The 57,671-nt window shown below is 51.6% G+C and carries 53 protein-coding genes and 1 pseudogene (2 of these 54 running past the window's edge); 26 read left to right on the top strand and 28 right to left on the bottom strand.

Features of this window, described 5'->3' with window-relative positions:
- The 9 genes from bamA to rpsB form a co-directional block, all read right to left on the bottom strand.
- Nucleotides 1-1,560 carry the 5' portion of an outer membrane protein assembly factor BamA gene (gene bamA / locus BEB54_RS08560; RefSeq protein ID WP_001240896.1) on the bottom strand. It extends 873 nt beyond the left edge of the window, so 1,560 of the gene's 2,433 nt are visible here — the first part of the coding sequence; its start codon is at nt 1,558-1,560; its stop codon lies beyond the left edge, outside the window.
- A 29-nt stretch (nt 1,561-1,589) separates the two neighbouring features.
- On the bottom strand, nt 1,590-2,942 hold the full coding sequence (gene rseP / locus BEB54_RS08555) for a sigma E protease regulator RseP (RefSeq protein ID WP_001295561.1): 1,353 nt from the start codon (nt 2,940-2,942) through the stop codon (nt 1,590-1,592).
- A gap of 11 nt (nt 2,943-2,953) precedes the next feature.
- The gene (gene cdsA / locus BEB54_RS08550; RefSeq protein ID WP_000922437.1) at nt 2,954-3,811 is read right to left on the bottom strand and encodes a phosphatidate cytidylyltransferase; all 858 of its coding nucleotides are present in this window, start codon (nt 3,809-3,811) and stop codon (nt 2,954-2,956) included.
- A gap of 12 nt (nt 3,812-3,823) precedes the next feature.
- Nucleotides 3,824-4,582 (bottom strand): (2E,6E)-farnesyl-diphosphate-specific ditrans,polycis-undecaprenyl-diphosphate synthase, encoded by a 759-nt coding sequence (gene ispU, locus BEB54_RS08545; RefSeq protein ID WP_001517776.1) that lies wholly within the window; start codon nt 4,580-4,582, stop codon nt 3,824-3,826.
- Nucleotides 4,583-4,770: 188 nt separating this feature from the next.
- The gene (gene ispC, locus BEB54_RS08540; RefSeq protein ID WP_032183242.1) at nt 4,771-5,967 is read right to left on the bottom strand and encodes a 1-deoxy-D-xylulose-5-phosphate reductoisomerase; all 1,197 of its coding nucleotides are present in this window, start codon (nt 5,965-5,967) and stop codon (nt 4,771-4,773) included.
- Between the two features lie 91 nt (nt 5,968-6,058).
- Entirely contained in the window at nt 6,059-6,616 is a 558-nt protein-coding gene (gene frr, locus BEB54_RS08535) for a ribosome recycling factor (protein WP_000622418.1), read from the bottom strand.
- 291 nt (nt 6,617-6,907) lie between these two features.
- Nucleotides 6,908-7,633: a UMP kinase gene (gene pyrH, locus BEB54_RS08530; RefSeq protein WP_000224573.1), complete on the bottom strand. Its 726-nt coding sequence runs from the start codon at nt 7,631-7,633 to the stop codon at nt 6,908-6,910.
- A gap of 146 nt (nt 7,634-7,779) precedes the next feature.
- Nucleotides 7,780-8,631, bottom strand: a complete 852-nt coding sequence (tsf, locus tag BEB54_RS08525; protein WP_000818114.1) for a translation elongation factor Ts — start codon at nt 8,629-8,631, stop codon at nt 7,780-7,782.
- A 257-nt stretch (nt 8,632-8,888) separates the two neighbouring features.
- Nucleotides 8,889-9,614, bottom strand: a complete 726-nt coding sequence (rpsB, locus tag BEB54_RS08515; RefSeq protein WP_000246882.1) for a 30S ribosomal protein S2 — start codon at nt 9,612-9,614, stop codon at nt 8,889-8,891.
- A gap of 367 nt (nt 9,615-9,981) precedes the next feature.
- Between rpsB and map the strand changes: the two genes are divergently transcribed.
- The 4 genes from map (at nt 9,982) to BEB54_RS08490 (ending at nt 15,064) form a co-directional block, all read left to right on the top strand.
- Nucleotides 9,982-10,776, top strand: a complete 795-nt coding sequence (gene map / locus BEB54_RS08505; RefSeq protein ID WP_039021639.1) for a type I methionyl aminopeptidase — start codon at nt 9,982-9,984, stop codon at nt 10,774-10,776.
- Nucleotides 10,777-10,837: 61 nt separating this feature from the next.
- The gene (glnD, locus tag BEB54_RS08500; RefSeq protein ID WP_105277305.1) at nt 10,838-13,510 is read left to right on the top strand and encodes a bifunctional uridylyltransferase/uridylyl-removing protein GlnD; all 2,673 of its coding nucleotides are present in this window, start codon (nt 10,838-10,840) and stop codon (nt 13,508-13,510) included.
- Nucleotides 13,511-13,540: 30 nt separating this feature from the next.
- A complete protein-coding gene (gene dapD / locus BEB54_RS08495) occupies nt 13,541-14,365 on the top strand; it encodes a 2,3,4,5-tetrahydropyridine-2,6-dicarboxylate N-succinyltransferase (protein WP_001186656.1) in 825 nt (274 codons plus the stop codon).
- A 312-nt stretch (nt 14,366-14,677) separates the two neighbouring features.
- The gene (locus tag BEB54_RS08490) at nt 14,678-15,064 is read left to right on the top strand and encodes a DUF3461 family protein (protein ID WP_000272188.1); all 387 of its coding nucleotides are present in this window, start codon (nt 14,678-14,680) and stop codon (nt 15,062-15,064) included.
- Between the two features lie 53 nt (nt 15,065-15,117).
- Here the strand turns inward: BEB54_RS08490 and cdaR are convergent, their stop codons facing one another.
- From cdaR to dgt, 3 genes are all read right to left on the bottom strand, one after another.
- Entirely contained in the window at nt 15,118-16,275 is a 1,158-nt protein-coding gene (gene cdaR / locus BEB54_RS08485; RefSeq protein WP_000929430.1) for a DNA-binding transcriptional regulator CdaR, read from the bottom strand.
- A 154-nt stretch (nt 16,276-16,429) separates the two neighbouring features.
- Complete coding sequence (gene degP, locus BEB54_RS08480; protein ID WP_000753942.1) at nt 16,430-17,854, bottom strand: serine endoprotease DegP; 1,425 nt, start codon at nt 17,852-17,854, stop codon at nt 16,430-16,432.
- A gap of 129 nt (nt 17,855-17,983) precedes the next feature.
- Nucleotides 17,984-19,501: a dGTPase gene (dgt, locus tag BEB54_RS08470; protein ID WP_105277304.1), complete on the bottom strand. Its 1,518-nt coding sequence runs from the start codon at nt 19,499-19,501 to the stop codon at nt 17,984-17,986.
- Nucleotides 19,502-19,584: 83 nt separating this feature from the next.
- Here dgt and mtnN point away from each other — a divergent pair, with 83 nt between their 5' ends.
- The 3 genes from mtnN to BEB54_RS08455 are packed head-to-tail and all read left to right on the top strand — an operon-like array spanning nt 19,585 to nt 21,737.
- The gene (gene mtnN, locus BEB54_RS08465) at nt 19,585-20,283 is read left to right on the top strand and encodes a 5'-methylthioadenosine/S-adenosylhomocysteine nucleosidase (RefSeq protein WP_000689844.1); all 699 of its coding nucleotides are present in this window, start codon (nt 19,585-19,587) and stop codon (nt 20,281-20,283) included.
- Nucleotides 20,276-21,076, top strand: coding sequence for a vitamin B12 ABC transporter substrate-binding protein BtuF (btuF, locus tag BEB54_RS08460; protein WP_001306218.1), 801 nt, complete (start codon nt 20,276-20,278; stop codon nt 21,074-21,076). The genes mtnN and btuF overlap by 8 nt, the downstream gene beginning before the upstream one ends.
- A gap of 37 nt (nt 21,077-21,113) precedes the next feature.
- Complete coding sequence (locus tag BEB54_RS08455) at nt 21,114-21,737, top strand: TRIC cation channel family protein (protein WP_000964221.1); 624 nt, start codon at nt 21,114-21,116, stop codon at nt 21,735-21,737.
- Between the two features lie 46 nt (nt 21,738-21,783).
- Here the strand turns inward: BEB54_RS08455 and erpA are convergent, their stop codons facing one another.
- Genes erpA through yadX form a run of 4 tightly spaced genes read right to left on the bottom strand, consistent with a single transcriptional unit; the run spans nt 21,784 to nt 23,690 of the window.
- A complete protein-coding gene (gene erpA / locus BEB54_RS08450; RefSeq protein WP_001295564.1) occupies nt 21,784-22,128 on the bottom strand; it encodes an iron-sulfur cluster insertion protein ErpA in 345 nt (114 codons plus the stop codon).
- Nucleotides 22,121-22,186 (bottom strand): small protein YadW, encoded by a 66-nt coding sequence (yadW, locus tag BEB54_RS28585; protein ID WP_120795373.1) that lies wholly within the window; start codon nt 22,184-22,186, stop codon nt 22,121-22,123. Before yadW ends, erpA begins: the two co-directional genes overlap by 8 nt.
- 23 nt (nt 22,187-22,209) lie before the next feature.
- On the bottom strand, nt 22,210-23,631 hold the full coding sequence (gene clcA / locus BEB54_RS08445) for a H(+)/Cl(-) exchange transporter ClcA (RefSeq protein ID WP_088541428.1): 1,422 nt from the start codon (nt 23,629-23,631) through the stop codon (nt 22,210-22,212).
- An 11-nt stretch (nt 23,632-23,642) separates the two neighbouring features.
- Nucleotides 23,643-23,690 (bottom strand): protein YadX, encoded by a 48-nt coding sequence (gene yadX, locus BEB54_RS29255; RefSeq protein WP_211180485.1) that lies wholly within the window; start codon nt 23,688-23,690, stop codon nt 23,643-23,645.
- A 165-nt stretch (nt 23,691-23,855) separates the two neighbouring features.
- On the opposite strand from yadX, the gene hemL reads away from it, so the two are divergent.
- Nucleotides 23,856-25,136, top strand: coding sequence for a glutamate-1-semialdehyde 2,1-aminomutase (gene hemL, locus BEB54_RS08440; RefSeq protein ID WP_000045287.1), 1,281 nt, complete (start codon nt 23,856-23,858; stop codon nt 25,134-25,136).
- 157 nt (nt 25,137-25,293) lie between these two features.
- On the opposite strand, the gene fhuB is transcribed toward hemL, so the two are convergent.
- The 6 genes from fhuB to hrpB all read right to left on the bottom strand — a co-directional run bounded on the left by fhuB (nt 25,294) and on the right by hrpB (nt 36,531).
- The gene (gene fhuB / locus BEB54_RS08435) at nt 25,294-27,276 is read right to left on the bottom strand and encodes a Fe(3+)-hydroxamate ABC transporter permease FhuB (RefSeq protein ID WP_105277303.1); all 1,983 of its coding nucleotides are present in this window, start codon (nt 27,274-27,276) and stop codon (nt 25,294-25,296) included.
- On the bottom strand, nt 27,273-28,163 hold the full coding sequence (gene fhuD / locus BEB54_RS08430) for a Fe(3+)-hydroxamate ABC transporter substrate-binding protein FhuD (RefSeq protein ID WP_105282172.1): 891 nt from the start codon (nt 28,161-28,163) through the stop codon (nt 27,273-27,275). Before fhuD ends, fhuB begins: the two co-directional genes overlap by 4 nt.
- Nucleotides 28,163-28,960, bottom strand: a complete 798-nt coding sequence (gene fhuC, locus BEB54_RS08425; RefSeq protein ID WP_001311398.1) for a Fe3+-hydroxamate ABC transporter ATP-binding protein FhuC — start codon at nt 28,958-28,960, stop codon at nt 28,163-28,165. The genes fhuD and fhuC overlap by 1 nt, the downstream gene beginning before the upstream one ends.
- Before the next feature lie 50 nt (nt 28,961-29,010).
- Nucleotides 29,011-31,254, bottom strand: a complete 2,244-nt coding sequence (gene fhuA / locus BEB54_RS08420; protein ID WP_105277301.1) for a ferrichrome porin FhuA — start codon at nt 31,252-31,254, stop codon at nt 29,011-29,013.
- A 219-nt stretch (nt 31,255-31,473) separates the two neighbouring features.
- Nucleotides 31,474-34,008, bottom strand: coding sequence for a bifunctional glycosyl transferase/transpeptidase (gene mrcB, locus BEB54_RS08415; protein WP_046082496.1), 2,535 nt, complete (start codon nt 34,006-34,008; stop codon nt 31,474-31,476).
- A 93-nt stretch (nt 34,009-34,101) separates the two neighbouring features.
- Nucleotides 34,102-36,531, bottom strand: coding sequence for an ATP-dependent helicase HrpB (hrpB, locus tag BEB54_RS08410; protein ID WP_105277300.1), 2,430 nt, complete (start codon nt 36,529-36,531; stop codon nt 34,102-34,104).
- 73 nt (nt 36,532-36,604) lie between these two features.
- Between hrpB and thpR the strand changes: the two genes are divergently transcribed.
- From thpR to panC, 15 genes and pseudogenes are all read left to right on the top strand, one after another.
- Entirely contained in the window at nt 36,605-37,135 is a 531-nt protein-coding gene (gene thpR / locus BEB54_RS08405) for an RNA 2',3'-cyclic phosphodiesterase (RefSeq protein WP_001294670.1), read from the top strand.
- 14 nt (nt 37,136-37,149) lie between these two features.
- Complete coding sequence (sfsA, locus tag BEB54_RS08400; RefSeq protein ID WP_000396023.1) at nt 37,150-37,854, top strand: DNA/RNA nuclease SfsA; 705 nt, start codon at nt 37,150-37,152, stop codon at nt 37,852-37,854.
- A 177-nt stretch (nt 37,855-38,031) separates the two neighbouring features.
- Nucleotides 38,032-38,487: an RNA polymerase-binding protein DksA gene (dksA, locus tag BEB54_RS08395; protein ID WP_001155227.1), complete on the top strand. Its 456-nt coding sequence runs from the start codon at nt 38,032-38,034 to the stop codon at nt 38,485-38,487.
- Nucleotides 38,488-38,553: 66 nt separating this feature from the next.
- Nucleotides 38,554-39,450 (top strand): tRNA glutamyl-Q(34) synthetase GluQRS, encoded by an 897-nt coding sequence (gluQRS, locus tag BEB54_RS08390; RefSeq protein WP_170881815.1) that lies wholly within the window; start codon nt 38,554-38,556, stop codon nt 39,448-39,450.
- Nucleotides 39,451-39,509: 59 nt separating this feature from the next.
- Nucleotides 39,510-40,907: a polynucleotide adenylyltransferase PcnB gene (gene pcnB / locus BEB54_RS08385; RefSeq protein ID WP_203369798.1), complete on the top strand. Its 1,398-nt coding sequence runs from the start codon at nt 39,510-39,512 to the stop codon at nt 40,905-40,907.
- Entirely contained in the window at nt 40,904-41,380 is a 477-nt protein-coding gene (gene folK, locus BEB54_RS08380; protein ID WP_032302406.1) for a 2-amino-4-hydroxy-6-hydroxymethyldihydropteridine diphosphokinase, read from the top strand. The genes pcnB and folK overlap by 4 nt, the downstream gene beginning before the upstream one ends.
- 503 nt (nt 41,381-41,883) lie before the next feature.
- Entirely contained in the window at nt 41,884-42,453 is a 570-nt protein-coding gene (locus BEB54_RS08375; RefSeq protein ID WP_105282171.1) for a fimbrial protein, read from the top strand.
- Between the two features lie 66 nt (nt 42,454-42,519).
- Nucleotides 42,520-43,253 (top strand): annotated as a pseudogene (locus tag BEB54_RS08370) (fimbrial chaperone).
- A 32-nt stretch (nt 43,254-43,285) separates the two neighbouring features.
- Nucleotides 43,286-45,892: an outer membrane usher protein gene (locus BEB54_RS08365; protein WP_105277299.1), complete on the top strand. Its 2,607-nt coding sequence runs from the start codon at nt 43,286-43,288 to the stop codon at nt 45,890-45,892.
- A 16-nt stretch (nt 45,893-45,908) separates the two neighbouring features.
- Entirely contained in the window at nt 45,909-46,481 is a 573-nt protein-coding gene (locus tag BEB54_RS08360) for a fimbrial protein (protein ID WP_105272028.1), read from the top strand.
- Nucleotides 46,482-46,492: 11 nt separating this feature from the next.
- Nucleotides 46,493-47,089, top strand: coding sequence for a fimbrial protein (locus BEB54_RS08355; protein ID WP_105277298.1), 597 nt, complete (start codon nt 46,493-46,495; stop codon nt 47,087-47,089).
- A gap of 6 nt (nt 47,090-47,095) precedes the next feature.
- The gene (locus BEB54_RS08350; RefSeq protein WP_236474756.1) at nt 47,096-47,662 is read left to right on the top strand and encodes a fimbrial-like protein; all 567 of its coding nucleotides are present in this window, start codon (nt 47,096-47,098) and stop codon (nt 47,660-47,662) included.
- A gap of 26 nt (nt 47,663-47,688) precedes the next feature.
- Complete coding sequence (locus tag BEB54_RS08345; RefSeq protein WP_105282170.1) at nt 47,689-48,921, top strand: fimbrial protein; 1,233 nt, start codon at nt 47,689-47,691, stop codon at nt 48,919-48,921.
- A gap of 117 nt (nt 48,922-49,038) precedes the next feature.
- Nucleotides 49,039-49,833 carry a 3-methyl-2-oxobutanoate hydroxymethyltransferase gene (gene panB, locus BEB54_RS08340; protein WP_105277295.1) on the top strand — a complete coding sequence of 265 codons (795 nt, stop codon included), beginning with the start codon at nt 49,039-49,041 and terminating at the stop codon, nt 49,831-49,833.
- An 11-nt stretch (nt 49,834-49,844) separates the two neighbouring features.
- Nucleotides 49,845-50,696, top strand: a complete 852-nt coding sequence (gene panC / locus BEB54_RS08335; RefSeq protein WP_000905376.1) for a pantoate--beta-alanine ligase — start codon at nt 49,845-49,847, stop codon at nt 50,694-50,696.
- 220 nt (nt 50,697-50,916) lie between these two features.
- Here panC and BEB54_RS08330 read toward each other — a convergent pair whose 3' ends face one another.
- Nucleotides 50,917-51,837 carry an Rpn family recombination-promoting nuclease/putative transposase gene (locus BEB54_RS08330; RefSeq protein ID WP_105277294.1) on the bottom strand — a complete coding sequence of 307 codons (921 nt, stop codon included), beginning with the start codon at nt 51,835-51,837 and terminating at the stop codon, nt 50,917-50,919.
- A 273-nt stretch (nt 51,838-52,110) separates the two neighbouring features.
- Here BEB54_RS08330 and panD point away from each other — a divergent pair, with 273 nt between their 5' ends.
- Nucleotides 52,111-52,491, top strand: a complete 381-nt coding sequence (gene panD / locus BEB54_RS08320) for an aspartate 1-decarboxylase (protein ID WP_000621515.1) — start codon at nt 52,111-52,113, stop codon at nt 52,489-52,491.
- Between the two features lie 3 nt (nt 52,492-52,494).
- On the opposite strand, the gene BEB54_RS08315 is transcribed toward panD, so the two are convergent.
- From BEB54_RS08315 to BEB54_RS08300, 4 genes are all read right to left on the bottom strand, one after another.
- Nucleotides 52,495-53,724 carry a polysaccharide deacetylase family protein gene (locus BEB54_RS08315; RefSeq protein WP_105277293.1) on the bottom strand — a complete coding sequence of 410 codons (1,230 nt, stop codon included), beginning with the start codon at nt 53,722-53,724 and terminating at the stop codon, nt 52,495-52,497.
- Nucleotides 53,725-53,787: 63 nt separating this feature from the next.
- Complete coding sequence (locus BEB54_RS08310) at nt 53,788-54,228, bottom strand: PTS sugar transporter subunit IIA (protein WP_000901978.1); 441 nt, start codon at nt 54,226-54,228, stop codon at nt 53,788-53,790.
- Between the two features lie 104 nt (nt 54,229-54,332).
- Nucleotides 54,333-55,103, bottom strand: a complete 771-nt coding sequence (locus BEB54_RS08305; RefSeq protein WP_000972203.1) for an ABC transporter permease — start codon at nt 55,101-55,103, stop codon at nt 54,333-54,335.
- Nucleotides 55,100-56,026: an ABC transporter ATP-binding protein gene (locus BEB54_RS08300; protein ID WP_000150637.1), complete on the bottom strand. Its 927-nt coding sequence runs from the start codon at nt 56,024-56,026 to the stop codon at nt 55,100-55,102. Before BEB54_RS08300 ends, BEB54_RS08305 begins: the two co-directional genes overlap by 4 nt.
- A 108-nt stretch (nt 56,027-56,134) precedes the next feature.
- On the opposite strand from BEB54_RS08300, the gene can reads away from it, so the two are divergent.
- Nucleotides 56,135-56,797, top strand: coding sequence for a carbonate dehydratase (gene can, locus BEB54_RS08295; protein ID WP_000651599.1), 663 nt, complete (start codon nt 56,135-56,137; stop codon nt 56,795-56,797).
- Between the two features lie 40 nt (nt 56,798-56,837).
- Here the strand turns inward: can and hpt are convergent, their stop codons facing one another.
- The gene (gene hpt, locus BEB54_RS08290; protein ID WP_000683336.1) at nt 56,838-57,374 is read right to left on the bottom strand and encodes a hypoxanthine phosphoribosyltransferase; all 537 of its coding nucleotides are present in this window, start codon (nt 57,372-57,374) and stop codon (nt 56,838-56,840) included.
- 205 nt (nt 57,375-57,579) lie between these two features.
- Here hpt and gcd point away from each other — a divergent pair, with 205 nt between their 5' ends.
- Nucleotides 57,580-57,671 carry the beginning of a quinoprotein glucose dehydrogenase gene (gene gcd, locus BEB54_RS08285; RefSeq protein WP_105277292.1) on the top strand. Its footprint extends 2,299 nt past the window's final position, so 92 of the gene's 2,391 nt are visible here — the first part of the coding sequence; the start codon lies at nt 57,580-57,582; its stop codon lies off the right edge, out of view.

Genomic DNA, 57,671 nt, shown 5'->3' with positions numbered 1-57,671 from the left:
GTTAATCGGGAAGCCCAACGTCACGTCTGTACCATAACTCTTGTTGGTATAGTCGGACAGGTCGGCGTCATCTGCCTGGAAGTCATTATAGAAGAGACGACCACCGAGGCTTACGCCATCTACGGTGAAGTACGGGTTGGTTACCGACAGTTCAGCATAGGTCTGGTAATCGTTTTTGGTCCCATTGATACCAACAGCATAACCCGTACCTAACCAGTTATCCTGTTGCACACCAGCCTGGAAGCTCACGCCACTTTCAGTACCGTAACCAATCCCGAAGTTGAAGCTACCGGTGTTACGTTCTTTCACCTTGTAGACTACATCAACCTGGTCCGGGCTACCCGGAACACGTTGGGTATCGGTATCGACAGTTTCAAAGAAGCCCAGACGATTCAGACGCTCCTTACCCTGATCGACCAGATCGCTCCCCAGCCATGCACCTTCCATCTGACGCATTTCGCGACGCAGGACGGCATCTTTCGAGGTATCGTTACCTTCAAAACGGATCTTACGCACATAGAAACGGTTACCCGCATCAACGTTCACACGTAATTTAACGGTTTTGTCAGCATCGTTAATTTCAGGCATCGACTGTACGCGCGGATAGGCATAACCGTAGCGACCGAGAAGCTTTTTAATGTCATCTTCCATTTTGGTCACTTTGGTGCCGTTATACAGCTCACCCGGCTCGATCTTAGTCAACTGCTCAATTTCAGCGGAGTGCCCGGCAAGGTTACCGCTCACTTCAACGCCAGAAAGCTTGTATTGATCGCCTTCGGTGATGTTCACCGTGACGTAAATACCTTTTTTATCTGGCGTCAGACTGACCTGGGTAGAGTCAATGTTGAAACGAGCATAACCGCGATCCAGATAGTAGCTGCGCAGGGTTTCAAGGTCGCCCGCCAGTTTCTGTTTCTGGTATTTACGATCGCCTACCACGTTCCACCACGGCACTTCGTCACGCAGTTGGAAATGAGAGATCAGTTCGTCGGTGGTGAAAGCATGGTTACCAACAATGTTAATTTGCTGGATTTCAGCTGACACACCTTCCTGGAACACCAGCTTGAGGTCAACACGGTTGCGCGGCAGCGGGGTCACGACAGCTTTAACGCTGGCGCTATATTTACCGACGCTGTAGTAGAAGTCTTCCAGACCTTTCTCGATATCGGCAATGGTGGTGCGATCGAGGGATTCGCCCACACGCACGCCAGAAGCCTCGAGGTTTTGCTTCAGCATGTCATCTTTCACCGATTTGTTACCGGAGAAAGTAATGCTGGCAATGGTCGGACGTTCTTTTACCTGAACCAGAAGGGTATCACCATCACGAAGGACGCGAACATCCTCAAAGTTGCCGGTAGCAAACAGAGCGCGAATGGTATTACTGATATCTTCATCATTAACCGTGTCGCCTGTGCGCACCGGCATACTGAGGAGGGCCGCACCAACGGCGACACGCTGAAGGCCTTCGAAATGAATATCTTTCACTACGAACCCTTCAGCACCGTATACGGTGGCGCTGCTAAACAGCAGCGACGCTATGAGCAACTTTTTCATCGCCATCGTTATTATGCGTTCTTCCTAACTAACTCTCATAACCGAGAGAAATCATTGAAAAGTGCAAGCCCCATTAACAGCACCAGCAGAATCGAGCCAATGCGATAACAAAAGTCTTGAACCCGCTCGGATACCGGTCCGCCCTTGATCTTTTCGATCGCAAGGAACAGCAGATGCCCCCCATCAAGTACGGGCAACGGAAACAGGTTAATTATCCCTAAGTTCACGCTAATAAGCGCAAGAAACGGCAGGTAATAAACAACCCCGAGTTCCGCTGTCATCCCAGCCCCCTTGGCGATAGAGATCGGCCCACTGAGGTTGTTCAGTTTCACATCACCGGTGATCAATTTTCCCAGCATACTGACCGTCAGCTTCATCAGCTGCCACGTTTTGTCCGTGGCTTCGACGATGGCGTTGAACGGCCCATACTGGCGTACAACTTTATACTCATCTGGCAAAGGAATGACTTTCGGCTCAATACCGACAAAACCAATCGCCTTACCATTACCCGGTTTACTCTCCGGGATTAATGTCAAAGACAAGGGACTCCCCTGTCTTTCGATTTCTAACGCTAAGGATTTACCCGGGTTATCCCGGACAAGCATCACAAAGGTCACCCACTGCGTTAAGGGCTGACCATCGACTTTAACGATCCTGTCGCCTGCTTGCAAACCTGCCTTGCTTGCCGCCGAGTTTGGCTGCACATTTTCCAGTACAGGTTCAATTTGCGGGCCACGAGGACGAATCCCCAGCGAAGATACCGGATCTTCTTTATCAGGCTCAAACGCCCAGTGACGTAAATCGAGCTTTACATCCCGTCGTTGGTCGCTGCCAAATGGCGCTACCGTAATGGTGGTGCTTTCATCGCCAATTTTATCGACCAACTGCAAACGCACGGCATCCCAATCAGGCGTTTCGATACCATCTACGGCTTTTAGTTCCGTACCTGGTGCAATTTGTGCTTCCGCAGCTATCGAATTGGCTGCTATTTCGCCAACCACCGGACGTACGCCAGGTACACCAATAATAAAAACCAGCCAGTAGGCAAAGATAGCAAAAATGAAGTTTGCAACCGGACCTGCGGCAATAATCGCCGCACGTTGGCCGACAGATTTATTATTGAAGGCATGGTGGCGGAGTTCCGGAACAACCGGTTCTGCGCGCTCATCCAGCATTTTGACATAACCGCCCAACGGGATCAGGGCGATGACATATTCGGTGCCTAGCTTATCAGTTCGGCGCCAGAGCGCCTTGCCAAAACCTATTGAGAAACGCTCAACGCGAACACCACAACGCCGGGCAACCCAGAAATGACCAAATTCATGCACGGTGATAAGTACACCCAGTGCAACGATGAACGAAGCCAAATCCCAGAGAAAACTCAGCATATTACCTTCCGTTAAAGCGTCCTGAATACCAGTAACAACAAGCAAGCAAAGACCGGTACCGCAGCCGTCAGACTATCAATACGATCTAAAATACCACCGTGTCCTGGAATTAAATGACCGCTGTCCTTAATTCCTGCTTCACGCTTAAACATACTCTCGGTCAGATCGCCGAGCACTGAGGCTAACGCTGCGACAATAGAGCAAATGAGTAAGGTGACGGGAGCGACGTCGAGATTCGCCCACATGCCATAACCCCATGAGATTACCGCTGCAGTTGCGAGTCCACCGATAAAGCCTTGCCAGGTTTTACCCGGAGAAACCTTCGGTGCCAGCTTATGTTTACCAAACAATTTGCCAAACATATATGCGCCAGAGTCAGCGCCCCATACCAGGATCATGACATAGAGCAGCCATATTGCGCCACTGTAATGATTCTCGTCGTAGTGCCAGGCCCGTAACGCCAGCATGCCCCAGAAGAAGGGAACAATGGTTAGCACGCCAAAAATAATGCGCAATGTTTTAGAGTTACGCCAGATTGCTGCGGAACCTGGGTAAAACAGCACCAGCAATAGCGCGACAATCCACCAACCCAGCGAAGCCCAAAGTGAGATTTCAACCAGCGGTTGATGAATATTTCGGTGATATTCCGGCAACAGAAAAAGCATCAGCGCCAACAATAACCCACATAACACCGCCAACCATACTCGCTGCGAGCGAGTGGTAAAACCGCTAAGCTGTCCCCATTCCCACGCTGCCAGCATGCAGACCACCAGCGTTACAATGGCGAACCCCACCGGCGGCAACAGAAACAACGCCGCGATGACGACGGGTATTAACACAAAAGCAGATATCAGGCGATACTTCAGCAAAAGCGACCCCCATCAGGCTGTTTCATCACCGGGCTCGGTGCCGCCGAAACGACGCTCTCGATTAGCAAAGGCATTTAACGCCCCTTCAAAGTCTTGTTCATCGAAATCGGGCCAGAGAACATCTGTAAAGTAAAGTTCGGCATAGGCAATTTGCCAAAGCAAAAAGTTACTAATGCGATGCTCCCCCCCAGTCCTAATTACTAAATCTACAGGGGCCAGTTCATGCATACAGACATGCTGGTTTAGCATCTCTTCATCTATCTGATCTGGTTGCAGGTTTCCTTGCTGCACCTTTTCAGCCAGTTGCCTGACTCCCTGGACTATATCCCAACGTCCACCGTAGTTCGCCGCAATATTCAGCGTTAGACCGGTATTTCCGGCTGTTAGCGCTTCCGATTTACGAATACGTTCTTGCAAACGCGAGTTAAAGCGACTGGTATCGCCAATAATACGCAGACGCACGTTATGTCGGTGCAGACTCTTTACTTCGCTATCAAGCGCCCACACAAACAGTTCCATTAACGCACTGACTTCCTGCGCTGGTCGGTTCCAGTTTTCACTACTAAAGGCATACAGCGTTAACGCCTCAATACCGTTGTTGGCCGCAAAAGAGACAGCCCGGCGGACGGATTTTGCCCCGGCTTTATGCCCAAAGGCACGAATCTTCCCTTGCTTTTTTGCCCAGCGACCATTGCCGTCCATAATGATCGCAACATGACGACAGCCATGTACTGGCAATTTTTCGCTAAGTGGTTGAGTAGCAGACAACATCACGCGTTTCTTATTCCCTGACAGGGTTTACGGTACTCAGGAATACTGAAGCCTATACAAAAAAAAGCCGTGTAAAACCACGGCATACCTGACCTTATAAAGCCAACTACTTATGGTCAGATGGCGCAGACTATATCACTGAAGCCCTACGCTAACAAATAGCACGACTCTCTGTAGCCGGATTATCCTCAGCTTGCGAGACGCGTCACCTCTTTTCTGGCGACTTCACGCGCGTTCGTATCAACAGATAACACATCGTCCACGCATTGTGGTTCGCGCATATCCATTTTTTCCAGTACGGATAAATTCAACGCGGCGATATCCGTAAAGCGGATTTGTTGCGCAAGAAAGGCTGCAACGGTGATTTCGTTTGCGGCATTCAATGCAGTCGTCGCAGCCTGGCCTTGTTCGAACGCGTCCATTGCCAGTTTAAGGCATGGATAGCGATCATAATCCGGTGCGGCAAATGTCAACGCACTGAGTTTGCAAAAATCGAGCGGCTTCACACCAGAGTTCACGCGATTCGGCCAGGCCATGGTGTGGGCAATTGGCGTACGCATATCCGGTTCACCCAACTGCGCCAGAACACTGCCGTCCTGATAACGCACCATTGAGTGAATCACTGACTGCGGATGAATCAGCACTTCCATCTGGCTGGCACTGGCGTTAAACAACCAACGCGCTTCAATGTATTCCAGACCTTTGTTCATCATGGTAGCCGAATCGACAGAAATTTTACGCCCCATCGACCAGTTCGGATGACGGCAGGCTTGATCCGGCGTCATTGTTGCCAAATCGCGCAATGGCGTCTCACGGAAAGGGCCACCAGACCCGGTAAGCAAAATGGACACCACGCCATTTTGCTCAAGGTCAGCGTATCCCAGATTATGCTGGATAGGTTGCGGTAAACTCTGAAAAATGGCGTTATGTTCGCTATCGACTGGTAACAATTGCGCTTTGCTCTGCTTTACGGCGTCCATAAACAGACGTCCGCAAGTGACCAGTGATTCTTTATTGGCCAGCAAAATGGTTTTACCCGCGCGGATCGCAGCAAGCGTAGGTAACAGGCCAGCTGCGCCAACAATGGCTGCCATCACCTGATCAACATCCTCAAGCGCTGCCATATCGCAAGCGGCTTGTTGCCCACTTAAGACTTCGGTGCGGCTACCCTGTTGCTGTAGCATCGTTTTAAGAAGTTTCGCACTCGCTTCATCGTCCATTACAGCATAGCGGGGAGAGAATTCCAGGCACTGTTCTACCATGCGAGTGACATTTTTGCCTGCCACCAGCGCAACTACGCGGAAGTGTTCGGGATTATGGCGCACCACGTCCAGCGTGCTGCAACCAATCGAGCCGGTCGAGCCCAGAATGGTGAGTTGCTTCATGAAACATCCAGAGTTGAGACAGAATAAAAAGCAAAACGCCGCCAGCCGATCCGCAAGGATCTACTGAGCGGCGTTTTTGTCGTTCAAGAAATCAGAACTGCATCAGTTCTGCTTCTTTGTCTGCCAGCGCCGCTTCAATTTTCTTGATTGCAGCATCAGTCAGTTTCTGTACATCGTCCTGAGAACGGCGATCGTCGTCTTCGCTGATCTCTTTATCTTTCAACAGTGCTTTCACTTTGTCGTTCGCGTCACGACGCACGTTACGTACTGCAACACGCGCTTGTTCTGCTTCACCACGAACAATTTTGGTCAGATCTTTACGACGTTCTTCCGTCAGCGGCGGCAGCGGAACACGGATGTCGCTACCCGCAGAGTTCGGGTTCAGGCCAAGATCGGACGCCATAATCGCTTTTTCAACGGCCGGAGACATTGAACGATCAAACACGTTGATTTTCAGAGTACGGGAATCTTCTACTGTTACGCTTGCCAGCTGACGCAGCGGCGTCGGCGTGCCGTAATATTCCACGACAATGCCATCCAGCAGGCTGGGAGAAGCACGACCCGTGCGTATTTTGCTGATTTGGGTTTTGAACGCTTCTACGCATTTATCCATGCGTACTTCAGCATCTTTTCTGATATCGCTAATCACGTTACGAATCCTTGAAAACTTGTCTCAGTCAGACCAGACAGTCACACACAGTGGAAGTGTGCTAAGTATAGCCCTGATTAAACATATTACGGGTAATCGTCTGGATTATTAGGCTATTTTATTTGCCATTTTGGCCCCGGGCAGTGCTCGCCATCCTCACGTACTTGTGTACGCTCCGGTTGCTGCGCGCTGGCCGTGACCAAACTGCCTGCAACAATAACGCCTTATAACCAGACTTACGCCCCCGCGATACTTACGCGGAATCTTACCCTTATTTATCCATCACGGGAATTATTCCGTGATTAAAGTCCCTTCTTTTTCACCCATTACCACACGGCGCAGCGCACCCGGTTTGTTCATGTTGAAAACACGAATCGGTAATTTATGGTCACGAGCCAGCGTGAAGGCCGCCAGGTCCATGACTTTCAGCTCTTTTTCCAGCACTTCGCTGTAAGTCAGTTGCTCGTACATCGTTGCGGTTGGATCTTTCGCCGGATCAGCTGTAAACACGCCGTCAACTTTAGTTGCTTTCAACACCACATCAGCTTCAATTTCGATACCACGCAGGCAAGCTGCAGAGTCGGTGGTAAAGAACGGGTTACCTGTACCGGCGGAGAGGATCACCACACGATTGTTGCGCAACAGGCTGATAGCTTCTGCCCAGCTGTAGCTGTCGCACACGCCATTCAATGGAATAGCGGACATCAGACGAGCGTTCACATAGGCGCGGTGCAGTGCATCACGCATTGCCAGGCCGTTCATTACGGTCGCCAGCATCCCCATGTGGTCGCCCACAACGCGGTTCATACCCGCTTTCGCCAGACCAGCGCCACGGAACAGGTTACCCCCACCAATCACCACACCAACCTGAATACCCAGTTCAACCAGTTCTTTGATTTCCTGAGCCATGCGATCCAGTATGCTTGCATCAATACCGAAGCCTTCCGTGCCCTGCAGAGCTTCGCCACTCAACTTAAGCAGAATGCGTTTATAGACGGGTTTTGCATTGGTAGCCATGTTTCTTTCCTGAGACTGTCAACGATTGAAATGAATTAATACCGGCGACATTGTACGTCGCTTTTCAGCGCAGCCCCATAAGGGTTAGCTGAATTTACAAGATGGGCGCAAAAAGAAGCCGCCCTCAGGCGGCTCCTTTTCGATAATTAAGACTGCTTGGACATCGCAGCAACTTCTGCTGCAAAGTCAGTCTCAACTTTCTCGATGCCTTCACCTACTTCGAAGCGGATGAAGCCAGTCACTTCAGCGTTATGCTCTTTCAGCAGCTGACCAACAGTTTTGCTTGGTTCCATAACGAACGGCTGACCGGTCAGAGAAACTTCGCCGGTGAATTTCTTCATGCGGCCTTCAACCATTTTCTCTGCGATTTCTTTCGGCTTACCAGACTGCATCGCGATATCCAGCTGAACCTGGTATTCTTTCTCTACCACTTCAGCGGAAACGTCTTCCGGTTTGATGAATTCTGGTTTGCTTGCAGCAACGTGCATAGCGATGTGTTTAACCAGCTCTTCGTCAGCGCCTTTAGCAGCAACCAGAACGCCGATACGCGCACCGTGCTGATAAGAACCCAGAACGTCGCCTTCCAGCGCAGCAACGCGGCGAATGTTGATGTTTTCACCGATTTTCGCTACCAGCGCAACACGTTCTTCTTCGAACTGTGCTTTCAGAACTTCAACGTCAGTGATTTTGCCAGCAACAGCTGCGTCCAGAACTTTGTCTGCGAACGCCTGGAAACCAGCGTCTTTTGCAACGAAGTCAGTCTGGCAGTTAACTTCCAGAATGATGCCGTAGTTGCCGTCGATTTTGGTTTTGATCACGCCGTCAGCAGCAACGTTGCCTGCTTTTTTCGCTGCTTTAATAGCACCGGACTTACGCATGTTTTCGATTGCCAGCTCGATGTCGCCGTTAGCTTCAGTCAGTGCTTTTTTGCAATCCATCATGCCTGCGCCAGTACGCTCACGCAGCTCTTTTACCAGGGATGCGGTAATTTCAGCCATTCTAAAATCCTCGGAGATGTGATCTGCCCGGCATTAAACCGCACAGATATAAAAGTGAAAAAGGGGGCCATATGCAGGCCCCCTAACCAAACGTGTACTACCTGGTCTATAAGGGCTCTCCCCCTTCATATTTCGCGCCGCAGATGCGTTGTCTTCGCTCGCTCATCCCGGTCACTTACCGATGTAAGCTCCCGGGAATTCTCGAGCTTGCCGCCTTTCTTCAACTCGAACTATTTTGGGGGAGTTATCAAGCCTTATTACTCAGCTTCTACGAAGCTTTCTTCCGCCTGGGAAGCCAGATCCTGAGAACGGCCTTCACGTACGGTTGCAGCAACAGCGCCCAGGTACAGGGTCACAGCACGGATTGCGTCGTCGTTACCCGGGATAACGAAGTCAACACCGTCCGGATCAGAGTTGGTATCAACGATAGCAAATACCGGAATACCCAGGTTGTTTGCTTCTTTGATAGCAATGTGTTCGTGGTCAGCATCGATTACAAACAGAGCGTCCGGCAGACCGCCCATGTCTTTGATACCGCCCAGGCTGTTTTCCAGTTTCTCCAGCTCACGAGTGCGCATCAGCGCTTCTTTCTTGGTCAGCTTGTCGAAAGTACCGTCCTGAGACTGAGTTTCCAGGTCTTTCAGACGTTTGATGGACTGACGAACGGTTTTCCAGTTAGTCAGCATACCGCCCAGCCAGCGATGGTTCACGAAGAACTGGTCGCAGCTCAGAGCAGCGTCTTTCACCGCTTCGCTTGCAGCGCGTTTAGTACCAACGAAAAGGATTTTACCTTTGCGAGAAGCAATCTTGTTCAGTTCAGCCAGAGCTTCGTTGAACATCGGTACAGTTTTCTCAAGGTTGATGATGTGAACTTTGTTACGCGCACCGAAGATGAACGGCTTCATTTTCGGGTTCCAGTAACGGGTCTGGTGACCGAAGTGAACACCAGCCTTGAGCATGTCGCGCATGGAAACAGTTGCCATGATTAAAACCTCTATATAAAAGTTGGGGTTATGCCTCCACGTATCCCATATTACCGACCCCAAAGGGCACCCCGGAATATGTGCCGATACGTGTGTGTTGTTACACAAAGTGAGATTGTCGCTTCCGTCCAGTCTGTGTATACGAAATGGATCGGAAGTCCGGCGCGCTTTATACCACAAATACGTCGTGGACACCAATAATTGTTGGCGCTGTGTACAGCATCAGACGATGAATTTTCTATTATAGAAAACGTTCAGTGGCACGTTTGGCGAAATTCAGAATGATTCTCAATTTGCCCGGGTGTGATACCATTGACGACACTTACATATATATTGTCGGTATCACCGACGCTGATGGACAGAATTAATGGCTATCTCAATCAAGACCCCAGAAGATATCGAAAAAATGCGCGTCGCTGGCCGACTGGCTGCCGAAGTGCTGGAAATGATCGAACCGTATGTTAAACCGGGCGTCAGCACCGGCGAGCTGGATCGCATCTGTAATGATTACATTGTTAATGAACAACACGCGGTTTCTGCCTGCCTCGGCTATCACGGCTATCCGAAATCCGTGTGTATCTCTATTAATGAAGTGGTATGCCACGGTATCCCGGACGACGCCAAGCTGCTGAAAGATGGCGATATCGTTAACATCGACGTCACTGTAATCAAAGATGGTTTCCACGGCGATACCTCAAAAATGTTTATCGTCGGTAAGCCAACCATCATGGGCGAACGTCTGTGCCGCATCACGCAAGAAAGCCTGTACCTGGCGCTGCGCATGGTAAAACCGGGCATTAATCTGCGCGAAATCGGTGCGGCGATTCAGAAATTTGTCGAAGCAGAAGGCTTCTCCGTCGTTCGTGAATATTGCGGACACGGTATTGGTCGCGGCTTCCACGAAGAACCGCAGGTGCTGCACTATGACTCCCGTGAAACCAACGTCGTGCTGAAACCGGGGATGACCTTCACCATCGAGCCAATGGTCAACGCGGGCAAAAAAGAGATCCGCACCATGAAAGATGGCTGGACGGTAAAAACCAAAGATCGCAGCTTGTCTGCACAATATGAGCATACTATTGTGGTGACCGATAACGGCTGCGAAATTCTGACGCTACGCAAGGATGACACCATCCCGGCGATAATCTCGCACGAAGAATAAGATGAAGCCGGCGAATGCCGGCTTTTTTAATGCGATAATTTAATCTTATGGGTGGCGCACAATGAATACCCTTCCAGAACAGTACGCAAACACCGCTCTCCCCACCCTGCCCGGTCAACCGCAAAATCCATGCGTCTGGCCCCGTGATGAATTAACTGTTTGTGGGATAAAAGCTCATATTGATACCTTCCAGCGTTGGCTGGGTGATGCCTTTGACAATGGGATCTCCGCAGAACAGTTGATTGAGGCACGCACCGAGTTTATCGACCAACTCCTGCAACGGTTATGGATTGAAGCGGGATTCAGCCAGATTGCCGACCTGGCATTGGTCGCCGTCGGTGGCTACGGTCGTGGCGAGCTGCATCCGCTTTCAGACGTCGATTTACTGATTTTAAGCCGCAAAAAACTCCCGGACGATCAGGCGCAAAAAGTGGGCGAGCTGTTAACGCTGCTCTGGGATGTGAAGCTGGAAGTCGGTCATAGCGTGCGCACGCTTGAGGAGTGCATGCTGGAAGGGTTATCGGATTTAACCGTCGCCACCAATTTAATCGAATCCCGCTTATTAATTGGCGATGTTGCGTTATTCCTCGAACTGCAAAAACATATTTTCAGCGAAGGATTCTGGCCTTCCGACAAATTCTACGCAGCGAAAGTTGAAGAACAGAACCAGCGCCATCAGCGTTACCACGGCACCAGCTACAACCTTGAGCCAGACATCAAAAGTAGCCCCGGCGGCTTGCGTGATATCCACACTCTGCAATGGGTGGCACGCCGTCATTTTGGCGCGACTTCACTGGATGAAATGGTAGGGTTTGGCTTCTTAACCTCAGCGGAGCGGGCGGAATTAAACGAATGTCTGCATATATTGTGGCGTATTCGCTTTGCCCTGCATCTGGTCGTCAGCCGTTACGATAATCGCCTGCTGTTTGATCGCCAGCTTAGCGTCGCCCAGCGTCTGAATTACAGTGGCGAAGGTAACGAACCCGTCGAGCGGATGATGAAGGATTACTTCCGCGTTACGCGCCGCGTCAGTGAACTCAACCAGATGCTGCTGCAACTGTTCGATGAAGCCATCCTCGCCCTGCCCGCCGACGAAAAACCACGTCCAATCGACGATGAGTTTCAGCTACGCGGTACGCTAATCGACCTGCGCGATGAAACACTGTTTATGCGCCAGCCGGAAGCCATCTTGCGTATGTTCTACACCATGGTGCGCAACAGTGCGATCACCGGCATTTACTCCACCACGCTGCGCCAGTTGCGCCACGCCCGTCGCCATCTGCAACAACCACTGTGCAATATTCCGGAAGCGCGAAAACTGTTTTTGAGCATTCTACGCCACCCCGGAGCGGTGCGACGCGGACTATTGCCAATGCATCGCCATAGCGTGCTCGGCGCGTATATGCCGCAATGGTCGCATATCGTCGGGCAGATGCAGTTTGACCTGTTCCACGCCTACACAGTGGATGAACATACTATCCGCGTGATGTTGAAACTGGAGAGTTTTGCCAGTGAAGAAACGCGACAGCGCCATCCGTTGTGTGTGGACGTCTGGCCGCGCCTGCCGTCAACTGAGCTGATTTTCATCGCCGCGCTGTTTCACGATATCGCCAAAGGACGCGGCGGCGACCACTCCATTCTCGGTGCTCAGGATGTAGTGCATTTTGCCGAACTCCACGGGCTGAACTCACGCGAAACACAGCTGGTGGCCTGGCTGGTTCGTCAGCACTTGCTGATGTCGGTGACAGCTCAGCGCCGCGATATTCAGGACCCGGAAGTCATCAAGCAGTTTGCCGAAGAAGTGCAAACAGAAAATCGTCTGCGTTATCTGGTATGCCTGACAGTGGCAGACATTTGCGCCACCAACGAAACACTGTGGAATAGCTGGAAGCAAAGTCTGTTGCGCGAACTCTATTTTGCCACCGAAAAGCAGCTACGACGCGGAATGCAAAACACGCCGGATATGCGCGAACGGGTTCGCCATCACCAACTCCAGGCGCTGGCACTACTGCGCATGGATAACATCGACGAAGAGGCGCTGCACCAAATTTGGTCACGCTGTCGCGCTAACTATTTTGTCCGTCATAGCCCAAATCAACTGGCCTGGCACGCACGCCATTTATTACAGCATGATTTAAGCAAACCGCTGGTACTGCTTAGCCCGCAGGCTACGCGTGGAGGCACCGAGATTTTTATCTGGAGCCCGGACCGCCCCTATCTGTTTGCCGCCGTCTGTGCCGAATTAGACCGCCGCAATTTAAGTGTCCACGACGCACAAATTTTCACCACTCGTGACGGTATGGCGATGGATACCTTTATAGTGCTGGAACCCGATGGCAGCCCGCTGTCCGCCGATCGTCATGAGGTTATTCGGTTTGGTCTGGAGCAAGTACTGACACAAAGTAGCTGGCAGCCACCGCAGCCGCGTCGCCAGCCTGCCAAATTGCGCCATTTTACTGTTGAAACCGAAGTGACGTTTTTGCCGACCCATACCGACCGCAAATCGTTCCTCGAACTGATCGCCCTCGACCAACCTGGACTGCTGGCAAGAGTCGGGAAAATTTTTGCCGATCTGGGAATTTCGCTTCATGGTGCCCGAATTACAACCATTGGCGAGCGAGTAGAAGATTTATTCATAATTGCCACCGCTGACCGGCGTGCGCTTAATAACGAGTTGCAGCAGGAAGTGCATCAGCGGTTGACAGAGGCCCTCAATCCAAACGATAAAGGGTGATGTGTTTACTGATATGAAAAGAGTTTAACAATGCAGCAGTTACAGAACATTATTGAAACCGCTTTTGAACGCCGTGCCGAGATCACGCCAGCCAATGCAGACACCGTTACCCGCGAAGCGGTAAATCAGGTGATCGCCCTGCTGGATTCCGGCGCACTGCGTGTAGCGGAAAAAATTGACGGTCAGTGGGTGACGCATCAGTGGTTGAAAAAAGCGGTGCTGCTCTCTTTCCGTATTAATGATAATCAGGTGATCGAAGGGGCAGAAAGCCGCTACTTCGACAAAGTGCCGATGAAATTCGCTAACTACGATGAAGCACGTTTCCAGAAAGAAGGCTTCCGCGTCGTGCCACCAGCGGCAGTGCGTCAGGGCGCGTTCATTGCCCGTAACACCGTGCTGATGCCGTCTTACGTCAACATCGGCGCATATGTTGATGAAGGCACCATGGTTGATACCTGGGCGACCGTCGGTTCCTGTGCGCAGATTGGTAAAAACGTCCACCTTTCCGGTGGCGTGGGTATCGGCGGCGTGCTGGAGCCGCTGCAGGCTAACCCGACCATTATTGAAGATAACTGCTTCATCGGCGCACGCTCTGAAGTGGTTGAAGGGGTGATTGTCGAAGAAGGTTCCGTCATCTCTATGGGCGTATACATTGGTCAGAGCACCCGTATTTACGACCGTGAAACCGGCGAAATCCACTACGGTCGCGTTCCGGCGGGGTCTGTGGTTGTGTCAGGTAATCTGCCGTCGAAAGATGGCAAATACAGCCTCTACTGTGCGGTTATCGTTAAGAAAGTTGACGCGAAAACTCGCGGCAAAGTTGGTATTAACGAACTGCTGCGTACCATTGACTAAAAGTATGTACACGGGCAGCACGACGCTGCCCGATTGCTTTCTGGTTCAGAATAATTCGTCCTACTCATTCTTCTTCCCCTTTTTTAAATACTTTTTCATCTTGTTTCGGACTGTCATGTAATTCGCAAAACAAAGATAAATGTGCTAATCCATCCCATGGAATATCGCCAGAATAAAGCAGGTAATTTTTTGATTTTTACGCCATGATAGAAGTCTGGAAGAAAAAGGCTTTCTGCGATCACAGTCGAGCCGGGCGGGCCAGGCCAAATGCTAAAATAAGCACAATTTACTGACTCATTTTGAGGTAACGCTATGTACGACAATCTGAAAAGTCTGGGTATTACCAATCCTGAAGAAATTGATCGTTACAGCCTCCGGCAGGAAGCCAACAACGATATTCTGAAAATCTATTTCCAGAAAGACAAAGGCGAGTTTTTCGCCAAGAGCGTGAAATTTAAATATCCACGTCAGCGCAAAACGGTCGTCGCTGATGGTGTGGGTCAAGGTTATAAAGAAGTACAGGAAATCAGCCCGAACCTGCGGTATATCATTGATGAACTTGATCAAATCTGCCAGCGTGACCGCAGCGAGGTCGATCTTAAGCGTAAGATCCTCGACGATTTACGTCACCTGGAATCAGTCGTCACTAACAAAATCAGCGAGATTGAAGCCGATCTGGAAAAACTGACGCGTAAATAATGTCATTCTGTGGGCCGGGTAAAGTCTCACCCGGCTGTAATTTTGTAATCGACCTACCGCTCTTCATCTAGTTGCAGCGCCACATACAGCAGCAACCTGTCATCAAAATTGCCCAAATCAAGCCCGGTCAGTTCCGATATACGATTAAGCCGATACTCAAGAGTATTACGATGAATAAACAACGCCTTTGACGTTGCCAGCGGTTGCACATTGTGGCGAAACCACGCCGCCAGCGTTCGCCGCAGCAAGCCGTTATTGTCCATCGCTTTCAGCCGCGCCAGCGGTCGCGCCAGTTCGTTGGCCTGCCAGTCGCCACGCAAACTGTCTAGCAACACAGGCAACATCAAATCCTGATAAAAATAGCAGCGACTTTCGGGCATCCGCTGTTTACCCACCACCATCGTCGTTTTCGCCGTACGATAAGAGCGGGCAATACTGCCTGGTCCGGTAAAATAGTTACCCAGCGAAACGCGAAAACGTAGCTGACCATACTCTTTCATGCGGGCAATCAGTTGTTCAACTCGCTTACGATGATCTTCTGCATCCCAGCGCCCAAACGAATTCAACGCCGGTTTCAACACCACCATTTCGGTCAGTGAAACAATCGCCACCAGATTATTACGCTCGGGCGTAGTCAGCGCGTTTTGCAGTTGCTGTAACTCCGCCATTGCGCTATCCACGCCAAGTTGACCGCTATCGACCTCAACAATAGCCACCACTCGCGGTTGATTGAGATCGATCCCCAACCGTTGCGCCCATTCAGTGAGTGCGGGAGTATTCTCCTCCGCCTGAATCAGGTTCATCACCAACTCTTCCCGCAAACGGCTATCCTGCGCCAACAGATGCATCAACCGCGACTGTTCCAGCATCATTTCAGCCGTCATGCAGACCAGTTCGCCATATTTACGCAGATTCTCTGGTTCACCAGTCAGGCCGATTACGCCGACAATTTCACCTTCCAGCCGTAATGGTAGATTAATCCCCTGCCGCACACCGTGCAGATGACGTGCCACCGCGTCATCGATATCGACGACTCGTCCCTGTGAAAGTACCAGCAATGCACCTTCGTGCAATTCACCAATACGCTCACGATCGCCGCTGCCGATAATACGCCCGCGGGCATCCATTACGTTAATATTGGTATCAATGATGCGCATGGTGCGCGCCACGATATCCTGCGCCATTTTGGTATCAAGATGCCAGCCAGCCATAAGTCCTCCGTTATGCACGGCTTAGCATAAGGAAGTACGTAACGTACGGCATTGTGCAAATGCCCAAAGGATGAGGAAGATGTATGGAGTTGTGGTGAAGTTCACAGATTGTAAGGAGAACCCCTTCCCGTTTTCAGGAAGGGGTTGAGGAAGATTACTGCATTAACAGATAGATGGTGCTGTCGCCGCGCTGAATATTCAGTGCCAGCACAGACGGTTTGCTGTCGAGAACTTTACGCAGTTCAGCGATGTTTTTCACTGCCTGCTGGTTCGCACCAATAATCACATCACCTTTCTTCAGGCCGATCTGCGCAGCTGGAGTGCCCGTTTTCACGTTGTTCACCACCACGCCCTGATCTTTGCCTTTGTTGCTCATCTCAGCGCCTTCAATGCCGTTGAAGATGGTGCTGGAATCAACCTGATTCTGGCTGCTCTGCTGCAGTTCCAGGTTCACGTTAACCTGCTTCCCGTCGCGCAGTAAGCCCAGGGTCAGTTTGCTGCCTACCGGCATAGTGCCCACCTGAGCACGCAGTGCGGCAAAGCTGCTGATTGGCTTACCGTTCAGTGAGGTGATCACATCACCCGCTTTAATGCCTGCTTTCGCGGCAGAAGAGTTCGGCAGAACCTGGCTTACGAAAGCACCGCGCTGGGCGTCAACTTTCATCGCTTTCGCCAGATCGGAGTTCAGCTCAGTCCCCATAATACCCAGCTCACCGCGTTTCACCTGGCCGTATTCCACCATCTGCGAGGTCAGGTTTTTCACCATGTTGCTCGGGATAGCAAAACCGATACCGATGTTGCCGCCGTCCGGTGCGAGGATCGCGGTGTTGATACCGATCAGTTCGCCGTTCAGGTTAACCAGCGCACCACCGGAGTTACCACGGTTGATCGCAGCATCGGTCTGGATGAAGTTTTCATAGTTTTCGGCATTCAGACCGCTACGCCCCAGCGCAGAGACAATCCCGGAAGTTACCGTCTCGCCCAGACCAAACGGGTTACCAATTGCTACGGTGTAATCACCCACGCGCAGTGCATCAGAATCCGCCATCTTAATTGCGGTCAGATTTTTCGGGTTCTGGATCTGGATCAGCGCGATATCAGAGCGCGGATCTTTGCCAACCATCTTCGCGTCGAACTTACGACCATCGCTCAGCTGGACTTTAATCACCGTCGCGTTATCAACAACGTGGTTGTTGGTGACGACATAGCCTTTATCGGCATCAATGATGACGCCGGAACCCAGCGCCATGAATTTCTGTTGCTGGCCGCCGCCATTACCGCCCTGGCCCCCCTGGCAGAACGGAGAGCTCTGGAACGGAGAACCTTCCTGGCAGAACGGAGAATCATCACCGAAGAACTGCTGGAAATTACGCGGCATACGCGGCGTATTAACGGTTGTGCTACCTTCTACGTTAATGCTGACCACTGAAGGCATCACCTTTTCGAGCATCGGTGCAAGGCTTGGCATCTGCTGGGCTGTCGTTGCTGAAGAAGTCTCAGCCGCCGTTGCAGAGAGCGGAGATAACGCCAAACCTAAACTCAGAGCCAGTGCACTCAGTGCTAATGTGGTTTTTTTCATGTATTTCAGTCTCGATTAACAGATAACGCAAAATTGCTGTGTTCTTCAGATTCGTTTTATAGCGCGAAGTTCCGAACTAAAGTTTCTGCAAAAGGTAAAAATTTATTGTTCGTCTTTACAAAAGCCTGGTTATTGTTCTACGGCCATCAGACGTCGGTATTCATCCCAGGCATAGAGGTCGGTCATACCGCTGATATAATCCTGCAGCAGGCGGCAACGGTAATAATATTCCCATAGCGGAAACTCAGGAGAATCTGACGGTAATTTACTGACAGCCTCGACATAGGCCAGCCGATGGCGCGTCGAGAGTTTGTGGAATAAGCGCGATTCAATAGGGAAACGTTTCACCCGTTCTTTTTCTACCAGTTCAGTAAAGTCTGATAACGACAGGCTTAATAAAGGGCGATAAATCTCTAATAATCCGCTAATGACCCGATAGCCCTGCAATTCAAGCTGCTCGACATCTGGATGGCTAAACACATGTTTTACAGCGACATTTTTATATAGCTTTAGAAGATCGCTGCATTCGCTGGCATCTTCCAATAATGCATGATTAAACGTTCCGGCGAAAATCGCAGGCAGATTATCAATAAATCGTTGTGCCGCGTAGGGTACCAGTTTATTTAGGGTGTTTACCCGTAAATACATAAAAAACTGATCTTCCGTACTGCGGCTTAAACTATTTGAGCGTGATTTTTCCCAGGCATTTTCAACCACCAGCGAAAAGAGCGAACCTTTCTCATGCTGGCCCCACGCTTCGTGCAAATGATGATAAAGCTGCTCAACGGTAAATATTCTTTTCTCTACCGCATCTTCAAGATCTGCCACACAATAGGAGATGTCGTCGGCAGCTTCCATAATCCACGTTAATGGAAAACGACTGTAAAGCGCCAATTTAAGTTCTTTACGCAACCGGGCAATATAGGCTTCTTCAGAAAGATAATAGCCTGGTTTTTTCATTAAATAGTGATGCGTCTCAGGCGTTTCGCCACGCCACCACGCCGGACGGGTATATTTTAAAATACCGCCAACCTGTGCCCAGGTGAGATTCATCCGCATCAATGTATGCACCAGACGAATACCTTGTGCATTCCCCTCAAAATGACATAAGTCCTGACGTATTTTGCGCCGCAGCTCGTTAAGCGGTTCTTCCCCGTCCCGTAAACGTAGTGCTGCCACGCTGCAGCGATCGTCAGTCAGAGGCTGGCTTTCGGCATCTTCCGGTTGCAAACGCTGGCGAAACCAGTCATTTATCGCCGCTTCGCCAAAATGACCAAACGGCGGATTGCCGATATCGTGCATCAGGCATGACATCTCAACAATGCTTTCAAAAGGGCCGGTCAGTTCATCCAGGCCGTATGCTTCCAGCAATTTAAGCTCTTTCAGACGGCTTAAAATTTCTTTGGCGATGTAGCGCCCCACCTGCTGGACTTCCATCGAGTGGGTAAGACGCGTGCGCACGGCGGCATTGCGCTCCAGTGGAAAAACCTGGGTCTTTTGTTGCAGACGACGAATTGCCGGAGAGTTGATGATACGCCCGCGATCGCTCTCGAAGATTCGCAGGATCTCATGTTCGGTTTTAACGCCCTGCGGTGAACGGTAACGACGATGCCAGTTTATTTTTTTTCGGAAATCAATCTGTGCCATGTCCTCTCCCGCGTGAGAAATACGCTTCCCCGTAAGCGCATGGTAAACTATGCCTTCAAATCGGGCTTATCGCGAGTAAATCTATGAAAATCGGCATCATTGGTGCAATGGAAGAAGAAGTTACGCTGCTGCGTGACAAAATCGAAAACCGTCAAACTATCAGTCTGGGCGGTTGCGAAATCTATACCGGCCAACTGAATGGAACCGAGGTTGCGCTTCTGAAATCGGGCATCGGTAAAGTCGCTGCGGCGCTGGGTGCCACTCTGCTGTTGGAACACTGCAAGCCAGATGTGATTATTAACACCGGTTCTGCCGGTGGCCTGGCGCCAACGCTGAAAGTGGGCGATATCGTTGTCTCGGACGAAGCACGTTATCACGACGCGGATGTCACGGCATTTGGTTACGAATACGGTCAGTTACCTGGCTGCCCGGCTGGCTTCAAAGCTGACGATAAACTGATCGCTGCCGCTGAGGCCTGCATTGCCGAACTGAATCTTAACGCTGTACGTGGCCTGATTGTCAGCGGCGACGCTTTCATCAACGGTTCTGTTGGCCTGGCGAAAATCCGCCACAACTTCCCGCAGGCCATTGCTGTAGAGATGGAAGCGACGGCAATCGCTCATGTCTGCCACAATTTTAACGTCCCGTTTGTCGTAGTACGCGCCATCTCCGACGTGGCCGATCAACAGTCTCATCTTAGCTTCGATGAGTTCCTGGCTGTTGCTGCTAAACAGTCCAGCCTGATGGTTGAGTCACTGGTGCAGAAACTGGCACATGGCTAAGTCACTGTTCAGGGCGCTGGTCGCCCTGTCTTTTCTCGCCCCTCTGTGGCTCAACGCCGCACCGCGCGTCATCACGCTTTCTCCCGCCAACACTGAACTCGCTTTTGCCGCCGGGATCACGCCGGTTGGGGTCAGCAGCTATTCCGACTATCCTCCACAAGCGCAAAAGATTGAGCAGGTTTCAACCTGGCAGGGGATGAATCTCGAACGCATTGTGGCCCTTAAACCCGATCTGGTGATTGCCTGGCGTGGAGGTAATGCCGAGCGGCAGGTTGACCAGTTAGCTTCGCTGGGAATAAAAGTGATGTGGGTCGATGCGACAAGCATTGAACAAATTGCCAATGCGTTACGTCAACTGGCCCCCTGGAGCCCACAACCGGACAAGGCTGAACAAGCCGCGCAATCCCTGCTGGACCAGTACGCACAATTGAAAGCGCAATATGCTGATAAACCTAAAAAACGTGTTTTTCTGCAATTCGGCATTAATCCGCCATTTACCAGTGGAAAAGAGTCGATTCAAAACCAGGTACTCGAAGTTTGTGGCGGAGAAAACATCTTTAAAGACAGCCGGGTTCCCTGGCCGCAAGTTAGCCGCGAACAGGTGTTAGCACGCGCGCCACAGGCGATTGTCATTACAGGTGGACCGGACCAAATTCCTAAAATCAAACAATACTGGGGTGAACAGCTCAAAATTCCCGTTATTCCTCTCACGAGTGACTGGTTTGAACGTGCAAGCCCACGTATTATCCTCGCTGCACAACAGCTCTGTAATGCGCTTTCACAGGTAGATTAGCGCCTGACCTTTTCAGGTGCTCAGTGGGGATTGAACAATGCTCGTCTATTGGCTGGATATAGTCGGCACAGCGGTATTTGCCATCTCCGGCGTTTTGTTAGCCGGAAAATTGCGTATGGACCCTTTTGGTGTTCTGGTACTGGGCGTGGTTACCGCAGTAGGCGGCGGGACAATTCGCGACATGGCGCTGGATCACGGCCCGGTCTTTTGGGTGAAAGATCCCACCGATCTGGTTGTTGCAATGGTGACCAGCATGCTGACGATCGTGCTGGTGCGCCAGCCAAGACGCTTACCGAAATGGATGTTGCCGGTGCTGGATGCCGTTGGTCTGGCGGTGTTTGTCGGCATTGGCGTGAATAAAGCCTTTAATGCGGAAGCCGGTCCGTTAATCGCGGTTTGTATGGGCGTCATTACTGGCGTTGGCGGCGGGATCATTCGTGATGTACTGGCCCGCGAAATCCCCATGATTTTACGCACAGAAATCTACGCAACGGCCTGTATTATCGGCGGTATTGTCCACGCTACGGCTTATTACACATTTTCCGTACCACTGGAAACAGCCAGTATGATGGGCATGGTCGTGACGCTATTGATTCGGCTGGCGGCTATTCGTTGGCATCTTAAGCTACCGACGTTTGCGCTGGATGAGAATGGGCGTTGAAGAGAGAAGATGTGCCGGATAGTTTATCCGGCACATGAACAACAGATTAGATGCTGAAGGAAGAACCGCAACCGCAGGTGCTTTTCGCGTTCGGGTTGGTCACGATGAAACGAGAACCTTCCAGACCTTCGGTATAGTCAACGGAACCGCCGACCAGATATTGCAGGCTCATCGGGTCAACCACCAGGCCAACGCCCTGTTTTTCGATGGTCATATCGCCTTCGTTCACCTGATCATCAAAGGTGAAACCATACTGGAAGCCGCTGCAACCGCCACCGGTGATATACACGCGTAATTTCAGATTCGGGTTATCTTCGTCAGCGATCAGGCTTTTAACTTTGTTGGCTGCTGCGTCGGTAAACTCCAGCGGCAGTGCTACGTCATCACTCATATTTTGCTCCAAACGACATCGGCAATTGGGCAAATTCTAACCCAATAATAATCGCCATTATCTAATACCCTGGTATTTCGTTCAAGTATTCTCGCTGGCTGATGCGGCCTTGCTTCGCGCCAGTTGCTCAGCTTCCTGTTTCGCCAGCGTGCGTGCAAGAATCGCCGAGTATAGCGGTTTCCCACCGGTAAATTGTGCTAATAGTGTTGCGCCAAGACCGGTAATAATCATTGGCAAAATGAGCTGATAGTTATCGGTCATCTCCAGAACCAGAATGATCCCCGTTAACGGCGCGCGAATAGAAGCCGCCAGTAACGCCCCCATTCCGGCAATAGCAAACGTCCCCGCCTCAAGGTGATATTGCGGAAACAGCTCAACGGCAACCATTCCGAAAGCGGTACCCAGCACAGTACCCAGCGCCAGCATAGGGGCAAAAATACCGCCCGGCGCACCGGAAGAGAAGCAAAGTAAGGTAGTAATGACTCGCGCGACGAAGATAAACACCAGCATTCCCATGCTGAAGTTCCCCGCCGTGGCGATAGGAATCAGGTTAAAACCGCCGCCCGAAGTTGCTGGTGCCACAAACCCCAGCAATCCACACAGACCGCCAATCGCACCGCCCATTATCACCCATTTAGTAATATTGCCGCCGTGCACACGGTGCAGTAAATCCTGCATCCCCAACACCCATTTATTAAAAATGGGGCCGAAAATGCCAAAAATAATACCGAGGATCAGATAAAGCCATAGCGTATTAAGCGGCGCGTCAGAAAGTTTACCGACGTCAATCAGCGCAACTTCATGATTAAAAATCCGGTACATAATGGTCGACATAATGACGCCAATAAATACCGCTTTAATCGAAATTAATGTATAGCGAAACTGCGGACGCATCTCTTCGATAATAAACAAAATACCCGCCAGCGGCGCATTAAAGGCCGCAGCCAGACCCGCTGCTGCACCGGTTGCCAGCAGCGTATGGCGCGCTTCATCACCTTTCAGGCGGAATATATCAAGCACCATCCGACCGATATTACCGCCGATCTGCACGGTTGGCCCTTCACGCCCCAACACCATGCCGCCGCCGAGTGTCCCAAGCCCGCCAAAGAATTTCACCGGCAATACACGCCACCAGCGAACGGGACGTTGATCTTCCAACGCCCCTTCAATTTCCGGGATCCCCGAGCCACCGGCTTCCGGCGCGTATTTGCGCACCAAAAAGTAGCCGAACATCGCCAGCACTGCCGAACAGAGAAAAGCGACGGTTAACAGTAGCGGATAATTATCGGCCGTATGGACCAGCGCCCCCATGCGTTGGTTCTGTAACCAGGCGACGCCTTTGTCAAAAGCAACCGCTGCCAGCCCGACAAGCGTGCCGACGACGGCAGCCATAAACAAAATAGCTAACGGGGTTTTATCGCGCTCAAGAAGTTGGCGAATCAGTTGTCTGCGTCGCAGGCGCGCAGCCTGTGGTGTTTCTAAAGAGGGAGTATCAGTTTTCATCCAATGATCACTTATTGGTCATACAAATAAGATGACGGCATTTTACTCGCACGTTCCATGAAAATCCTTTGCAAAGCGTAATGTTTCAAATGTACAAAACTTTTATACTCTACGAAATCAGGATTGCACCAGCAGAAGCAACCTGACGTTTGACGAGTATTTAACTTGTTATGAATAAAATAGAATAGCAGCCATTCACTTTTTCTACGAATCAGGAACCCTCCATGAGTAAGTCTGAAAATCTATACAGCGCAGCGCGCGAGCTGATCCCTGGCGGTGTGAACTCCCCTGTTCGCGCCTTTACCGGCGTGGGCGGCACTCCACTGTTTATCGAAAAAGCGGACGGCGCTTATCTGTACGATGTTGATGGCAAAGCCTATATCGATTATGTCGGTTCCTGGGGGCCGATGGTGCTGGGCCATAACCATCCGGCGATCCGCAATGCCGTGATTGAAGCCGCCGAACGTGGTCTGAGCTTTGGCGCACCGACCGAAATGGAAGTGAAAATGGCGCAACTGGTGACCGAACTGGTCCCGACGATGGATATGGTGCGCATGGTGAACTCCGGCACCGAAGCGACGATGAGCGCCATCCGCCTGGCCCGTGGTTTTACCGGTCGCGACAAAATCATTAAATTCGAAGGTTGCTACCACGGTCACGCTGACTGTCTGCTGGTAAAAGCCGGTTCTGGCGCACTCACTTTAGGCCAGCCAAACTCGCCGGGCGTTCCGGCAGATTTCGCCAAACATACATTAACCTGTACTTATAACGATCTGGCCTCTGTACGCGCCGCGTTTGAGCAATACCCGCAAGAGATTGCCTGTATTATTGTCGAGCCAGTAGCAGGCAACATGAACTGTGTTCCGCCGCTGCCAGAGTTCCTACCGGGTCTGCGCGCACTGTGCGACGAATTTGGCGCATTGCTGATCATCGATGAAGTGATGACCGGTTTCCGCGTGGCGCTGGCTGGCGCGCAGGATTATTACGACGTGGTGCCAGACCTCACCTGCCTGGGCAAAATCATCGGCGGTGGAATGCCGGTAGGCGCATTCGGGGGTCGTCGTGATGTGATGGATGCGCTGGCCCCAACCGGTCCGGTCTATCAGGCGGGTACGCTTTCCGGTAACCCGATTGCGATGGCAGCCGGTTTCGCCTGTCTGAATGAAGTCGCGCAGCCGGGCGTTCACGAGACGCTGGATGAGCTGACAACACGTCTGGCAGAAGGTCTGCTGGAAGCGGCAGAAGAAGCGGGAATTCCATTGGTCGTTAACCACGTTGGCGGCATGTTCGGTATTTTCTTTACCGACGCCGAGTCCGTGACGTGCTATCAGGATGTGATGGCCTGCGACGTCGAGCGCTTTAAGCGTTTCTTCCATATGATGCTGGATGAAGGTGTTTACCTGGCACCGTCAGCGTTTGAAGCGGGCTTTATGTCTGTGGCGCACAGCATGGAAGATATCAATAACACCATCGATGCTGCACGTCGGGTGTTTGCGAAGTTGTGATCCAGCATGGTTTGTCGGATGCGGCGTAAACGCCTTATCCGACCTACAGATCAGGACCGTTTGTAGGCCCGATAAGACGCCACAGCGTCGCATCGGGCATCCGTTGCCGCGTAAAAGCTTTATCCATCCAGGAGTTAAGGGCCGTTATATGGAAAAATTAACGGCTCTGCTTTCTCAACAAATAGATAAAATACGGCGCGCCGATAAAGGTCGACAGCAGCCCCGCTGGGATCTGGAATGGAAACAGCACCATCCGCCCACACCAGTCAGCGAACACCAGCAACAATCCCCCTACCAGCGCCGAAATCACGATGTGCGGCATCGTCCGTCGAAAGCCCATCATCCGTGCGATATGCGGTGCCATCAGGCCAACAAAACTCAACGGCCCGATGGTCATTGTCGCGGTCGCCGTCAGGCAAGCCGCCAGCAGCAGTAGCGCAATTCGCGTCGGCGTCAGCGCCATTCCCACGGCTCGTGCGGTATCACCTCCCAGCGGTAAAATGGTCAGCCAGCGGCGGCACAGCGGGGTAATCGCCAGCAAAATCACCATCACAATTCCGGTGCGCCAGACCTGCGCCTCGGTCGCGTTGTAGGTCGAACCGGAAATCCAGGTCAGCACTTGCGCCATTCGCGGGTCACCACTTGCCTGCAACATCATCAAAAGCATGGTGAACGCAGTACTTAAGGCCATCCCCGCCAGTAACATGCGGTGTGGGGAAAATCCACCGCGCCCGGCAGCGATCATAATGATCAACAGCGTCACCGCCGCGCCGAGACTGCCCGCGGGTAACAGCCAGCCAAAGGCATTACCCGGCACCAGAAACAGCATCAACACCACACCAAACGCCGCGCCTGAACTAATCCCCAGCACTTCGGGGCTTGCCATCGGGTTTCCGGTCAGCCGCTGAATAATACAGCCCGCCACTGCCAGCATGATGCCCGCAAACAGTGCCGCCATAATTCGCGGCCAGCGCCAGGGCATTAAATCATCGAGCAGCGCCCCGCTCGCCCACGTCCAGCCGTGCGCATCACGACCAAACGACAGCGCCACCACCACAGCAATTATCAGCAGCACACCGCCAGCAAGGGCAAACGCCAGCACATGTTGGCGTTCAGTCGCGACACGATCGTTGGCCTTCATATCCGGCGCACTGATGCTGCGTAAACGCGGCAGCAGCCACAGTAACAGCGGCGCACCTATCAACGCCGTCACCGAACCGGTAGAAACTTCCATCCACACGCGAGTCAGCCAGAGGATGATTTGATCGGAAAGCCAGAGGATCAGCGCACCAATCAGTGACGCCAGCAGCAGTCTTGGCAGCAGACGCCGCGCCCCCAGCATTTTTGCCAGCAGTGGCGCGAACAACCCGATAAAGCCGATAATCCCCACCGCGTTCACCAACAGAGCACTGATGACTATCGCCAGCGACAGCGCCGCCAGACGCGCGAGCGATAAGGCCAGCCCGAGATTACGCGCCACGCCATCATCAAGCCCCATCAGGGTTAATGGACGAAGTAGCAGTAACGTCAGCATCACGCCGCCCAGCAGCTGTGGCCATAAACGCTCAACGCCGCCCCAGTCGGTTTGCGTCAGCGTTCCGGTACTCCACAGGAACATGCTTTGCAGCTGGTCGTGATGGAAGATAACCAGTAGCTGATTAATTGCCCCACAATAAAGGCTCACCACCAGCCCCGCGAGGATCAGTGTTACCGGCGAAAGCCGTTTCCCCCACGCGACGCCAAAGACAATTAAGCCAACAACGCAAGCCCCCGCCAATGCAGCAAACTGGCTCGCCATAGCACCAGGGATCGCCCAGAGCGTGGTGACGGTAATCCCCAGTTGCGCGCCTGTAGCAACGCCCAACGTCGTCGGCTCCGCCAGCGGGTTACGCAGCACTTGCTGAAATAGCACGCCCACCAGCCCCAGACCCGCGCCCACCAGCAGCGAAATCGCCAGACGCGGCAGCAAGCTGTAGTGAAAAATCATCTGCTCGATGACATCGATATCCGGCGACCAGGTGGCCTGCACCCACTGGCTACGCGGCAGCGCCTGCGAGAAGTTCATCCAGGTTAGCATCGCTGCGGCAATCACCAGCAGCGCCAGCAATAACGCCGGGAAAAGCGCAATACGTTTACTCACGCTTTACCTCCAATAGCATTATCCAGAATACGCACAAAATGCATTGCCGAGAGCGTCGCACCATAAAACCAGACTGCGGGGACGCGCTGAAAGCGTCCGGCACGGACAAACGGCATGGCCTGCCACAGCGGGGTTGCCATTAGTGCGTCCATGTCTCTGCTGTTGTCGTGATCAAAACAGAGCACATCAACGTCCTTATACGCTGCCAGACGATCGATACTGACGGCAGTACTGCCCCAGAAGTTGGTTTCTCCTTGCCAGGCATTTGGGATGCCGTACTCATCGAGAATTTCCTGGAACAGGCTGTTCGGGCCGAAGACCAGCATATGGCGCGGATCGATAAGTGTCGTCAGCAATAACGGGCGCGCACCACGCTTCACAAAGCGGGGTTTCATGCTGCGGATAAAGTCTTCATAGTGCGCTAAATGCGTTTCCGCTGCGCTTTGCAGGTTAAGTAAATCTGCCATTTCCGTCAGTGACTTACGCGCCATCGCCAGCGGCTGTTTGCCGTCGCTGAAGTTAAATCCGCGCCCAGGCGCAATGCGTGCCAGCATTTCTGGTGAAGGGCCATACCCTGCCGACCAGACCATAAACGACGGCTTCATTTCGGTCAGCAGTTCAAGGTTAGGTTCTGTCCGCAAACCGACGTCAATCACCGATTCAGGTAATGGCGGTTCGCTGACCCACAGGCGATAGTTGATGGTATCCGCCACGCCGTAAGGTACGATGCCGAGCGCCAGCAGTAATTCCACCGGCAACCACTCCAGCGCCACAATACGATTGGGATCAATAGCCGCCGCGCGGGCGGTATTCATCTGCCATAACAACGGAGAAAGCGCCATCGCCGTTAACAGTCGACGGCGCGAAATAAGAGGTAAGCCGCTCATCAATAAACAAAACTCACAGGTGCAGCACCCGCCGGATGCGGCAAAATACCCATCGGGATGCCATAAATCATTTCGAGGGTTTCGCCGCGCATAATTTCCGCAGGCGTTCCCTGAGCAATCATTTCACCGCCGCGCAGGGCGACCAGATAATCACAGTAACGCGCAGCCATATTGATATCGTGCAGCACGGCAATGACCGTCAGGCCACGCTCCTGACTTAAACGATGCACCAGCGCCAGCACATCAACCTGGTGGGCGATATCCAGCGCCGAGGTCGGTTCGTCGAGCAACAGACAACGGCTATCCTGCGCCACCAGCATGGCGATCCACGCCCGTTGACGTTCGCCGCCAGAGAGGCTATCGACCAGCCGATGCGCCAGCGGTTTTAAGCCAACCAGCGAGATAGCCTCTTCGACCTTTTCGCGATCTGCCACGCCAAAGCGTCCCAGCGCGCCATGCCACGGGTAACGACCAATCGCCACCAGTTCACGCACCGTCATCCCTTCAGCCGGGGGAAGTTGCTGCGGCAAATAAGCCACCTTGCGGGCAAACGCTTTGCTGCTCCAGCTTTCCAGCGGCTGGGCATCAAGAAGAATCTCCCCTTCCGACGGCGGTTGGTGACGGCCAAGCATTTTGAGCAGAGTGGATTTACCAGAACCGTTGTGACCAATCAGACCGGTCACTTTCCCGGCAGGAAAGGTTAACGACAGCGGATGCAAAAGCGTGCGCCCGGGCACACGAAAGGAGATATTACGCAGTGCAAAAGTGGTATCGGAATGATTCGTGTATTCCTGCATAACAGCCAACTTGTGAAACGGGCACGGAAATCCGTGCCCCAAAAGAGAAATTAGAAACGGAAGGTTGCGGTTGCAACGACCTGACGTTCTGCGCCCCAGAAGCAGCCATAGGTGTTAAAGCAGCTGGCGACGTATTCACGATCGAACAGGTTGTTAACATGCAGCGCCACGTTGGAGCCCGCCATGCCGACCCGCGCCAGATCATAACGCACTAACGCATCCACGACCGTATAACTTCCCACTTTAAAGGAGTTAGCCGGATCACCATAGCTGGAGCCAGTATAACGACCACCGGTGCCCAGCGTCAGGCCAGAAAGCGGACCGTCAAAGAAGGTATAGTCAGCCCACAGCGAAGCCATGTGTTTTGGCACCTGTGCAGGCGTATTGCCTTTATAGGTAGTGTCGGTGGTGTATTCCGCATCGGTGTAAGTATAAGAACCTACTACGTTAACACTCGCCGACAGCGCCGCTTTCGCTTCGATTTCTACGCCACGAGCGCGGATCTCGCCACCTTCAACCGAGAAGAAGGAACCCTCAGGGTCCGCCATCAGGTTGTTGGTTTTAGTGAGATTATACACAGCACCAGTAACCACAATTGGGCGATCTTCCGGTACATATTTCACGCCGACCTCATACTGCTTACCTTTAGACGGCGCAAAAATATTACCATCCTTCCCAACTTGTGAAGAAGGTTCAAACGATTCGCTATAGCTGAAGTAAGGTGTTACACCATTATCAAACAGGTAGTTAACACCACCACGCCAGGTAAACTGTTTGTCATCACGTTTATCGGTCGTCCCTTCAACGCGGTTATGAGACTCTTGATCCGCCCAGTCATAACGACCGCCCAGGGTGACCAGCACTTTATCCCACTGCGCCTGATCCTGAACATAAACACCCGTTTGTTTCTGCTTATTCAAAATGCGGTAAGGACCGGAGTTTGCCGGATCTTTCGCATTGAAGTCGAAATCGGTATTCACCGGATTGTACAGATCGAGCAGCGGTACGGAGTCGTCGTAACCAAACCAGGCGTTGATGTCATTACGCATACGCATAAAGTCGACACCGGTCAGCAGAGTGTGGTCGATATCGCCAGTGGCAAACTTGCTCTGCAACTGGGTATCAACGGAGAAGTTTTGCAGCTTCTCATCATCAACGACGTATTTACGTGCCAGGTAGTGACCTTTATCGGCTGGCGCTAAAGCGGCACACTGTTTGCTGTAAGCATTCGCCGGATCGGAGCAGACGCCGTAACCATAAACGCTGTTTTGCGAAGTTTTGTTTTCAGCAAAGCGCAGGTTCTGACGCACCGTAAAGGTGTCATTAAACTCGTGGTCGAAGCTATAACCCACCATCTTCTCATTACGAGAATAGGTGTTGTTCTTCGCTCCTTCGTTAAAGTCCGTCGGCAGACGTTTACCGTTTGGCAGCGGCTCAACGGTCCCCTCTTTCGGCAGCCAGCCGTAATAACCGGTTTCCGGTTCATTCTGGAAGTAAGAGAGGAAAGTGAAATTGGTTTTATCGTCCGGACGCCAGGTAAACGCTGGCGCAATGGCATAACGCTGCTCTTCTGACCCTTTCTGCTGGGCATTGGCAGAGCGCGCCAGTCCGGTCAGACGATAAGAGTAAACGCCGTCATCATCCAGCGCATCGCTAAAGTCAAAACCGGTCTGGAACAGGCTGTCTGTGCCCGCTTTAAATTGGATTTCTTTCAGCGGTTCAGTAGTCGGACGCTTGCTGACCATATTCAACAGGCCGCCAGGACTGCTTTTACCGTAAAGCACTGAAACCGGGCCACGCATAATTTCAGCGCGTTCCAGCATATACGGGTCAATGACCGCATCGTTATAGAAGTTGCCCTGCAACTTCAGGCCATTCAGATAGTTATTCTGGCTTTGGCCTTCTGCTGCAAAACCACGAATAATCAAATGATCATAAGTGTTTGATGCACCACGCGTACCGACCGAAACGCCCGGCGTATAGCTAAGCGCTTCTTTTACTGACTTAGGCTGATGCAGCGCCATTTCTTCGGCAGTGACAACAGAAATTGACTGCGGCACTTTTTGAATCGGTGTATCGGTTTTGGTGCCGGTAGCGGACTGTCGCGCCGCAATAGTTGCAGCTGGCCCCCATGCGCTTTCTTGCGGCGCTGGTGCAGCGGTAACGGTGATAGTGTCTTCTTTCGGTTCAACCGCTGCCTGTGCGTAAACAGACATGCCGCTAACCGCTGTGGCTACTACAACTGCAATTTTACGCAGTGAGTGTTTTGGCTGAGCAGTTTTGGAACGCGCCATTGGTATATCTCTGATGTAAAGTGAATGATAACGTAAACGAGAATGATTATTATAAAGATGAGATAATATTCGAAACGCTGGCGGGTTCGCAAGCGGTACGCAATCTGAGCATTCCTGAGGGGTTAATAAACAATCAGATGAAAAGAAAGGGTTAATACTTTGGGTAGGATGTTATTTTACCGGATGGCGACTCGCCATCCGGTATGTCACGCTTAGACGTTAATTACTACCAAACATATCCTTGATCCAACCTGCTACGCCGTCACTGTCTTTCTGCTCTTGCTGAGCAGGTTGCTGTTGCGGCTGTTGCTGCGGCTGAGAAGACTGATCAAACGGATTGCCTGACGGTTGCTGCTGCATCTCACTCTGCTGGCACAGCGATTGCGGATCGCTGGTCCAGACCGGTAAGACACGCATGCCACCGCTGCAAACAAAGTTGCCGTCATAGTCCACGCCCATATCTGCAATGTCTTCTGGCGGAACAAGATTCAGCGGTGTTGGCGTCTGGTTAGCCAGATAACGCTGATAAATCGACATTGCCCCGCTGGCTCCATACAGTTTGGTCGGCTGGTTGTTATCACGGCCTACCCAAGTGATAGTCACCGTGCTGCCGTCAATGCCCGCAAACCAGGTATCTACGTTGTTGTTGGTAGTACCCGTTTTCCCTGCCAGATGCAGATTTGGATATTTCGCCCCAAGCTGACGTCCCGTACCGCGTTGTACCACCTGCTGCATGGTCCATAGTGTCAGATACGCCGCCTGAGCCGGAACAGCGCGTTCCGCCTGCGGGAAGCTCTGATACAGTACCTTGCCATCTTCCGCGATTACCGAACGCAGCGCAGAAAGCGGTGCTCGGTTACCACCACTAGCGATGGTCTGGAACGCCTGCGCCACTTCAATTGGCGTTAAGTTCAACGCCCCCAGCAGCATTGCCGGAACCGGATGCAGCTGATCTTTCGGTACGCCCAGTTTAATCCAGGTATCCGTAACCGCAGGCAGACCCAGCGCCATCCCCAGATTCACCGTCGGCACGTTCATCGAACGTGTCAACGCATCCACCAGCATCACTCTGCCACTTTCGCTATAACGACGGTCATCGTTCTGCGGTGACCAGACCTGGCCATTCGGCTGACGCAGCGCGATTGGCGCATCGGCAATCCACGTGTTCAGGCGATAGATTTTCGGCTGGCTTAAGGCCGTCAGATAAGTCGCTGGTTTTGCAAGAGAACCAATAGAACGACGCGCCTGCATCGCACGGTTGTAACCCGCAAACTGCGGCTCAGAACCACCAACCATCGCGCGAACTTCACCGCTAAAGCGGTCGACAACCACGATTGCCGTTTCCAGATCGCTCAGCTTTCGCTGTTTCTTCAGCGCCGGAATACCCTCCACGGCGGCTTTTTCCGCCGCGTCCTGAGCCACCGAGTCAAAGGTAGTGAAGATCTTCACGCCGGAGAGATCTTTTACCTTATCGCCTAATTTCGCCTGCAGCTCCTGACGCACCAGTTGCATAAAGGCTGGCTGTGGAGAGATTACCCCGCCGCGCGGCTGAACGCCCAGCGGACGTGCACTTAACATGTCATAGAGTTCTTGATCAATAATCTGTTGCTGTTGCAGCAGACGCAGTACCAGGTTACGTCGCTCCAGCGCCAGTTTCGGGTTACGCCACGGGTTGTAGATGGACGCCCCTTTCACCATACCCACCAACAGCGCCTGCTGGTCGAGGCTCAATTCTTCTACCGGGCGACCAAAGTAATACAAGCTCGCCAGCGGGAAACCGCGTATTTCGTTGTCGCCGCTCTGACCGAGATACACCTCGTTCATATACAGCTCAAGAATGCGGTCTTTGCTGTAACGCGCATCCATGATCAGCGCCATGTAGGCTTCGTTCGCTTTACGCCAGTAAGAACGTTCGCTGGAGAGGAACAGGTTTTTCACCAACTGTTGCGTCAGCGTACTCGCCCCCTGTACCGTGCGTCCGGCGGTCAGGTTTGCCAGCACCGCACGTCCGATGGAGTAGAGACTGATCCCATCATGCTCGTAGAAATGACGGTCTTCTGTCGCCAGCAAAGTATCCACCAGCAAATCCGGGAAACCACTGCGCGGCACAAACAAACGCTGCTCACCGTTTGGCGAAGAGATCATGGTGATCAGACGCGGATCAAGACGGAAGAAACCAAACTGACGGTTGTTCTCCATATTGACGATCGTCGACAGGTGATCGCCATCAAAGGTCAGACGCGCACGCACCTGCCCTTCTTTACTGTCCGGGAAATCAAACGGACGGCGGATCATCTCAATGCTGTTGGCCTGCACGGTAAATTCGCCAGGACGGGTCATTTTCGACACCTGACGATACTGGGTCGCTTCCAGCAGCTTCACCATCTCGTTTTTGCTGATGGTCATGTCTGGCTCAAGGTTGACCATTCGGCCATAAACAGCCGCAGGCAATTGCCAGACTTTGCCATCAATACGGCTACGAATTTTTTGATCGAGATAAACACCGTAAATGGCGATCAGCACGGCAAAAACGATAGCCAGTTTTAGCAGCAGCCATAGCCAGCCGCGTTTGCCACGAGGCTTACGCCCTTTGCCTTTGCCCTTACCTTTGCGCGGCATCGGTTCTTCATCCTCATAGTCATCATAATCGTCGTAATCATCGTCATCTTCGTAACGACGACGGCTTACCTTTTGTTTGACCGGACGCGTCGGTTTCCCTTTGCGTCCAATTGGCTCGCGGTCATTCCCGGCCATGCTTTTTCTCCGCAATATTCAGGCGCAAAAGCCCGATTTTCTGTTCTTCTGTAACAAGACAGAAGAAGATATCTCTCAAATTTACTTTGGTCTTCATGAATACTTTTTCGTCCGTCGCGTCGGTGCGGTATTTGCCGGATCATCCGGCCAGACGTGTTTGGGATAACGCCCTTTCATTTCTTTTTGCACCTCGCGATACGCTCCTTTCCAGAAGGCGCTCAAATCTCGTGTGATTTGCAGCGGCCTTTGGGCAGGGGAAAGCAACTCCAGCACCAGCGGCACGCGCCCCTGGGCGATCGTCGGATTGGTGGCCTCGCCAAACATCTCCTGCATTCTCACCGCCAGCGCGGGCGGGTTATCTTCATGGTAACGAATGGCGATCCGGCTTCCCGTCGGCACAGTGTAATGCGCAGGCAATTCACTATCCAGACGTTGCTGCATCCCCCAATCAAGTAATCCGCGTAGCGCCTGATAAATATCGAGTGATTTCAGGCCGCGTAGCGAATGTACGCCTGTCATATGCGGCAGGAGCCACGTTTCCAGCGTCGCCAACAAACTTTCATCATCAACCGCTGGCCAGTCATATTCCGGCAACCACTTTGCGGCGCATAACAAACGCAAGCGTAGCTGTTCCGCTTCCGCCGTCCAGTTGAGCACGCTTAAACCTTTATCACGAATGCCGTTAAGCATCGCCTGATGCAACTCGTCTTCCGAGGGTTTAGCCAGCGGCTGCACTTTCACCGTCAGTTGACCAATTTGCAACCGACGCCAGGCTTTCAGCGTACCTTGCGCATCATCCCACTCCACAGTGTCAGACTGCTGTACCAACTGCGGACAGCGTTGCACTAATTCATCGATATCGACCGGTAGCGCCAGTAAAATCCGCGCATCCGGCGAGGCGCTACCCTGCAATAATAACGGTGCGATCAACCATTCGTGGCGGCTGAGCGCATCATCGGCATCGAGCATTGCCCCCATGCCGTTTGCCAGTTGATAGCGCCCCTCTTGCCCACGGCGGCGAGCGATGCGATCGGCAAACGCTCCGGCAAGTAACGGTGCGATAAGCGAACTGTCTGCCTCACCGCCGCGTACGTTTAAGCGCTTTAACAGTTGCTGGCTACGTTGCTGCCAGGCAGGTTGATTGCGCGAAAACGCCACGCCCAGATCGATATTGCCCATCCGTGGTGGCTCTTCGAGAATAGCGGCAATTTTTGCAGCGGTAGCAGCTTCGTCGTCGCTCTTTGCGCTCACCAGCATTGCCGCTAAACGCGGATCGTTACCCAGCGTCGCCATTTTCTGCCCTTTCGTGCTTAGCCGTTCACCGTCCATCGCCCCCAGCATCCGCAACAGGCGTTTCGCGGCCTGTAAATTCACGGCTGGCGGTTGATCCAGCCAGCTCATCTGCGTCGGATCGCTGCATCCCCATTGCAGTAATTCCATCAGCAAACCGGAGAGATCGCTTTGTAAGATTTCCGGTTCACTTTGCGCGGAGGCGCGTTCTGCTTGTTCTTTGGCGATTAAATGTAAACAGATCCCCGGCTCCAGACGTCCGGCACGCCCGGCGCGTTGCGTCATTGATGCCTGGCTAATGCGTTGGGTAATCAGCCGCGTTAGCCCCGTGCGCGGATCAAAGCGCGCCACACGTTCCTGAGCACAATCCACCACCAGACGAATACCTTCGATGGTTAAACTGGTTTCAGCAATATTGGTTGCCAGCACCACTTTGCGCATCCCTTCTGGTGCCGGAAGGATCGCTTTTCGCTGATCGTTCAGCGACAACGCGCCATACAGCGGGCAGAGCAACACATCACTACCGATGCGCGAAGCCAGTTGTTCCTGAACGCGCTGAATTTCTCCGACACCAGGTAAAAATAACAGTAATGAGCCGCTTTCCTGATGCAGCAATTCGGCGGTGGCAACCGCCACGGCTTCATCAAAACGCTGATGAGCGAGCAGCGGTAAATATCGGCGTTCAACCGGAAATGAGCGCCCTTCTGAGATGACGACGGGCGCTTCTGGCAGCATCTGCTGCAAGCGGTCATTGTCCAGCGTAGCCGACATAATCAGTTGTTTAAGGTCGTCACGCAGACCCTGTTGCACATCGAGTAACAGCGCCAACGCCAGATCCGCCTGCAAGCTGCGCTCATGAAACTCATCGAGGATCACCAATCCAACGCCGCTCAGTTCAGGGTCACGCTGGATCATGCGCGTCAACACGCCTTCGGTAACTACTTCCAGGCGTGTATTTGGCCCGACACAGTTTTGCGCGCGCATCCGGTAGCCTACCGTATCACCTGTTTTTTCGTTAAGCAGTTCCGCCAGTCGTTGCGCAACGTTACGCGCCGCCAGACGACGCGGCTCCAGCAGGATAATTTTTCCGTTAATGCCGGGATGCGCCAGCAGTTGCAGCGGCAGCCAGGTTGATTTCCCGGCCCCGGTCGGCGCACTTAATAACACCTGCGGTGCACCATCGAGGGCAGCAAGTAACTCAGGTAAGACGGCAGCAACGGGCAACGACGACACAAAACGCTCCAGAGGGTTAACATTCTTCGTGCCACATTGTAGCATCGCGGTAATGCATAACCGAGTACCTCACATGTCTGAACCGCAACGGCTGTTCTTTGCTATCGACTTACCTGCAGAAATCCGCGAACAGATTATCCACTGGCGCGCCGCACAGTTCCCACCAGACGCGGGACGTCCGGTCGCCGCCGATAATTTACATCTGACACTGGCATTTTTAGGCGAAGTGAGCGCAGAGAAAGAGAAGGCGCTTTCTCTTTTAGCCGGACGGATTCGTCAGCCCGGTTTCACACTCACGCTTGATGACGCCGGTCAGTGGCTGCGTTCGCGTGTGGTGTGGTTAGGGATGCGTCAGCCACCACGCGGCTTAATCCAGCTGGCGAATATGCTTCGTTCACAAGCTGCACGCAGCGGTTGTTTTCAAAGCAATCGTCCGTTTCATCCACATATTACCTTATTGCGCGACGCCAGCGAGGCGGTGACAATCCCGCCGCCAGGCTTTAACTGGTCGTATACGGTGACGGAGTTCACCCTTTACGCCTCCTCGTTTGCCCGTGGGCGCACACGCTACACGCCGCTAAAACGCTGGGCGCTAACGCAATAACAAGGATTGTCGCAATGGAATTTTCTCCCCCTCTACAGCGCGCGACGCTAATTCAGCGTTACAAACGCTTTTTAGCCGATGTGATCACACCCGATGGTTGCGAATTAACGCTACACTGCCCGAATACGGGTGCGATGACCGGATGTGCAACGCCTGGCGATACCGTCTGGTATTCGACTTCAGACAACACCAAACGGAAATACCCACACACCTGGGAGTTAACCCAAAGCCAAAGCGGCGCATTTATTTGCGTCAATACACTTTGGGCTAACAGGTTGACGAAAGAGGCTATCCTTAATGAATCCATTTCAGAACTGTCAGGATATAGCTCTCTGAAAAGCGAAGTAAAATACGGCGCCGAACGCAGCCGTATTGACTTCATGTTGCAGGCGGATTCGCGTCCAGACTGCTATATTGAAGTGAAATCGGTTACGTTAGCGGAGAACGAACAGGGATATTTTCCCGATGCGGTCACTGAACGAGGTCAGAAACACCTTCGGGAGTTGATGAGCGTAGCGGCTGAAGGCCAGCGTGCGGTTATCTTTTTCGCCGTGCTGCATTCAGCCATTACACGGTTTTCACCCGCGCGCCACATCGATGAAAAATACGCGCAACTATTGTCAGAAGCTCAACAGAGGGGGGTAGAAATTCTGGCTTACAAAGCAGAACTTTCTGCTGAAGGCATGGCTCTTAAAAAATCACTGCCGGTTACATTGTAGTAGAGTAAGTAACTGGTTAATTTACATTCTGGTCGCGTGCGCAAATACGCTTTTCCTCACACAGTTGTCAAGTGTTACGTTTAGATAATTGCTATCCGGAAAAGCTTCTGCTATTTATAGCGGCCTCATTTTTCCCCCGAACATGGGGATCGATAGTGCGTGTTAAGGAGAAGCAACATGCAAGAAGGGCAAAACCGTAAAACATCGTCCCTGAGTATTCTCGCCATCGCTGGGGTGGAGCCATATCAGGAGAAGCCGGGCGAAGAGTATATGAACGAAGCCCAGCTGGCGCACTTCCGTCGTATTCTGGAAGCATGGCGTAATCAACTCAGGGATGAAGTCGATCGCACCGTTACACATATGCAGGATGAAGCAGCCAACTTCCCGGATCCGGTAGACCGTGCAGCCCAGGAAGAAGAGTTCAGCCTCGAACTGCGTAACCGCGATCGCGAGCGTAAGCTGATCAAAAAGATCGAGAAAACGCTGAAAAAAGTGGAAGACGAAGATTTCGGCTACTGCGAGTCCTGCGGTGTTGAAATTGGTATTCGTCGTCTGGAAGCGCGCCCGACAGCCGATCTGTGCATCGACTGCAAAACGCTGGCTGAAATTCGCGAAAAACAAATGGCTGGCTAATTACAGCCGTTCCATCACGTTTACCACAGGCGGGAAATGCTCCCGCCTTATTTTTTGTTCAACGAGATGACAGACACACACTATATTGGCCGCTTTGCCCCCTCTCCTTCCGGCGAGCTTCATTTTGGCTCTCTGATTGCCGCGCTTGGAAGCTTTCTACAGGCTCGCGCCCGGCAAGGTCGCTGGCTTGTTCGCATTGAAGATATCGATCCGCCTCGTGAAGTTCCCGGTGCCGCAGAGACCATCCTGCGCCAGCTGGAACATTACGGTTTACACTGGGACGGCGATGTTCTCTGGCAATCGCAACGTCACAACGCCTATCGCGAAGCACTCGCATGGTTACATGAGCAAGGGTTAAGTTATTACTGCACCTGCACGCGCGCACGTATTCAAAGCATTGGCGGTATTTACGACGGTCATTGCCGGGAGTTGCATCATGGGCCAGAAAACGCTGCTGTACGTATTCGCCAGCAGCATCCGGTCACCCAGTTTACTGACCAGCTGCGCGGCATTATTCATGCCGACCAAAAACTGGCGCGGGAAGATTTTATTATTCATCGTCGTGATGGTCTATTTGCCTATAACCTGGCGGTGGTCGTTGACGATCACTACCAGGGCGTGACAGAAATTGTTCGTGGCGCGGATTTGATCGAACCCACGGTGCGCCAAATCTCGCTGTACCAGCTTTTTGGCTGGCAGGTGCCAGATTACATTCATTTGCCACTGGCACTTAATCCACAAGGCGCTAAACTTTCCAAGCAGAATCATGCGCCTGCGTTGCCAAAAGGCGATCCTCGGCCGGTGTTAATCGCGGCACTTCAATTTCTGGGCCAGCAGGCAGAAACACACTGGCAGGATTTCAGCGTCGCGCAAATTCTCCAGTCAGCCGTCAAAAACTGGCGGCTCACCGCAGTGCCTGAGTCGGCAATTGTAAATTCAACATTCTCAAATGCGTCATGCTGAGCTATGATTAGCCGCTATTTTTTTGTCCTGAATGATGTTTGACACTACCGAGGTGTACTATTTTTACCCGAGTCGCTAATTTTTGCCGCAAGGTGCTAAGCCGCGAGGAAAGCGAGGCTGAACAGGCAGTCGCCCGTCCACAGGTGACGGTGATCCCGCGTGAGCAGCATGCTATTTCCCGCAAAGATATCAGTGAAAATGCCCTGAAGGTAATGTACAGGCTCAATAAAGCGGGATACGAAGCCTGGCTGGTTGGCGGCGGCGTGCGCGACCTGTTACTTGGCAAAAAGCCGAAAGATTTTGACGTGACTACTAACGCCACGCCAGAGCAAGTGCGCAAACTGTTCCGTAACTGCCGCCTGGTGGGTCGCCGTTTCCGTCTGGCTCATGTGATGTTTGGCCCGGAGATTATCGAAGTTGCGACCTTCCGGGGACATCACGAAGGTAACGTCAGCGACCGTACGACCTCCCAACGCGGGCAAAACGGCATGTTGCTGCGCGACAACATTTTCGGTTCCATCGAAGAAGACGCCCAGCGCCGCGATTTCACTATTAATAGTCTGTATTACAGCGTGGCAGATTTTACCGTCCGTGATTACGTTGGCGGCATGAAGGATCTGAAGGACGGCGTTATCCGTCTGATTGGTAACCCGGAAACGCGCTACCGTGAAGATCCGGTACGTATGCTGCGCGCGGTTCGTTTTGCCGCCAAATTGGGCATGCGCATCAGCCCGGAAACCGCAGAACCGATCCCACGCCTGGCTACCCTGCTGAACGATATTCCTCCTGCACGCCTGTTTGAAGAATCGCTTAAACTGCTACAAGCGGGCTACGGTTACGAAACCTATAAACTGTTGTGTGAATACCATCTGTTCCAGCCGCTGTTCCCGACCATTACCCGCTACTTTACGGAAAATGGTGACAGTCCAATGGAGCGGATCATTGAGCAGGTGCTGAAGAATACTGACACGCGTATTCATAACGATATGCGCGTCAACCCGGCGTTCCTGTTTGCCGCCATGTTCTGGTATCCCCTGCTGGAAACAGCACAGAAAATCGCGCAAGAGAGCGGCCTGACTTATCACGACGCTTTCGCGCTGGCAATGAACGATGTGTTAGACGAAGCCTGCCGTTCACTGGCGATCCCGAAACGGCTAACCACTTTAACGCGTGATATCTGGCAGTTACAGTTGCGCATGTCCCGCCGTCAGGGTAAACGCGCATGGAAATTACTCGAACATCCGAAGTTCCGTGCCGCTTATGACCTGCTGGCACTGCGTGCTGAAGTAGAACGCAACGCCGAGCTACAACGTCTGGCGAAATGGTGGGGTGAGTTCCAGGTTTCCGCGCCGCCGGACCAAAAAGGGATGCTTAACGAACTGGATGAAGAACCGTCACCGCGTCGTCGTACTCGTCGCCCGCGCAGACGTGCGCCGCGCCGTGAGGGCACCGCATGACAGTGGCGTATATTGCTATCGGCAGCAATCTGGCCTCTCCGCTGGAGCAGGTCAATGCTGCCCTGAAGGCAATAGATGACATTCCTGAAAGCCGCATTCTTGCCGTTTCTTCGTTTTACCGCACCCCACCACTGGGGCCGCAAGATCAACCCGATTACTTAAACGCAGCCGTGGCGCTGGAAACCTCTCTTACAGCTGAAGAACTCCTCAACCACACACAGCGTATTGAGTTGCAGCAAGGTCGCGTCCGCAAAGCTGAACGCTGGGGACCGCGCACGCTCGATCTTGATATCATGTTGTTTGGTAATCAGGTCATAAACACTGAGCGCCTGACCGTTCCGCACTATGATATGAAGAATCGTGGATTTATGTTGTGGCCGCTGTTTGAGATCGCGCCGGAACTGGTGTTTCCTGATGGTGAAACGCTGCAAGCAAGACTCACTACTTTCCCTCCCTGCCCACAGCACTGGTAAACCACATTTCTGGAAAAGCGTATTGGGTAATGCAATGTTGTATAATATTATTTTATAGTTTCAATGAATTAATTCTCTCTCCCCCATCATAAAAATCACAAAAAAACAGCATTAAACATATAATTACGGCAAATATATTTTCATTACCTATATTAACTTTTCTCTTTATAAGAGGTTTTTAATGATAATGAACCAGTTTATTCTGGGTACTATGCCTCACTCCCGGTATTAGCACTGGATAGCGCTTAACTGGATTCTGTCAGGCTGGGACGGGGCAACAAGAGCATACAACGACCAGTCCTTAACGCGTGATTATTAATTTCTACAGCGTATCATCATATTATTTAAATCTGCCCAACCTCACCAAATACATTCATAAAATGCATAATGATAATAAATCATAAAATACATTCACCGAAGATATTTCTCTTTAAAGAGCGTGACATTTATAATAAGTATTGGTGAGAAAAATCACCCCCATTAATTTTTATAAGGATATTCCCATGTTAAAAAAAAGTGCTATTGCTGCGGCATTAGTGATGTTCACCACTTCTGCTTTCGCGCTGGATGGCGGTCAATTAGATTTCGCGGGTTTGGTGAGTGACAACACTTGCGTCTTGCACGTCAACGGTGGCGCCCAGGACGGTCAGATTACCCTGCAAACCGCCACAACCACTGAAGTTAATCAGGCCGGTGTTGTCCAACTTGCCAGCCCTGGCGCAAAACCGGAAGCCTTCTCTATTACGATCGATTGCTCGAACGATCCACAGGGCGCCTCTGCCAATCTGAGCATGGGTTCCGTGTTCTTCAGCAACAGTCAGGGCACTCTGAACAACGATCTCTCCATTAGCCAGGCGGCTACCGGGGTCGCGATTGCCATTCACTACCTTACCGATGCCACTACCTACGAACAGATGAGAGTGAACGACAGCACTGATGTTAAAAACCTGCTGTTTACCAACGGCAAAGCGGTTTACAACTTTAAAGCGTCATATGTAAAACAGGCAGCAACAGTTAACGCAACGGCAGGTTATGTCAAAACCAACGCCGCTTATACAGTGACTTACCAGTAAATATCTGCATCACCCGACAGCCCACGGGCTGTTGGGTCACTCAATAAGGATAGTGTTATGACCAGGATGTGTCAGTTTATTGTTTCCACTGCTTTCGTCGCATCGACAGCCGTTTTCAGCCTCACCGCGCAAGCAGATATTGTGCTTTCCGGTACGCGCATTATTTATAATGCCGACCAGAAAGACGTCACATTGCGCATGGAAAACAAAGGTGCCCGCCCACTATTAGTTCAGACCTGGATTGATACCGGCAGCGAAAATGCCGACCCCAGCACACTGAAAGTGCCTTTTACCGTGACGCCGCCGGTTTCCCGCGTTGATGGTAAAAAAGGCCAAACGGTTAAAATTGCCTGGAGCGCCAGCCAGACCCTTCCAGCCGATCGCGAAAGCGTTTATTGGTTCAATGCGCTGGAAGTTCCCCCCAAGATGAACGATGCCGATGCCAAGGGAAAAAACATTCTGCAATTGGCTTTCCGTACCCGTATCAAGCTGTTCTATCGCCCAACCGGCCTGGCGGGTAACCCGGCTGATGCACCAAAACAGTTAACCTGGCGTCTCCAGTCTTCAGCCGGAAAGTGGTGTTGCAGGCAACAAACCCAACGCCTTATCACGTCTCATTCAGCAGTATTACCCTTGCCTCAGGCGGTAATAAATATACCGTGGAAAGCAGTATGGTCGAGCCCAAAAGCAGTGCGGAAATGGTGGTAAAAGGCGCTCCCCGTTCTGTGTCTGGCGCAACAGTTGAGTACTCAGCCATTAATGATTTTGGCGGTGGCATTGACGGCAAAGTCAAACTTTGATGCCCACAGACGAGATCGGCTGAGATCGTACAATGAAGATCCCCCACGATGGCAAAAGAATTCAACGATCGCCGCTCGCTTGCCTGATTGCGTGTAGCCTGCTGCCCTGCACACAAAATGTGTGGGGGGCAAACGAGACCGTTGAGTTTGATAACACGTTCCTGATGGGCGCAGGTGCCAGAGATATTGATGTCAATCGTTACAGCAAAGGTAACGCAACATTGCCGGGGCGCTATGACGTCAGCGTGTTTATTAATAACCAGGCCAGCGCCAATCTGAAAATCGAGTTTATTGAATTAGACCCTGAACACGCTGCTCAGCCCTGTATCTCCACCAACACATTATTACAACTGCATATTCGCCAGCCAGAAAAGTTAGCGGATAACGCAATTTTGCAAAAACGCGAAAATGCTGCGCAGGATTGCCTGAACGTAGAGGTTGCTATTCCGCAATCGAGCGTCGCTTACAATAGCAACGATCAGCGGCTTGATATCAGCATGCCGCAAATCTGGCTGCAGAGAACCTATGCCAACTATGTCGATCCGTCGCTGTGGGATGAAGGCATCAATGCCGCAATGCTCTCTTACACCCTTAACGGCTGGCGCAGTGAATCCCCCAATCAAACCACAGAAACCAGCTACGCCGGACTGATGGGCGGTATCAATTTATGGGGATGGCATTTTCGCTCACATGGTAACTATTCGTGGGACAAAGAAGACGGCGGCAGTTTTGAATTTCAGGATAAATATCTGCAACGCGATATCGCCGCGCTCCGCTCTCAGCTGGTAATGGGTGAAACCAATACCACAGGAGAAACCTTCGACTCGGTGCCTATTCGCGGGCTGCGACTCTATAGCGAAAGCCGCATGTTGCCCCCTACGCTGGCGTCGTATGCGCCTGTTATCCGTGGCGTGGCAAACTCTAACGCGAAAGTCACGATCACCCAAAACGGTTATAAAATTTATGAAACGACCGTGCCGCCTGGTCCATTCGCGATTGACGATCTCACGCCGGCAGGGTTCGGCGCCGATCTCGAGGTGACCATCACCGAATCGGACGGTTCAAAACGTACGTTTAGTCAGGCTTATTCATCGGTGATCCAGATGATGCGTCCCGGCGTGGGCAAATGGGATATCAGCGCCGGTGAGGTCAATAAAGCGGAACTCCAGGATAAACCTAACCTGCTGCAAGGTACCTACTATTACGGGTTGAGTAACACCTTCACCGGCTACACCGGCCTGCAAATGACCGATAACGGTTACTGGGCCGGTTTATTAGGGGTGGGCATGAATACATCGCTGGGCGCTTTCTCCTTCGATGTTACTCAGTCTCATGCCGAAATTCCTGACGATAAAACCTATAGTGGACAGAGTTACCGTGTTTCATGGAACAAATATTTCGCCCCGACCGAAACCTCACTCAACATTGCCGCCTATCGCTACTCCACTGAAAACTATCTGGGGCTGAACGACGCGTTAACGCTGATTAATTCTGCCAACCATCCTGATGAAGAAGGCTATTCGGGGATTGTCAGTTATGCACGCATGAAAAATCAGTTCAGCGTTAGCATTAATCAAACGTTAAAAAGTGATGAACGTGACTATGGCTCTTTCTATGTGAATGGCACATGGACAGATTACTGGGTAACCAACGAATCACAGAGCAGTTTTGCCTTTGGCTACAGCAATGCCTTTAACTGGGCGAGCTACAGCGTCAGCCTGCAACGGACATACGATGAAGACAATAAGAAGGATGACTCGATTTATCTGAGTGTGACCATTCCGCTTGATAAACTGCTTGGCCGCGATAGCCATCAGGGCGGGTTCAAAACCCTGAACACCAGCGTTAACAGCGACATGAAAGGGAGCTCACAATTTAACGCCAATGCCTCGGGCTACAGCCAGGATAATCGCTGGAGTTACAGCGTGAATACCGCCTATAACGTGCAGAAAAACAGCGACAGCCTGAAAAGTATCAGCGGTTATACCAGCTATGAGTCGCCGTGGGGAACATTTTCAGGCTCAGCCTCCACCAGCAGCGATCGCTCACGTCAGTATGGGCTCAGCACCGATGGCGGTTTTGTACTCCACCGCCACGGTCTGACCTTCAGTAACGACAGTTTTACCGACTCTGACACGTTGGCGCTGATCAACGCCCCGGGTGCAAAAGGCGCGCGCATTAACTTTGGTAACAGCACCATCGACCGTTTTGGCTACGGCGTGACCAGTTCACTGTCACCGTACCGGGAAAATACCGTCGCGCTCGATGTTAACGATCTGGATAACGACGTGGAGCTCAAAAACACCAGTAGCGTCGCCATTCCGCGCCAGGGTTCCGTCATTTTCAGCCACTTTGACACCGATACCGGGCGCTCCGCCATTCTCAATTTACTGCGTAGCAACAATCAGCCCGTGCCGTTTGCTTCCGATATTACCGACGAAAAAGGGACCTCTATCGGGACCGTCGGTCAGGGCAGTCAGGCATTTGTACGCGGCATTGCCGACAGCGGTGAACTGACGGTCACCTGGTATGAGAAAAATAGTCGCCAGCAGTGCCGTATTCATTATCAGATACCGTCATCACCCACCATGACCGGTAAAACCATCGTACTCAACGGCGTGCCATGCACCCAGCAATAATGTTCCAGGAGAGGAAATGAGAGCTTTTTTACTACCGCCCCTGCTGCTGCTGACGTCGCTTTGTCTGCGCCCCGCACTGGCAACCGATCTTTCGGTGAACTTTACCGCGACCATCAAAGAGACGACCTGTGCCATGACGCTCAACGCATTGAATGGGGCCAATATCAGCGGTGATACCGCAACAAATAACTATTATCTGGATCTGCCTGATATGGGTGTTTCAGACATTGTGAATAAATCGTCACTGTCGGAGGCTAATTTTAAAATCCTTGCCAGCAATTGTAATAACTATATTTCCGGCCTGTCGATGACCCTCAATGGCGCAGTCAGCAGCTATACAGATTCGTTAATCGGTAATGACCAGACCGTTTCCGGACATACCAACTATGTTGGTCTTGGTATTAAACGTATGAACGCTGATGAAAATCTCCGCTTTAAACTCAACGGTAGCCAGCGAGTTACCTGGACGAATGATGAAATAAGTAATGGATTAGATCTTACAGCCATGCTTCGTCAGACCACCACCGGGAATACGATCACCACAGGCCAATTCCAGGCCAAAGTGACTTTCGTCTTTACCTACCAATAGCAGGTTTGTTTATGAATTATCACAATATAACCTTTGTCTTGCTGCTGTGCTTTGGATATATCGCCATCGGCCACGCCGCCAGTAGCTCTATGGACGTTACGGTACGTGCTAAGGTCACTGCCAGTACCTGCACGGCGGAATTACGCGATGCGCAGGATCAGCAAGCCACCACCATCGCTATTGGCGATGTCTATCTCAACGAGCTTTCCGCTAAATCGAAATACCAGAACTTCAGCCTGGTGTTTTCAAACTGCGAAGGGTTAGCAAAGGATCAGGCAAAAGTTGTGCTTTCTGCACAGACGGGCTGCGATGGCGCTTCCAGTACCGGTGGCGGATACCGTAATGCACTGACGACGGCGGACGATGATGCGGCAACCGGTGTTGCGGTTGAAGTGTGGACGACCAATCAGCCAGAAGGTCAGGGCAGCATTCAGCTTAATTGTAAAACCAAACCGACCAGTATTGTTGATTTAGCTGCGGCAACAGGCTCGAATATTGTCCAATGGCCGCTCAGTGCCCGGATTGTAGTAGCTTCCGATAACACCATCGCTGATGTACGCGCCGGGCAATTCTCCACTAATGCAGTCTTTTCTGTGACCTATGAGTAGATGATTATGAAAACAGTTATCTACATGATTGCGTTTTGGTTTTCTTACAACGTCATTGCAGCCAGTACCAATATTAATATGACTGCCAATATCATCAGCACCAGTTGCCGGGTCACGCTCGACAATAATGGAAATATTGATTTAGGCACAGTGGATTATAGCTATCTGAATAATAATACCTCTGTCGATCGCGTCTATTCTGGCGGGCACCCCTTTTATATTACCGTCAGCGACTGCGCGCAGGTAGCGGGGAAAAATCCGGCCCACCTGACCGTCAGCTTTACGCCTTTGGCAGGCACCCTTGCGCCAACCAACCTCCAGGTATTCGCCAACCAGCAGGTCAACGGTACAAAAAATGTCGGCGTGGTTATTTTATCGACCGAGGACGCACAGCATATTTTCAATGTGCTCGACACGCGTGGTCAACCGCAAAGTATTTACCCCGTGACGCCCGAAACGATCGCTAACGCGACATACCACTTTTACGCTCGGATGCAAAAAATTGACCCTACACAAGCGGTAACCAGCGGCGTGGTAAAAGCGAGCGTATTTGTTGGGGTTTATTATGAATAATCTATATCACTCTCAAGGATGAAGAGATGAACACGCAATACTTTTCCCGGTCTAAGCAGTGGTGTCGAACACTGCTGGTTCTGTTGTCCTTCTATTCAGGCTGCCTGCACTCTGCCAACACAATAATCGTCGGCAACAAAACCTATTCAGGTTCGACGGAAAATAATTCCGGTCCACAGGGGGATGGCAGCGCAACGGCAACGTTCAGTACCGGGGCAAATCAGATAGTGATCCCAACCTCAGCGGGGCTACAAAGTAGCAACATCAGGCTCCAGCTGGGTTGGGTGGATACAAACTCATCAGGAAATAGCCTGATTTACTGTGGCGCTGGCGGAATGGGAACACCATTAACCCTGGAGAGCCATTTCGTTGATGCTCTGGTGAGTGCAGATGGCCACAAGCTCTTTAAAACCAATGTGCAGGGTCTCTACTTCAGGATGCACATGTACAATGTAAGCTCATTCAAAACAACCTCCAGCAGCGATATCTATATCGGTGATACCCCCCAACAAACATTGACATTAACGCCCGAGCATTCCGTATGCGTCGCCGATCTGGGGAATTACACAGCCGTAGGCGGTCTGGTCAGTAAAATTGATATTGAGTTTTATAATGATGGCACCTTCAATCCCAATACGACAGGTAGCATCGCTTTACTGAGCAACAAGGGATATCACTATTCAGTGACAAATGCAGCGCCTGGTGGTGCATTGACATCGCACTATATTTATCAGACGTTCAACATGGGGAATGTTACGCTTAGCTCGCCAACCTGTACCTCAGCGGTCGTTTCGGGGAATACAGTTCAGGGAGATACAGTCAGCCTCGGTGAATACAACCCCAAAGACATCCTTGATGGCGTTGACGGTATCCCTTTTGGTATAGCACTAAAGAACTGTTTCCGGGTCACCAATATCGAGGTCAAAATGACTACCGGCGCCCCTGCAATGTCGGCTGCGTTATTGGGTAACTCGTTAACCGCCGAAGCCAATGCCGCCAACGGCGTAGGCGTGGAGATAAAAGGAAAATCGAACTCACATTATGCCGAGGTAGTTCTTCACCCTAATGACACCCATTCTGTTTATAAAGCCTATGTCGATACAGCTGACACGTCGAATGGCATTATTGGTTCAGGCACATCGGGAACCGCAGCAAATCAAACGCTAAATTTTGTCGCCACTCTCAAACAAGACAACAATCAACAAATCAGAGGCGGGGATTTCAAAGCGACCGCCGTTTTCTCTATCACCTACCCCTGAGCCCCGCTACCGGCAGGCCCCCTGCCGGTTTTGACCACAAAGGGCTAACACTCATCACTGACATCCCCTACAATGCGCCAATCCTATAGATAACACTTATGACTAACAGGGGTTATGATGAAACCGACCACCATCTCCTTGCTGAACAAATACAAACAAGAAAAAAAACGCTTCGCCACTATTACCGCTTACGACTACAGCTTCGCTAAATTGTTTGCCGAAGAAGGACTTAACGTGATGTTGGTTGGCGATTCGCTGGGCATGACTGTTCAGGGGCACGACTCCACACTCCCGGTAACCGTTCAAGATATCGCCTACCACACTGCTGCCGTACGTCGTGGCGCACCAAATTGCCTGCTGCTGGCCGACCTGCCGTTTATGGCGTACTCCACCCCGGAACAGGCCTTTGAAAATGCCGCCACAGTAATGCGTGCCGGAGCCAATATGGTCAAAATTGAAGGCGGCGCATGGTTGGTTGAGACGGTACAAATGCTGACTGAACGCGCAGTTCCGGTGTGTGGTCATTTAGGTTTAACCCCACAGTCAGTGAATATATTTGGCGGCTACAAAGTACAAGGGCGTGGCGATGAAGCGGGCGATCAACTGCTCAGCGATGCGTTAGCCTTAGAAGCCGCTGGTGCACAGTTGCTGGTGCTGGAATGCGTGCCGGTTGAACTGGCGAAACGCATTACCGAAGCGCTGGCGATTCCGGTAATCGGTATTGGCGCGGGCAACGTCACCGACGGGCAAATCCTCGTGATGCACGACGCGTTCGGTATTACCGGCGGCCATATCCCTAAATTTGCAAAAAATTTCCTTGCTGAAGCGGGCGACATCCGCGCAGCAGTGCGTCAGTATATAGCTGAAGTGGAGTCCGGTGTTTATCCGGGCGAAGAACACAGTTTCCATTAAGGAGTCACGTTGTGTTAATTATCGAAACCCTGCCGTTGCTGCGTCAGCAAATTCGCCGCCTGCGAATGGAAGGCAAACGCGTGGCGCTGGTGCCTACTATGGGTAACCTGCACGATGGTCATATGAAGCTGGTCGACGAAGCCAAAGCCCGCGCCGATGTGGTCGTCGTCAGTATTTTCGTTAACCCGATGCAGTTTGACCGCCCGGAAGATCTGGCTCGTTATCCACGCACTTTGCAGGAAGACTGCGAGAAACTAAACAAACGTAAAGTGGATCTGGTTTTCGCTCCCTCGGTAAAAGAGATCTATCCGAACGGTACAGAAACCCACACCTATGTCGATGTTCCAGGCCTTTCCACCATGCTGGAAGGTGCCAGCCGTCCAGGACATTTTCGCGGCGTATCGACCATCGTCAGCAAACTGTTCAACCTGGTCCAGCCGGACATCGCCTGCTTCGGTGAAAAGGATTTTCAGCAACTGGCACTGATCCGCAAAATGGTTGCCGATATGGGCTTCGATATTGAGATTGTCGGAGTGCCGATTATGCGCGCGAAAGACGGTCTGGCGCTCAGTTCCCGTAACGGCTATCTGACGGCGGAACAACGTAAAATTGCGCCGGGTCTGTACAAGGTCTTAAGTTCAATTGCCGACAAATTGCAGGCTGGCGAACGGGATCTCGATGAAATTATTGCTATTGCCGGGCAAGAATTGAATGAAAAAGGTTTCCGTTCCGATGATATTCAGATTCGCGATGCCGACACCTTGCTGGAAATCGCTGAAAACAGCAAACGAGCGGTGATTCTGGTAGCCGCCTGGCTTGGCGATGCTCGCCTGATCGACAACAAAATCGTCGAACTGGCGTAATACTTATACTCTAAATAATTCAAGTTGCAGGAAGGCGGCAAGCGAGTGAATCCCCAGGAGCTTACATAAGTAAGTGACTGGGGTGAGCGAACGCAGACGCAGCACATGCAACTTGAAGTATGACGAGTATAACTGGCGCTACGGCTGATGGCGCCAATTATTAATTTGCCCCACATCATGGCGATGACGTCTGTAAGCGATTATTCATATCGCAGGCAATTTAGTTAATCAGCTTATCAAGCTCAGCAAGAGGTAAATTTGCCATCTCTGCAACGTCTTCCCGAGACATTCCTTTACTCAGAAGACGCAGGGCGAATTCTTGCCTTTCCTCCTGTCTTCCCAGCTGAATCCCCTTCTCAATCCCCTTCTCAATTCCCTTCTCAATTCCCTTCTCTTCAAACCACTGCGCCAACGTCATCATAGACTCCCCTCCCGTTTCCCTGTCTCTCACCACACCATAAAACAAATCCGCTTGTTCAGTATGACCGCGTTGCAGCATATAGTTTTGCATGGCAACTAACTGACTTCCGCTAGTGTACCCTTCGTCAATCAGCGTGACCAGTTGCTCCAGCAATAACATTAAGTCGCGCTGGCGAATATGTTTTTGCAGCAGTTCGAGAATCGCAATCCGCCGATGTTGCATGATTTCGTCATCCGGTGTGATAGTGATATCCACCAGCGGGAAAGGACTGTTATAGACGCGTCGCGCCAGCTCCGGCGAGTAAAACATATCAAACCAGCACATTGAGAGCGGATAAGGTGTGGCCTCGCCCTGATAAAACAGAATCGGCACCACCAGCGGCAGCTTATCGTGATCTGCCTCCAGATGCCGGTGCATGGCAGCAATAGAATAACGCATCATGCGAAACGCCATTTTTTTATCCGGCTTGCTTTGGTGTTCAATCACAACATGTAGATAGCCCGTATTACCCTGCATTTGCACGGAATAGAGCACGTCAGTGCTGTGCCCTTTCAGGCTTTCTTCAATAAAACTCCCCGACTCAAGATGCAGCGTGTCGAGGTCACACAGTTCGCGTAGCTCCGCTGGCAAATGGATATCCAGAAAGTCGCGAGCCGTTTCCGCGTGCATTAAAAATTGTTTAAACACCGCATCATGCGGTGTGGTACTCGGTGCATCCATCTTCCCTGCCTTCCGTGTTGTCTTGCGTGAAGGCAGTATCCAGTCAAGGCGCGCCGTCGTCAGCCGCCTCTTTAGTGTTTACCGAGCAGCGTTCAGAGAAATTTCAATTGGTTACATGTGTTACATGGCTCGCTTCGGCACGGTACGCAAACTGCTGATGCAAATGCCGTCAGATGAGTAGACACTAAACAAAAATCGGGCAATACTGCGTGAGAATTTCCTCAAAGCAGGCACCGCCTGCTTCGTTAACGACAGGGTAGAAAGGTAGAAGTTATGATTCGCACGATGCTGCAGGGCAAACTCCACCGCGTGAAAGTGACTCATGCGGACCTGCACTATGAAGGTTCTTGCGCCATTGACCAGGATTTTCTTGACGCAGCCGGTATTCTCGAAAACGAAGCCATTGATATCTGGAATGTCACCAACGGCAAGCGTTTCTCCACCTATGCCATCGCAGCAGAACGCGGTTCGAGAATTATTTCTGTTAACGGTGCGGCGGCCCACTGCGCCAGCGTCGGCGATATTGTCATCATCGCCAGCTTCGTCACTATGCCGGATGAAGAAGCCCGTACATGGCGACCCAACGTTGCTTATTTTGAAGGCGACAATGAAATGAAACGTACTGCGAAAGCGATTCCAGTTCAGGTGGCCTGATAATCACCCCTGCGGCTGGTTACTCACCAGCCGCGACATCGTCTCCAGCGAATCCGTTCTCAAGATATAAAGTCGTTTTAACAATAACGGATTATCCCCAGGTTTAACTTTGCCTTTCATGGTGGTCACTGCCAGATGAAATCCGGCTTCACGTGCCGCCTTCACCGCTTTGTCATTAAATCCGCCAAACGGATAAGAAAGATACAAGACATGTGGATTAAACTGCGCCAGCGCCCGGCGCGATCGCGCAAAATCAAACAGAATATTGTGCTCACTACGGCTCAGTAATATGGGGCGGCGATAGCCATCTATCCGATGCAAAAAATGAGTATGTGACTGGAAATCAAATACATCACGAATTTCGTTAAGCTCAGAAATGCTCATAAATTGCAGCGATTTTGGATCCCATTTCTGCGGGTGACGTTTGATGCGCGAGGTAACAATAAATGCCGTCGCCTTCATACCATAGTGTTTCAACACAGGATACGCATAGCGGCTAACCGACTTGAGACCATCATCAAAGGTAATCACCACGGCACGTGCCGGGAGATTAATGTTATTCTGCACGTAACCTTCCAACTGCGTCATGCTCAGTGTCGCGTACCCCCTGTCGCGCAGCCAGGCCATCTGGTTATTGAAGGCGCGTACCGAGGTGGTCGTCGAAGTATGGCGAAAACGGGTGTTTTCTTCGTCGCGCAGAATATGATGATAGGTTAGCACCGGCAGGCCATTGTCGGGTTGGGCATCCAGTGCACTGATATAGGCCAGTCGTTCGCCAATACGGACCTGATACCAGGTTTGGTTTAACCTGTCTTTCAGTTTATGCAAAATCGGATAACGCAAATTGTCCGCCAGTACCCCAAATGGCGCACTGCCCACACTCGGCGCGTTATAAACCGGCGTATCTTTCCAGGTAATTAAGTTCTGATTACTCAGCGGCTTGTTGAGGTCACCCAAACCGTCTTCAACTTTTTGTCGCCCCTGAACCGGCTCGAGATGACCTTTATCGATAAACCCTTTGCCAAAGCCAAAATTAAATGCGTAATAACTTGCGGCAGTGGGCTCCACGGCAATGATTTGTCCGGCCCGAATATTCCCTACCGTCACCATTTTGTCGCCAATTTGCGCCCAGACCGCAGCATTTTCGATGGTTTGCATATAACGGGCAGGCAATGCGGCACTGACGCTTGTGGTAAACAGCATCAGCAGGAGAATAACAGCTTGTTTATACATGAAAAAATAACCAGGGATGAAACAACGCTTTTATTGTAGCAAAAGCGTCATCAGGATCGCGGGTTAATACTCATACAAATTATGTTTGAGGACGAAAGGCGGATTTTTTTGTTGTTGGTGCCAGAGACTACTGACTTCAGGCCCACCCAGTTCGACAATTCGCTCGCGAAACTCCGCACTGGATAACGTTTCACGGTAGGCCAGCATCTGTTCAACTAACGGTAACGTTACCCCAGAAATCACTTCGCAGCGGGAGTGTTTGTGGCTTAATAGCGAAGCCACGCGGTACGGCGGCGCTCCGGCAATATCAGTTAAAAAGATCACCCCATCGCCAGAGTCTGCTTCATGCAGAGCATCGCACATCATACGGCTGAGCATATTAGAACTTAATCCGCGCCAGAAATTCACGGCCCGGCACTGAAGAAGCGCCCCGTGTTTTTTCTCCAGCGCATCCAGTATCTCTTGCGCCCGATCATCGTGACAGGTAATAACCCAACCTAGCATCGCCTTCCTCCTTAGCCGAAAATCAGTCTACCCTGACCATGGTTGATAAAGGGTGATAGTCGTCAAAACTCCTCTCCCCCGAATCCAGAGGAGAGGAAATAGCCTTAGCTACGCAGTCCACGCCCACGTTGGATCAGCGACCAGCAAATCAAATAAAACGCCACAATAAAGACCACCAGTACGCCAAAGGTAGTGACCAGCGGCACATCATTGATTCCGAGGAAGCCGTAGCGGAAACCACTGATCATATAAACGATCGGGTTCAGGTGCGACAGTCCCTGCCAGAACGGCGGCAGCAAAGTCAGGGAGTAAAAGACCCCGCCCAAATACGTGAGTGGCGTTAACACAAACGTTGGCACCAGGCTGATGTCATCGAACGTTTTGGCAAACACGCCGTTCAGCAATCCAGCAAGGGAGAATAACACCGCCGTGAGCACCAGCGTTAAAGCGACAAATACCCACGAATGTACCTGAAAAGGCACAAAAAACAGTGAAATTGCCGTCACCAGAATGCCAACAAACAGTCCGCGCGCCACGCCACCGCCAACATATCCGGCAATAATCACGTGAGTCGGTACGGGTGCAACCAGCAGCTCTTCAATATTACGCTGGAACTTGGCACCAAAAAATGATGACGCGACGTTGGCGTAGGCATTGGTGATTACCGACATCATGATCAGCCCCGGCACGATGAACTGCATATAGCTGAAGCCATGCATATCGCCGATGCGCGAACCAATCAGGTTACCGAAGATAATAAAATAAAGGGTCATGGTGATGACCGGTGGCACCAGCGTCTGCACCCAGATACGCATAAAGCGATGGATCTCTTTCGCCCAGATGCTTTTTAGTGCCACCCAGTAAAGATGCATCATGCGCGATCTCCCTGTTTTTCATTAACCAGTGAAACAAACAGCTCTTCCAGACGGTTAGCTTTGTTACGCATACTTAATACCTGAATACCCTGCTCACTTAACTGCGTGAACACGCTGTTAATCCCCTGCTCACGCAGCACTTCAACTTCCAGCGTAGCGGTATCGACCAGTCGATACTGATAGCCATCGAGCTTCGGTAATGGGCTTTTCGGCGCGAGATCGAGAATAAAAGTTTCCGATTTCAGCTTCGCCAGCAGCGCCTTCATCGAGGTATTTTCCACCAGCTCACCGTGTTGAATAATGCCGATATTGCGGCACAGCATTTCTGCTTCTTCCAGGTAGTGCGTGGTAAGAATGATGGTGGTGCCTTTGTCGTTTAAATCCTTCAAAAATCCCCACATTGAGCGGCGAAGTTCGATATCCACGCCTGCGGTCGGTTCGTCAAGAATCAGCAGTTTAGGTTCATGCATTAACGCACGAGCAATCATTAAACGGCGCTTCATCCCGCCCGATAACATACGCGCACGTTCGTTACGCTTTCCCCATAAATCGAGCTGTTTAAGATACTTTTCGCTGCGGATGTACGCTTCTTTGCGCTCTACACCGTAGTACCCCGCCTGGTTCACCACAATTTGTTGCACGGTTTCAAACGGGTTGAAGTTAAATTCCTGCGGCACCAGTCCCAACTGACGTTTAGCGTTCACGACATCCTTCTCGAGATCGTAACCAAATACGCTGACCCGCCCGGAGGTTTTATTTACCAGAGAGCTGATAATACCGATAGTGGTTGATTTCCCGGCCCCGTTCGGCCCGAGAAGCGCATAAAAATCACCCGCTTCGACCTGCAAATCGATTCCACGAAGCGCCTGAACGCCGCCTGGATAGGTTTTTTTAAGCTGTTGAAGTTCCAGTGCAATGGTCATAAATTTTTACTTACCTTACGTTCTTACACTTTATCTGTGGTTTAAATCGTCCCGGAGTTGCCCTATATTAGCCAAACGTAATTATTTGGTTACAGGTCGTTAACCTCCATGAAAGACATAGATACACTCATCAGCAACAATGCACTATGGTCAAAAATGCTGGTGGAAGAGGATCCCGGGTTTTTTGAGAAACTGGCGCAAGCGCAAAAACCGCGCTTTCTATGGATTGGATGTTCCGACAGTCGCGTTCCTGCAGAACGTTTAACCGGTCTTGAGCCGGGCGAACTCTTTGTTCACCGTAATGTTGCTAACCTGGTCATTCACACCGACCTGAACTGCCTTTCCGTGGTTCAGTATGCAGTGGATGTTCTCGAAGTTGAACACATTATTATCTGTGGCCACTACGGTTGCGGCGGCGTACAGGCCGCAGTTGAAAACCCGGAACTGGGGCTTATCAACAACTGGCTGCTGCACATTCGCGATATCTGGTTCAAACATAGCTCATTGCTTGGCGAAATGCCGCAAGAGCGCCGTCTGGATACCTTGTGTGAACTGAACGTCATGGAACAGGTGTATAACCTGGGCCACTCCACCATTATGCAATCAGCGTGGAAACGCGGGCAGAAAGTTACCATTCACGGCTGGGCCTACGGCATTCACGACGGTTTGCTGCGTGATCTGGATGTTACCGCCACCAACCGCGAAACCCTTGAACAACGTTACCGTCACGGGATTTCCAATCTCAAGCTGAAACACGCCAACCACAAATAAAAACACCATGCCGGATGCAACACATCCGGCACATCCGCACTTACTCGTCCAGCAGCACTACTTTGCCGATGTACGGCAGATGGCGGTAACGCTGAGCGTAATCAATGCCGTAACCCACCACAAACTCATCCGGGATCGAGAAACCGATAAATTCTACCGGGACGTTCACTTCACGACGGGACGGTTTATCCAGCAGCGTACAAATCGCCAGCGACTTCGGTTCGCGCAGGCTTAAGATTTCACGCACTTTCGACAGTGTATTACCCGAGTCGATGATATCTTCAACAATCAGCACGTCCTTACCACGGATATCTTCATCCAGATCTTTGAGGATTTTCACATCGCGGGTGGTGGACATGCCGCTACCGTAGCTGGAGGCGGTCATAAAATCGACTTCATGAGATACCTGAACTTCACGGCACAGGTCCGCCATAAACATAAATGAGCCACGCAGCAGGCCTACCAGCACCATATCGCTGCCGCTGTCTTTGTAACGCTCAGTAATCTGACGACCCAGTTCGGCGATACGCGCTTTAATCTCCGCTTCGGGGATCATTACTTCTACAGTATGTTTCATATCTCTAACCATATGATTTAAAAACAAATCACTTCGCACGGGCAGGTTTTGGCACCGCAACAAAGCGCAAGACACGCAGTATACCAGTAAAACTATTCATTGGCGGAATCTGTTAATAAAGCTCGAATTGTGATGACGATCACACATGTTAAAACCTATAATTAATTGCTACTAAAATATTAATGAATTGAAATGGTGTCTCTTTATGGCAATTAACAATACCGGCTCGCGACGATTACTCGTCACGCTAACAGCCCTATTTGCAGCGCTTTGCGGGCTGTATCTTCTCATTGGCGG

The organism is Escherichia sp. MOD1-EC6021 (genome assembly GCF_002965245.1).
Lineage (GTDB): Bacteria > Pseudomonadota > Gammaproteobacteria > Enterobacterales > Enterobacteriaceae > Escherichia > Escherichia coli_F.
The sequence above is the reverse complement of the archived record's forward strand: the minus strand, read 5'-3'. Positions and strand labels throughout refer to the sequence as shown.

What these genes read in the sequence shown, in the direction of transcription:
- fhuC (WP_001311398.1), bottom strand. Translation starts at nt 28,960, where the DNA reads ATGCAGGAATACACGAATCATTCCGATACCACTTTTGCACTGCGTAAT.
- btuF (WP_001306218.1), top strand. Translation starts at nt 20,276, where the DNA reads ATGGCTAAGTCACTGTTCAGGGCGCTGGTCGCCCTGTCTTTTCTCGCC.
- gluQRS (WP_170881815.1), top strand. Translation starts at nt 38,554, where the DNA reads ATGACAGACACACACTATATTGGCCGCTTTGCCCCCTCTCCTTCCGGC.
- BEB54_RS08455 (WP_000964221.1), top strand. Translation starts at nt 21,114, where the DNA reads ATGCTCGTCTATTGGCTGGATATAGTCGGCACAGCGGTATTTGCCATC.
- erpA (WP_001295564.1), bottom strand. Translation starts at nt 22,128, where the DNA reads ATGAGTGATGACGTAGCACTGCCGCTGGAGTTTACCGACGCAGCAGCC.
- BEB54_RS08345 (WP_105282170.1), top strand. Translation starts at nt 47,689, where the DNA reads ATGAACACGCAATACTTTTCCCGGTCTAAGCAGTGGTGTCGAACACTG.
- thpR (WP_001294670.1), top strand. Translation starts at nt 36,605, where the DNA reads ATGTCTGAACCGCAACGGCTGTTCTTTGCTATCGACTTACCTGCAGAA.
- hpt (WP_000683336.1), bottom strand. Translation starts at nt 57,374, where the DNA reads ATGAAACATACTGTAGAAGTAATGATCCCCGAAGCGGAGATTAAAGCG.
- panD (WP_000621515.1), top strand. Translation starts at nt 52,111, where the DNA reads ATGATTCGCACGATGCTGCAGGGCAAACTCCACCGCGTGAAAGTGACT.
- map (WP_039021639.1), top strand. Translation starts at nt 9,982, where the DNA reads ATGGCTATCTCAATCAAGACCCCAGAAGATATCGAAAAAATGCGCGTC.
- BEB54_RS08315 (WP_105277293.1), bottom strand. Translation starts at nt 53,724, where the DNA reads ATGTATAAACAAGCTGTTATTCTCCTGCTGATGCTGTTTACCACAAGC.
- clcA (WP_088541428.1), bottom strand. Translation starts at nt 23,631, where the DNA reads ATGAAAACTGATACTCCCTCTTTAGAAACACCACAGGCTGCGCGCCTG.
- ispU (WP_001517776.1), bottom strand. Translation starts at nt 4,582, where the DNA reads ATGTTGTCTGCTACTCAACCACTTAGCGAAAAATTGCCAGTACATGGC.
- BEB54_RS08330 (WP_105277294.1), bottom strand. Translation starts at nt 51,837, where the DNA reads ATGGATGCACCGAGTACCACACCGCATGATGCGGTGTTTAAACAATTT.
- BEB54_RS08355 (WP_105277298.1), top strand. Translation starts at nt 46,493, where the DNA reads ATGAATTATCACAATATAACCTTTGTCTTGCTGCTGTGCTTTGGATAT.
- fhuA (WP_105277301.1), bottom strand. Translation starts at nt 31,254, where the DNA reads ATGGCGCGTTCCAAAACTGCTCAGCCAAAACACTCACTGCGTAAAATT.
- dapD (WP_001186656.1), top strand. Translation starts at nt 13,541, where the DNA reads ATGCAGCAGTTACAGAACATTATTGAAACCGCTTTTGAACGCCGTGCC.
- BEB54_RS08305 (WP_000972203.1), bottom strand. Translation starts at nt 55,103, where the DNA reads ATGATGCATCTTTACTGGGTGGCACTAAAAAGCATCTGGGCGAAAGAG.
- hemL (WP_000045287.1), top strand. Translation starts at nt 23,856, where the DNA reads ATGAGTAAGTCTGAAAATCTATACAGCGCAGCGCGCGAGCTGATCCCT.
- sfsA (WP_000396023.1), top strand. Translation starts at nt 37,150, where the DNA reads ATGGAATTTTCTCCCCCTCTACAGCGCGCGACGCTAATTCAGCGTTAC.
- folK (WP_032302406.1), top strand. Translation starts at nt 40,904, where the DNA reads ATGACAGTGGCGTATATTGCTATCGGCAGCAATCTGGCCTCTCCGCTG.
- BEB54_RS08490 (WP_000272188.1), top strand. Translation starts at nt 14,678, where the DNA reads ATGTACGACAATCTGAAAAGTCTGGGTATTACCAATCCTGAAGAAATT.
- rseP (WP_001295561.1), bottom strand. Translation starts at nt 2,942, where the DNA reads ATGCTGAGTTTTCTCTGGGATTTGGCTTCGTTCATCGTTGCACTGGGT.
- pyrH (WP_000224573.1), bottom strand. Translation starts at nt 7,633, where the DNA reads ATGGCTACCAATGCAAAACCCGTCTATAAACGCATTCTGCTTAAGTTG.
- BEB54_RS08365 (WP_105277299.1), top strand. Translation starts at nt 43,286, where the DNA reads ATGAAGATCCCCCACGATGGCAAAAGAATTCAACGATCGCCGCTCGCT.
- glnD (WP_105277305.1), top strand. Translation starts at nt 10,838, where the DNA reads ATGAATACCCTTCCAGAACAGTACGCAAACACCGCTCTCCCCACCCTG.
- BEB54_RS08375 (WP_105282171.1), top strand. Translation starts at nt 41,884, where the DNA reads ATGTTAAAAAAAAGTGCTATTGCTGCGGCATTAGTGATGTTCACCACT.
- BEB54_RS08300 (WP_000150637.1), bottom strand. Translation starts at nt 56,026, where the DNA reads ATGACCATTGCACTGGAACTTCAACAGCTTAAAAAAACCTATCCAGGC.
- panB (WP_105277295.1), top strand. Translation starts at nt 49,039, where the DNA reads ATGAAACCGACCACCATCTCCTTGCTGAACAAATACAAACAAGAAAAA.
- mrcB (WP_046082496.1), bottom strand. Translation starts at nt 34,008, where the DNA reads ATGGCCGGGAATGACCGCGAGCCAATTGGACGCAAAGGGAAACCGACG.
- BEB54_RS08350 (WP_236474756.1), top strand. Translation starts at nt 47,096, where the DNA reads ATGAAAACAGTTATCTACATGATTGCGTTTTGGTTTTCTTACAACGTC.
- BEB54_RS08310 (WP_000901978.1), bottom strand. Translation starts at nt 54,228, where the DNA reads ATGCTAGGTTGGGTTATTACCTGTCACGATGATCGGGCGCAAGAGATA.
- rpsB (WP_000246882.1), bottom strand. Translation starts at nt 9,614, where the DNA reads ATGGCAACTGTTTCCATGCGCGACATGCTCAAGGCTGGTGTTCACTTC.
- dksA (WP_001155227.1), top strand. Translation starts at nt 38,032, where the DNA reads ATGCAAGAAGGGCAAAACCGTAAAACATCGTCCCTGAGTATTCTCGCC.
- dgt (WP_105277304.1), bottom strand. Translation starts at nt 19,501, where the DNA reads ATGGCACAGATTGATTTCCGAAAAAAAATAAACTGGCATCGTCGTTAC.
- BEB54_RS08360 (WP_105272028.1), top strand. Translation starts at nt 45,909, where the DNA reads ATGAGAGCTTTTTTACTACCGCCCCTGCTGCTGCTGACGTCGCTTTGT.
- degP (WP_000753942.1), bottom strand. Translation starts at nt 17,854, where the DNA reads ATGAAAAAAACCACATTAGCACTGAGTGCACTGGCTCTGAGTTTAGGT.
- can (WP_000651599.1), top strand. Translation starts at nt 56,135, where the DNA reads ATGAAAGACATAGATACACTCATCAGCAACAATGCACTATGGTCAAAA.
- mtnN (WP_000689844.1), top strand. Translation starts at nt 19,585, where the DNA reads ATGAAAATCGGCATCATTGGTGCAATGGAAGAAGAAGTTACGCTGCTG.
- cdaR (WP_000929430.1), bottom strand. Translation starts at nt 16,275, where the DNA reads ATGGCTGGCTGGCATCTTGATACCAAAATGGCGCAGGATATCGTGGCG.
- tsf (WP_000818114.1), bottom strand. Translation starts at nt 8,631, where the DNA reads ATGGCTGAAATTACCGCATCCCTGGTAAAAGAGCTGCGTGAGCGTACT.
- fhuD (WP_105282172.1), bottom strand. Translation starts at nt 28,163, where the DNA reads ATGAGCGGCTTACCTCTTATTTCGCGCCGTCGACTGTTAACGGCGATG.
- ispC (WP_032183242.1), bottom strand. Translation starts at nt 5,967, where the DNA reads ATGAAGCAACTCACCATTCTGGGCTCGACCGGCTCGATTGGTTGCAGC.